Source organism: Paraglaciecola sp. L1A13 (assembly GCF_009796745.1).
GTDB lineage: Bacteria > Pseudomonadota > Gammaproteobacteria > Enterobacterales > Alteromonadaceae > Paraglaciecola.
In genome coordinates this window covers 575,810-633,480 of record NZ_CP047024.1, presented here as the reverse complement: position 1 = coordinate 633,480, position 57,671 = coordinate 575,810, and the positions used below count along the sequence as shown (strand labels likewise).

The following is a 57,671-nucleotide window of genomic DNA, read 5'->3' as shown; positions in this document are numbered from 1 at the left end:
AATGCCCCTTCAGGCATAGACAAACGTCCCGTTACAACGGTAACGGTCAATCACTTAGGGATAACCGACGATGTGCAAGTAGATAAACGCTACCACGGTGGTCCAGAACGGGCTTTGCACCAATATGCTTTGCGTGGGTACGAAACCATAATTAAACGGCACCCACTAATGCACAAGCGAGCAACACCAGGCAGCATAGGAGAGAATCTAACGAGTACACTAATGCACGATGAAAACGTAAACATTGGTGATATTTATGCCATTGGGCCAATTGAAGTCCAAGTTAGCTCACCCCGTATACCTTGCTGGAAAATTGAAGAAAAGTTAAACCAGAACGGGTTAGTTAAGTTTATCGCTAAACATCAAATTACTGGCTGGTATTACCGTATTTTAAAAGAAGGCGTAATTTCAATTGGCGACGACATCACATTGCTCAGCCGTGCGAATCCAGATATTTCCGTGGCGTCGTTCGTGCAGCAACACTTCGATAAAAATACCTCAGTTGACGCACTGTATATGTTAAGTCAGGCTAACGGTTTAGACCCAGAATGGAAAACGCGTTTTACTCGCCGTATTGAACAGGAATAATAAGAGTCAGCGAATTTTAGACATAAAAAAACACCGCACAAAGGCGGTGTTTTTTAGTATTCAACAAGGCTTAAATTAAGCTTCTTGAATAACAATCAATTTGATTGTAGCTGTTACTTCAGAATGCAACTGTAGATCGATTTCGAACTCACCAGTTTCACGTAAAGTACCAGTAGGCAATTTAACTTCAGATTTAACGATCTCAACACCAGCAGCAGTAATTGCTAACGCGATGTCACGAGTACCGATAGAACCGAATAATTTGCCTTCGTCGCCAGCAGGAGCTGCGATAGTGACTTCTGCAAGTTCAGCAACTTTTGCTGCACGAGCTTCAGACGCTGCAAGCTGGTCAGCAATTTTTGCTTCTAGCTCAGCACGACGTGCTTCAAATTTTTCTACGTTTGCTTTAGTAGCAGGTACCGCTTGTCCTTTAGGGAACAAAAAGTTACGTGCATAGCCTGATTTTACAGTGACACTGTCACCCAAGCCGCCCAGGTTGGCGACTTTGTTTAGTAGTATGATTTCCATCTTGCTACCTCTTATTCCGCCAGGGATTACTTGTGAGAATCAGTATATGGAAGCAATGCTAGGAAGCGCGCGCGCTTGATAGCAGTTGACAACTGACGCTGATATTTAGCGCTAGTTCCAGTGATACGGCTAGGTACGATTTTACCACTTTCAGTGACATAGTTTTTCAACATAGCGATGTCTTTATAATCTATCTGGACAACACCTTCAGCTGAAAAACGGCAGAATTTACGACGTCTAAAAAAACGAGCCATTTTTTGTCTCCTTATTCTTGTTCGTCAGAAACAGCAACTGCTGCTTCAGGTTCTACAGACTTGTCTTCAGAAGACGGTCTTTCATCACGCTTTTCACGACGCTCTTCTTTAGCCATAGGAGATTGCTCAGATTCAACACCTTTGGTTCGCATAACTAGGTTACGCAAAACAACGTCGTTGAAACGGAAAGCAGTCTCTAGCTCTTCAACCGCTTCAGCAGATGCTTCGGCATTGATAAGAACGTAGTGTGCTTTGTGTAGTTTTTCGATTGGGTAAGCCAATTGACGACGGCCCCAATCTTCCATACGGTGGATTATGCCACCATTCTGGGTAAGAATTCCGGTATAACGCTCGATCATACCTGGAACTTGTTCACTCTGGTCAGGGTGAACCATGAATACGATTTCGTAATGACGCATCATATTGCTCCTCACGGTTGTAGCCTCGACAGCACAGTCAAACTGTATGGAGACAAGGAACTAATAAAGGTGACTGTTTTAAGCGGCGCGAATTGTATATAAACTGGCCGGTCGGCACAAGCTATATTTATGCTTATACTCACCTTGTTATATTTAGCGTGGTCGATAAGGTAGATTACGGGCGTAATCTACCTTAAAAGAAGCTCTTTGAGGATTAATCATCAATGTCTTGTTTCATTAACCAACTGCTGAGTTTTTGCATATCTTGATCGGCGGCAAACGTTAGTTCTTCAACCCAGTCATGTACATTTTGCCACCAAGCAGGGTGATCGCCCTGCTGTATTTGGTTAGCAATTTTCTGCACGCGCGCTAAACCCACAGAGCCTGCTGCTCCTTTAATTTTATGGGCTTGTGAGCAGACCTCATCTTTTTCATTGGCACTTAAACTAAGCTGTAATATTTCTAAATAAACCGGCATATTTTCTTCGAACACTTTTACACTGGTGCTGACCATTTCGTGACCTATGGTATCCACCAGCGTTTGCAGCAAGTCTAAATCAAGAATGGCGTCTAACTCGCTATCTTGCTCTTCATCTTTAGGTTTATGAGACTCATAAGAGTGCTCACTGAAGAGTGAATTAAATACTTCGATAATTCTGCTTTTCTTAACAGGTTTTGCGATAACGTCGTCCATGCCACTATCAAGATACTCTTGACGGCGTTTAATTACGTTAGCGGTCAAAGCCACTATACTCGTTTGCTCAACCAAACCTTCCTCGTGCAGGGTGCTCGCCACATCAAACCCGGTCATATCAGGTAACTGAATATCGAGCAGTATCAAGTCGTATTGCTTGTCACGCACCATTTGAATCGCTTCAGAACCTGTCATGGCAACATCCACATGTTGTTCTAGCTTCTCAAGTAATGCTTTGGCGACCATCACATTTAGTTCGATATCTTCAACCAAAAGTATATTCAGGCCCCGAACCTGCAATTCTTCAACCTGCATGGGACGTTTGCTTATAGGCAACGGCAACTCAACCGTGAAACACGTGCCTTTACCTATTTCGCTACTAACTTTAATGTCACCATGCATTAACGACACCATCTGCTGACAAATTGCCAGTCCGATACCGGTACCGGTGGCGCTTTGATGTTCAGGCAAATTAACCTGGTAATACATGGCGAATATTTTATCTAATTCAGTTTGCGGAATACCGACGCCCGTATCCCCAACACGGAATTTTACGTGGCTAATGCCATCCCCTGTGGTATGCGCTTCGACGCTGAGACTCACCCTGCCTTTTTGCGTAAATTTGACCGCATTAAACAGTAAATTCCATAAAATCTGCCTTAAGCGCGTGCCATCGACTTCTACAAAATCAGGTAACGGCTCGCGAATTTCTGTGTCGAACGCAAGATTTTTATCTGCCGCCAGCAATTTAATAATACTGCTGAGTTCTTCAGTGAAATCTTTAATCGATACCGTTTTTAACGACAATTCAAGTTTGTCACGGCCCATGCGGTCTATATCAATGATATCGTTAAAGATATTACCTAAGGTAATGCCACTAGCATAAATCGTACTTACCCAAGCAAATTGCTCTTTATCCAGCTTGGTATCGCGTAACATGCGACTTAGCCCAACAATACCGTTTAGCGGTGTACGTAACTCGTGGCTTATTGTAGCAATAAACTTGGTTTTATCTTTACTGGCCTTGGCAACAATATTCTCAGCTTGTTTACGTTCAGTGATATCACGGCCAAATGCCAATAAACCTAAACGCGTACCATCTTCTGCATAAAAAGGTACTTTGCGCATTTCGAAATAGCCTCTGCGACCATCCGCAAAACGTAACCAAATTTCCTCGGTGATACTGATATTTTTCTCTAAGACTTCCTGATCACTTGCCGCTACCTGACGAGCCAATTCTTCTTCCCACACTTCATGAGGTGTAAGGCCAATCAGCTCTGCTTCAGTGTGTCCAGTCATCTGTTCCGCGACGCGGTTACAACCTGCAAATTGGCCTTCTTCATTGCGGTAATAAATTAAATCAGGAGAGGCATCAATGATGGAGCGCAACAAAGTAGATAAACGCAGTGCTTGCGCCTCTTTTTCAGCCCGCTCTTTTATTTCGTTTTCCAATTCAACAAATACATTTTCACGTTCTGCCTGCGCATTTTTGCGCTGCTCTATCTCGTAATTAAGCTGTTTGATATTATTTTGTAGCTCTCGGCTAAGAATAATATCTTCTTCTCGTAGGCGCTCCAATTGCGTCACAGCTTCGGCTAGATGCCCTCTGGAACGCTCAAGCTGCTTCACGAGTTCACTGAAGAAAAACAGTACCCAAGGCGCGCTGACAATGGTCAGTATAATTGCGCTCATAAAATCTTCGAGTTTGACGTCGCCGATAATATATATGCGTAGAAAATAGGTGCCTGTCATGGTGAAAACAAGGGTGAGGAATACGAACAACACGCTGACCCGCAGTGTGCCAAAACGATTGATAAACTGGGCAAATCTAAGGGCCCAAGGTTCTACTGACTCTTGACGCTGCATGCAATGATTCCATATTTTGAACAGATGTCTATGAGCGCGACATGCTAGCAAGTTCGTTCGCAGGGTCAACAGATAATGCAAAGTTGCCTTGCCAATTTCCCACGCAATCCATATATTTCTTGTAAAGAATGCCTATTTAACGCGATGTCTGCCTACTCAAATTTACTTTTTATGCACTTTTTTTAAATAATTATTCTAACAAAAACCATTTAATAGCTGTTCACAGCAGCTGACCTTAACTATTTATTAACAATTGACGCTCTAAACTACGATTCTTTCATAGAATATAACTAAGTAAATGAATGACCTTTAAACCATTGATTAATATTAAAATAATGTAAATACATCAACCTATTCTAAGGTTTTTTCCAGCAAGTTCGCACTTCTGAATTGATTTATATATTTTATCTCGGTATTTTGTAAGGCCTGCTTAGTATAAATATTCGATACTCGACTGGTATCCCCAATAATAAAAACGACAAGAATACATAGCGTGACATGGCGCAGTTCGGCCGCTTTTTTGTGTGCCAAAGATTGCCCGTGAGCGTTAAATAAAATACAGCAGTAATCTAAAACACAACCTTACCAGTCGTCGGTTGAAGGAGTTACGCCAATGAGTTTATATAATCCTAATGATTCCAAAGACAACTGTGGATTTGGTTTAATCGCCCATACCCAGGGTGAAGCCAGCCACAAGCTTGTCATTACCGCAATTGAAGGATTGGATCGCATGCAGCACCGTGGCGGTATTGCCGCTGACGGTAAAACCGGAGATGGTTGTGGCTTGCTACTTCAAAAACCGGATGCGTTCTTTAAAGAAATAGCCGAAGAGAATGGCTGGAAGTTAAGTAAAAAATACGGTGTTGGGGTGATATTCCTAAATCAGGACGAAACCTTAGCGGCACAAGGCCGTAAAATATTAAATGAAGAATTAGAACGCGAAACACTCGGCGTTGCTGGATGGCGCGTGGTACCTACTGACCATTCAGTGCTAGGCGATCTGGCTGCTTCTGGTGTACCTCAAATTGAACAGGTTTTCGTTAATGCACCCTCTGGATGGCGCAAGCGAGACCTAGAACGCCGCTTATTTATGGCGCGTCGCCGTGCTGAAAAGCGGATGAGCGAAGACAGCGAATTTTACATCGCGTGTTTGTCTACGTTGGTGACTATCTATAAAGGCCTAGTCATGCCCAAAGATTTGCCTAAGTTCTATTTAGACTTAGCCGATGAGCGCATGAAATCCGCTATTTGCGTGTTCCACCAACGTTTTTCTACCAACACTTTACCTAAGTGGCCATTGGCACAGCCATTCCGCTTTTTGGCTCATAATGGCGAAATTAACACTATTCGCGGTAACCGTGATTGGGCGCAGGCCCGTAGCAGCAAATTTGTTACCCCCTTATTACCTGATTTAGCCGATGCGGCGCCGTTTGTTAACACTGAAGGGTCAGATTCATCTTCATTAGATAATATGCTTGAGCTCTTCCTTGCTGGCGGTATGGATTTATTCCGCGCTATGCGTTTATTAGTGCCACCTGCATATCAAAATAACAGCACCATGGACGACGCGTTACGCGCGTTTTACGAGTTTAACTCTATGCACATGGAGCCTTGGGATGGCCCGGCCGGTATTGTATTAACCAACGGTCGTCACGTTGCGTGTAACCTAGACCGTAATGGTCTGCGTCCAGCACGTTACGTTATAACTAAAGACGGTTTGATCACGCTTGCCTCAGAAATTGGTATTTGGGATTACAAACCTGAAGACGTGGTTGAAAAGGGCCGTGTAGGACCTGGCGAAATGCTTGCCGTAGACACTTACACAGGTAAAATCTGGCGCTCTAACGAGATTGACGAAGAGCTCAAAAGTCGCCACCCTTATCGGGAATGGATCGACAAAAACATTCGTCGCCTGTTACCTGTTGAAGAATGCGATGCTTCATTGATTGGTCAGCGCGTGTTTGATGACACCATGATGGCTACATACCACAAACTTTTTGCTTACAGCTACGAAGAGCTGCAGCAAATCGTTAAGGTATTAGCAAAAGACGGTCAAGAAGCCGTAGGCTCCATGGGTGACGACACCCCAATGGCTGTGCTGTCATCGAAGCAACGCACCATATATGATTACTTCCGTCAGCAGTTCGCTCAAGTCACTAATCCGCCAATCGATCCCTTGCGTGAAACTCACGTTATGTCGTTGGCTACTTGTATTGGCCGCGAACAAAACGTATTTAGTGAAACATCAGGCTATGCACATCGCGTGCTTTTCGACTCGCCAGTCTTAATATATACAGACTTAAAACAACTACGTGAATTCGATTCAGAGTACTACTACTCTGAGGTCGTTGACCTAAATTACAAACCAGAAGAAGGCCTGAAAAAAGCCATCTTGCGTATTTGTAACGAAGTTGAATATTTAGTTAAAACAAAGCATGCCGCGTTCGTTATTTTATCTGACCGTAATGTAAAAGCTAATCGATTAACCATTCCAGCAGCCATGGCTGTGGGTGCCGTTCAGCGTCGCCTAATTGATAAATCATTGCGCTGCGATGCCAACATTGTCATTGAAACCGCATCTGCCCGTGACCCGCATCACTTTGCGGTACTGATTGGTTTAGGGGCAACGGCTGTTTATCCGTTCTTAGCCTACGAAACCATTGAGCAAATGGTCGACAAAGGCGAGCTTGGCATTACCGCCATGCAAGCCGTATTGAACTATCGTAAAGGCATCAATAAAGGTCTGTACAAGATCATGTCTAAGATGGGGATTAGCACAGTAGCCAGTTACCGTAGCTCAAAATTATTTGAAGCCATCGGTATCAACAGTGATGTGACTAAGCTTTGCTTCCAAGGCGTACCAAGTCGTCTTCAAGGGGCTGGTTTCAAAGATTTTGAACAAGATCAAATCAACTTAAGTCGTGTAGCATGGTTAAAGCGCAAGCCTGTTGAGCATGGCGGTTTATTAAAATACGTACACGGCGGCGAGTATCACGCCTACAACCCAGACGTAGTCACCAGCTTACAAAAAGCGGTTGTCAGTGGTAAGTACGATGATTACCGCGTATTTAGCACACTAGTAAATGAACGCTCGCCGAGTCATTTCCGCGATTTATTTGCTTTAAAGGCGGAAAGCCCAGCTATTGATATCAGCGAAGTAGAACCAGCAGAAGATTTATTCAAACGCTTTGATACTGCCGCGATGTCTATTGGCGCCCTTAGCCCTGAGGCTCATGAAGCCTTAGCGATTGCGATGAACCGCCTTGGTGGTAAATCAAACTCAGGGGAAGGCGGCGAAGATCCAGCACGTTTCAACACCGAGAAAAACTCTAAGATCAAGCAGGTTGCTTCTGGTCGTTTTGGGGTAACACCTCATTACTTAGTGAATGCTGACGTTATTCAGATCAAGGTGGCCCAGGGTGCTAAGCCCGGTGAAGGTGGTCAATTACCCGGCGACAAAGTCAATAAGTATATTGCTGAACTGCGTTTTGCCGTGCCTGGTGTAACGCTTATTTCACCTCCGCCTCATCACGATATTTATTCGATTGAAGATTTAGCGCAGCTTATTTTTGACTTAAAACAAGTTAATCCTAAAGCGCAAATATCAGTCAAGTTAGTGTCTGAACCTGGCGTAGGAACCATAGCGACTGGCGTGGCAAAAGCTTATGCCGATTTAATCACTATCTCTGGCTACGACGGCGGCACAGGTGCAAGTCCGTTAACCTCGGTTAAGTATGCGGGTAGTCCGTTTGAACTTGGCCTAGCAGAAACGCAGCAAGCCCTTGTGGAAAACGGTTTACGCCACAGAGTACGCGTACAAACTGATGGCGGCCTTAAAACCGGTCTTGATGTTATCAAAGGCGCTATTTTAGGGGCTGAGAGCTTTGGTTTTGGCACTGGTCCTATGGTGGCGCTTGGGTGTAAATACCTACGAATTTGCCACCTGAACAACTGTGCGACAGGCGTAGCAACACAAGACGAAAAATTACGGGAAAACTACTTCATTGGTTTACCCGACATGGTGATGAACTACTTTAAGTTTATCGCCCAAGAAGTGCGCGAGATCATGGCATCACTTGGCGTCACTAAGCTTGACGATTTGATTGGCCGTACCGAGTTACTAGAAATTTTGCCTGGCGTAACGGCTAAGCAAAACCAGCTAGACCTTAGTCCGATATTGGCTAAGCCTAAAGCCGGATTGCACACCAAACTGTTCTGTTCACAAAGTGCGAATAATCCATTGGATAAAGGCGACTTGAACTTACAGATTTTGAATGATGCGCAGTCTGCCATTGCTTCATTACGTGGGGCATCGCTGAAATACCCCGTACGCAACACTGACCGTTCAGTGGGTGCGATGTTATCTGGCGCTATCGCACAAATACATGGCAACCAAGGTATGAGTGACGCGCCTATTAACATTCACCTTACCGGTACAGTCGGTCAAAGCTTTGGTGTATGGAACGCAGGTGGCCTTGAAATGCACCTAGTAGGCGACGCCAACGATTACGTGGGTAAAGGTATGACAGGCGGTAAGCTTGTTATCAGTAACCCCACGAATATCACCTTTGACCCACACGTCAGCGCGATTATGGGTAACACCTGCTTGTACGGAGCTACCGGCGGTAAATTGTTCGCCGCAGGGCGTGCTGGTGAGCGTTTTGCTGTACGTAACTCAGGTGCCGTGGCCGTTGTTGAAGGCACAGGTGATAATGCTTGTGAATATATGACAGGCGGTATCGTTGCCGTATTAGGCGCCGTAGGTGTTAACTTTGGTGCCGGTATGACAGGTGGTTTTGCTTATATTCTGGATGAATTAGACGATATTGAGCATCGTATTAACCCTGAACTAGTGGAAATTATGGGCATTGAAGACAAGGTTATCTTGTCTGAGCACTTACGTGGCCTAATCAATCAACACTATGAAGAAACAGGTAGCGAGTTCGCCATGGGCTTACTCAATAACTTCAATGAAGTGTTAACTAAATTCCGCTTAATTAAGCCTAAGACCAGTAATGTGAAAAATTTGTTGGGGCACATCAGTCGCTCATCAGCAGAACTTAGCATTCAGGCCCAATAAGTAGCAGGACGAGAATCATATGTCTAAAAATGTATATCAATTTGTTGACGTAGAACGTATCGACCCGCCTAAAAAGCCGATCGTTGTGCGTAAAGCAGAATTTGCTGAAATTTATCAGCCCCTAACACAATCGCAAACAGAAGGTCAGGCAGACCGCTGTTTAGATTGTGGTAACCCGTATTGTGAATGGAAGTGTCCGGTACATAACTATATTCCTCAATGGTTAGAGTTAGCCAATCAAGGAAAAATCTTAGAGGCCGCTGAACTTTGTCACAAAACCAATAGCTTGCCAGAAGTCTGCGGGCGTGTTTGTCCGCAAGACCGTCTGTGTGAAGGTGCATGTACCTTAAATGATGATTTTGGCGCCGTGACCATCGGTAGTATTGAAAAATACATCACAGATACCGCCTTTAAACTCGGTTGGCGTCCGGATATGTCTGGTGTTGTACCGACGACCAAGAAAGTCGCTATTATTGGTGCCGGCCCTGCTGGTCTTGGCTGTGCAGATATTTTAGTACGTAACGGTGTTAAAGCTGTTGTGTATGACAAATACCCTGAAATTGGTGGCTTGCTAACCTTTGGTATTCCAGCATTTAAGCTTGAAAAAGAAGTGATGACCCGTCGCCGAGACATCTTCACCGATATGGGTATTGAGTTTGTTATGAACACCGAAATCGGTAAAGACATCGACTTCCAAACCTTACTGGATGAATACGATGCCGTATTCCTTGGTATGGGGACCTATAAACCAATGTTAGGTGGCTTTGCTAACGAAGGTGCCCCTGGCGTATACGAAGCGTTGCCGTTCTTGATTGCTAATATTAATCGTCATCTGAAGTTTGAAAAATCAGCCGATGAATTTGTTGATATGCAAGGCAAAAAAGTCGTGGTACTCGGTGGTGGAGATACCACCATGGATTGCGTACGAACGTCAATTCGCCAAGGCGCTACCAGCGTCACCTGTGCATATCGTCGTGACGAAGACAGCATGCCAGGCTCACGCCGCGAAGTGGTTAACGCTAAAGAAGAAGGTGTAAACTTTACTTTTAACGTGCAGCCTCTTGATATTGAGCTTGATGCCGACGGTAACGCCTGTGGCGTTCGTTGCGTGAAGACTCAGATGGGTGAGCCCGATGCAGCCGGACGTCGTCGTCCTGTGGTTATAGAAGACTCTGAACATGTAATCGAAGCTGACGCCGTGATTATCGCCTTTGGTTTCCAGCCTAGCCCTGCTAGCTGGTTTGGTGACTACGGTATTATCTTGGATGAAAAAGGCCGTGTACGCGCACCTGCTAAAGGTAAGTTTGCGTTTCAAACCTCCAACCCTAAGATTTTCTCAGGGGGCGACATGGTGCGTGGTTCTGACTTAGTGGTGACGGCAATCTTCGAAGGCCGTGAAGCCGCAGAAGGTATGTTGGACTATATGGGAGTTTAAGACTATTTGGCCGTTTAGCCTTATTTGATACGACCCACATAATGATAAAAAAGGAGCCTCGGCTCCTTTTTTAATGGCAGACTTTCGAAAATATTACTCCTGCTGAAACCCATACATCATTAAAAATCGCACTCAATTCATTCGTGTTTAAAATACCAAGTATACGGTTGTAAGTGGCGTTCACGCTAACGATGGGTTAGCGTAGGTACTGGACTTATTGAGGTATTAACTCTATGACAGCCACCATTAACCTACCAAAAATTATGCAGATTGGCGCCGGCGCGATTAACGCATTGCCCGATACCCTTGTTAGCTTAGGCTGTCAATATCCCTTCATTATTACCGACAGCACTATGGTAGCGCTAGGGTACACAGACAAAATTACCGAATTGTTAAGCGCACAAGGAATACGTTATGGCATATTTAGCGACACGATGGCCGAGCCAAGCGAAGACTCAATCTTACCGGCCGTCGAATTAGTCCGTCAGGATAAATACGACTGTTTGTTAGCCCTAGGTGGCGGCAGTGCCATCGATACAGCCAAAGCGATTGCCCTATTGGCTACCCATGGTGGCACAATGCGCGACTACAAAATGCCTAACCCCGTGAATATACGCTGCATGCCCGTCATTGCTATTCCCACTACCGCAGGTACTGGCTCAGAGGCTACCCAAGCGACTATTATTACCGATGCTAAAACGGATGAAAAAATGTTGTGTATGGGCCCAGGATTAATGCCCATGGCGGCAATAGTAGATTACGAGTTAACCCTAAGCTTACCGCTACGCATTGCCGCAGATACCGGCATCGATGCCCTGACCCATGCCATTGAGGCGTATGTGAGTCGTAAGGCCAATCTCTTTAGCGATCAGCAAGCGATAGCCGCAATGAAGCTAATCGGGCAAAACTTGCTAACCACCTGCCAAGATGCAAAAGATTTAGCGGCGCGAGAGGCAGTGATGCTTGGTGCGACCCTTGCGGGTATTGCTTTTTCCAACGCATCAGTTGCCTTGGTTCATGGTATGAGTCGCCCGTTAGGGGTGCATTTTCATGTGCCACATGGCTTGAGTAATGCCATGTTACTGCCCACCGTCACCGAATACTCCATTGCCAGTGCTCCCCAGCGATATGCCCAGTGCGCCTTGCATATGGGACTGATAGACAATATTGAAGATGAAAAATTGGCACACGGTGCGCTGCTCAAACAATTACGTTTAATCAATTTAACCTTAAAGGTGCCGAGCTTGGCCGAATTTGGCGTGCAAAAAGAGGTGTTTTTTAATGCCCTGCCCTTAATGGCTGAGCAAGCCTTGGCATCTGGCTCACCAAACAATAATCCACGCTTAGTCAGCAAAGACGAGATTATCGCATTGTATAAATTGGCTTGGGCGGGTGGATAACAACTCGCACTAATCTGACAGAGTTAATGCCGAGGCACACGATGTGAAATTTGCCGTTAACCTATCGCCTTAGCCCCTAATACCTAGCGCCTAATACATGGCCCCTATTACATAATCCAATGGCCACAGCCGCGTTTTTCCAGCGATGTGTTTAGCAACCCGCGCCCATAAAAAAAGAGCCTAGGCTCTTTCTTATGATTGCGTTTAGCGCTGAACGTTACGCCTCGGCGCTATTTTCAGCTTCTGCTTCTTGCGCTATTTGCGCTAGCGCTTGTTCAAACACAGCGACAGGCTGGCCGCCGCTGATCAGGTGCTTATTATTCACAATCACCGCAGGAACCGAACTAATACCGTTCGCTTGATACAACTGCTGTGCTTCACGCACCTCTTGGGTAAACTTGTCAGAATCGAGTATCGCTTTGGCTGCGTCTTTATCAAGGCCAACACTTTCTACTACCGCCAGAAGTTGTGCGTGATCACTCGGATCACCACTTTGTTTAAAGTACAAATCGAACAAGGCTAACTTAAGCTCAGTCTGCTTGCCTTCATCTTCAGCCCAGTGCAACAACCTGTGGGCATCAAACGTATTGTAAATGCGACCGCCGCCACGATTACCAAACGCATAACCCACTTCCAGTCCACGCTGTTTAATCATTTCACGGTTTTGCTCGCTTTGCTCAACACTGATACCGTACTTCTCGGTGATGTGCTCAACGATTTCCTGCCCTTCAGGGGGCATATTTGGGTTTAACTCAAAGGGTTGCCAAGTAATATCCGCAACCACTTTACCTTCCAATTTACCTAACGCCTCATCAAGGGCTTTGTAGCCAATGATGCACCACGGGCAAGAAACATCAGAAACAATATCGATTTTCAGTGGGGTAGCCATAATTCACTCCTAATTTTAAGGTTCAACACAGCATTGTGCTGCCTTATTCATATTCTTTAGATTGGTATAAGGTTGGTAATATTCAAGGTAAGTGCTGTAATCCCTCTAAAAAGGGGCTCAGATAGCCTTCTCGTTGAGCAGGTCAAAACTCAGGTAAATACGCTGCTTAGTAGCCAAAGACCGTTGTAAATGAAAAATAAATGCACTTTAGGTAAAAAAATACGAATTTTTTTACAAAATACCTTGAGTTAATTTCCCCCAACCCCATTTATCACCGCAGAACAGATTTCTGAGCAACGTGAAAATCGCTGTTCATTTTAACCGTCCGAGTAATCGGCAACTTAAACCCTTATCCATATTGGAATTTTCAGGAGATTTGAAAATGGCAATTCGTCCTTTAAACGATCGCGTTATCGTTAAGCGTCACGAACAAGAAAGCAAATCTGCAGGCGGCATCGTATTAACGGGCTCAGCAGCAGAAAAATCAACTCGCGGTGAAGTTATCGCTGTCGGCAATGGCCGCACACTAGATAACGGCGATGTGAAAGCAGTAGACGTTAAAATCGGTGATATCGTAATTTTCAACGACGGTTACGGCGTGAAAACAGAGAAGCTAGACGGCGAAGAAGTATTAATTCTGAGCGAAAACGACATCCTAGCAGTAGTCGAATAACCCACCGTTAACCAAATTTAGAGGAATTAATATCATGGCAGCAAAAGAAGTACGTTTTTCTGATGACGCTCGCGTAAAAATGCTAGCAGGCGTTAACATTCTAGCCAACGCAGTAAAAGTTACCCTCGGTCCTAAAGGCCGTCACGTTGTACTAGAAAAATCATTCGGCGCTCCTACTATCACCAAAGATGGTGTTTCAGTAGCCAAAGAAATCGAATTAGAAGATAAATTCGAAAACATGGGCGCACAGATGGTTAAAGAAGTTGCGTCTAAAGCTAATGATGAAGCTGGTGATGGAACAACGACAGCAACCGTATTGGCACAAGCTATTGTAACTGAAGGTTTGAAATCAGTTGCTGCAGGCATGAACCCAATGGATCTTAAGCGTGGTATCGACAAAGCAGTTATTGCTGCCGTTGAACAGCTTAAACTTCTATCTGTTCCTTGTGCTGACAGCAAAGCTATCGCCCAAGTAGGTACTATCTCTGCTAACTCTGACGTTGAAGTAGGCGACCTTATCGCTGAAGCAATGGACAAAGTAGGCAAAGAAGGCGTTATCACTGTTGAAGAAGGCCAATCTCTACAAAACGAATTAGAAGTTGTAGAAGGTATGCAGTTCGACCGTGGTTACCTATCTCCTTACTTCATGAACAACCAAGAAAATGGCACTGTTGAGCTAGAAAGCCCATACATCCTTTTGGTTGACAAGAAAATCTCTAACATCCGTGAATTACTACCGACTCTTGAAGCCGTAGCAAAAGCTTCTAAGCCTTTGTTAATTATTGCTGAAGACGTTGAAGGTGAAGCACTCGCTACGCTTGTTGTAAACAACATGCGCGGTATCGTTAAAGTAGCAGCGGTTAAAGCACCTGGTTTCGGTGACCGTCGTAAAGCGATGTTACAAGATCTTGCTACCTTAACTGGCGGCACAGTGATTTCTGAAGAAATCGGTCTTGAGCTTGAAAAAGTAACCCTAGAAGACCTAGGTACTGCTAAGCGCGTTGTTATCAACAAAGACAACACTACAGTGGTTGACGGTGCTGGCGAAGAAGATGCGATTAAAGGCCGTGTTGCTCAAATACGTGCACAAATCGAAGAATCTAGCTCAGACTACGACAAAGAGAAACTTCAAGAACGCCTAGCTAAACTAGCTGGCGGTGTTGCAGTAATCAAAGTTGGCGCAGCCACTGAAGTTGAAATGAAAGAGAAAAAAGACCGCGTTGAAGATGCACTACACGCAACTCGCGCCGCGGTTGAAGAAGGCGTTGTTGCCGGTGGGGGTGTTGCACTAGTGCGCGCTGCGTCTAAAATTGTTGACCTTAAAGGCGACAACGAAGACCAAACACACGGTATCAAATTGCTACTTCGCGCAATGGAAGCACCTATGCGTCAAATCGCTGCTAACGCCGGTGCAGAAGCATCAGTTGTGACTAACGCAGTGAAAAACGGTTCTGATAACTTCGGTTATAACGCCGGTAACGATACTTACGGCGACATGATAGAAATGGGTATTCTTGACCCAACTAAAGTGACGCGTTCAGCACTACAGTTCGCAGCATCAATCGCAAGCTTGATGATCACAACTGAAGCGATGATCGCTGAAGCACCTAAGTCTGATTCTGCCGGTGGCATGCCTGATATGGGCGGCATGGGTGGAATGGGCGGAATGGGCGGCATGATGTAATCCGAGAGGATTGCTTTGCTCTCAAAGCTTCGCTTTGATATCTTGAAAAACCCGCTTCGGCGGGTTTTTTATTGTTTGTTTTTTATGGCCTGCGGCCACTTATGTGCATCGCTTATTTATGCACTGCGTGTACCCATCAATTAAACGCCTATAGCGTGTAAAATCAATCTTAACTGCTATAACAGGTAAACATTGATTTACCGGCTATGGCGTGTAAAGTAAGTTAATTGAGTAAAATGCTAAAGGTAAATAACTATGAAGGTGACAAATTCAAAGCAGCTTAGTGCATATATAAAGGATATTCGTCTAAATCAAAAGCAATCTCAAACAGACACTGCAAAAAAAGTGGGTATTCGTCAGGACACCATTTCAAGTTTTGAGCTAAACCCTGATTCTACTAAATTAAACACCTTATTTAAGATTCTATCTGCTTTAAATCTTGAATTAGAAGTTAAAGTAAGGAACTCAACACTGTCAGAACAACAGCAAGGTAACAGCTGTGCGGCAAGCATTAATACAAGTGATAGCAAATGGAAGGAAGAATGGTAATGGCTATTCTAGATGTTTATATGAATGGCTATTTAATAGGGGAGTTCACTAAGTCGGCAAACGGATCTCATATGTTTAAATATGGACTCAAGTGGCTAGAAACCCCCGGAAGTCGCCCAATATCACTTTCTATGCCATTGCAACGCAAACAATATATGGGGACTGATGTCTATAATTTCTTTGATAATTTATTACCCGATACTATTGAAATAAGAAATAAAATTGTTGCTCGTCATGATGCGCAATCTACACAAGCATTTGATTTACTGGAAAAAATAGGTCAAGACAGCGTTGGCGCTTTGCAGTTAATACCCCACAAACAACCCGCTCCCGATGTAAAGAAGATAGAAAGTAAGCCACTGTCAAACAAGGCTTTAGAAAAAATTCTAAAAGGCTATGAGTCTGATATGCCATTAGGTATGTTAAAAGAAGAAGAGGACTTCAGGATTTCACTAGCAGGTGCTCAGGAAAAAACAGCGTTATTAAATCTTCAAGGACAGTGGCATTTACCTCTAAAAAACACGCCAACTACACATATTATGAAACTACCAATCGGTGAAATAAAGACTCATTCACATATTATTGATATGACCGACAGTGTTGAAAATGAATATTTGTGCATGATGATTGTGAGAGAGTTTGGATTGGATGTTCCACAATGTTCAATTATCAAAGTTGGAGATATAAGGGCACTTGCTGTTGAGCGCTTCGACCGAAGACGTTCTTCAGATGGCGAGTGGATCATGCGATTGCCACAAGAAGATTTTTGCCAAACTTTAAATGTTCCATCGGCAAAAAAATATGAAAGTCACGGTGGTCCGAGTATTAAGAAAATTATGGATTATTTGCTTGGCTCTATGAATTCGCAAAAAGATCGATTGGATTTTATGAAGTCGCAGCTACTATTTTGGTTGTTGGCTGCGACAGATGGGCATGCAAAGAACTTCTCTCTTCATATTCACGCTGGTGGAGCATATTTTCTTACCCCATTTTACGACATTTTATCGGTCTATCCTGTCATGGGTGGAAGAGGATTGAATATTCGAGACGCAAAGCTAGCGATGGGGCTAAAGGCGACAAAAGGAAAGAAATACCTGATAAATGATATCTTTCCAAGGCACTTCTTAGATACTGCCAAAGATGTCGGCTTCGATATTGAAATGATGGTGAATATAATGACTCAGGTAGTTAATGATCTAGACTCGGTAATTACTCGAGTTGAACGGCAGCTAAAAAGAGATTTCCCAGTGCACATAAAAAACGCAATATTTAAAGGAATGAAAAACAGAGCTAAACGACTTGCTGATTACAAAACTCAATAAAAACCCAGTTAATTTGCTGTGCTGGATTTAATGTTATGCGAAATATCGTATTGAAAATAGCAGCATTTAAAATCTAGGGGGATATTTTTGGGTGCCTATTATCAACAAAGTTAAAATAACAAATAAAAACAATGAGATAAGTCTAACATAAGTAGCATATTGCAACCCGATAGATGATATTCCACTCAAAATATCCCTTTTAAATTGAAAAGCCCGAATAGCAATATTCGGACTTTTTTTGTTTTTTATCAATATACAGACACTTTTCCTTAGTTGGCGCTAAGTGGTGAGGGTTAGCTCTTGTCGAATGATTGCAGCGCCAGCACTTAATGCGCTTAGTTTGGCTCTTGCCACATCACGTGATAACGGTGCCATGCCGCAGTTGGTGCAAGGGTAGAGCTTGTCGGCATCAACGTACTTGAGTGCTTCTCGCAAGGTATTGGCGACTTCTTCTGGGGTTTCTATGGTATTGGTTGCCACATCAATGGCCCCTACCATCACTTTTTTACCTCGGATCAGTTCAAGTAATTCAATAGGCACGTGAGAGTTATGACATTCCAGGGAGATGATATCGATATTCGATTTTTGCAATTTGGGAAAGGCTTGCTCATATTGTCGCCATTCTGAGCCCAGGGTCTTTTTCCAATCTGTATTGGCTTTGATGCCATAGCCATAGCAAATATGTACAGCCGTTTCGCACTTTAGGCCTTCAATGGCACGCTCTAAACATGCAATGCCCCACTCGTTAACGTCATCAAAGAACACATTAAAGGCTGGCTCATCAAATTGGATAATATCCACACCTGCGGCCTCTAATTCTTTGGCTTCTTGATTAAGGATTTTGGCAAATTCCCAGGCGAGCTTTTCGCGACTGTGATAATGATCATCATAGAGGGTATCGATCATTGTCATGGGGCCTGGCAGCGCCCATTTAATAGGCTGCTTGGTTTGCTGACGTAACAGCTTGGCATCTTCTACAAACACAGATTTGGGCCGGGAAACAGCGCTAACGACCGTGGGTACACTGGCATCGTAGCGGTCGCGAATTTTAACGGTTTTACGGTTCTCAAAGTCAACACCGGTTAGATGCTCAATAAAGGTCGTTACAAAATGTTGGCGTGTTTGCTCACCATCGCTGACAATATCAATTCCTGCTTGTTGTTGTTCATGTAACGACACACGTAACGCATCGTGCTTACCATCAATAAGTGCTTGGCCCTCTAATTTCCACGGTGACCATAGCGCTTCTGGCTCTGCGAGCCACGATGGCTTAGGTAAACTGCCTGCGGTTGAAGTGGGTAGTAATGGGGTAATCGTCGCTGATTTCTGAGTAACTGTTTTCATAATAAATACTGCTAAGCCTTTGTGTATAAGTAGTTTGGATTATTTAAAGCGCGTAATTGGCAGACCACTGCTCAAGCACGGTTTGATAGGGCTTGATAAAGTGCTGCTCGGCAAATTTGGCCTGCTTAAACGCCAACTTGCTGCGCTCCTCTCTGTCATACACAATTTGGGTTAACGAATGATCTAGGTTGCTCAAGTTTGGCTGATAACAATGTCCTGCAACGGTATTGGCATTATAAATTTCAGGTCGGTAAATTTTTTGAAAGGTTTCCATTGTGCTGATCGTGCTTATCAACTCAAGATTACTGTAATCATTCAGTAAATCGCCAAAGAAAAAGAAAGCCAAAGGCGCAACACTATTCGGCGGCATAAAATAACGCACCTGTAAGCCCATTTTTTTAAAGTATTGTTCAGTCAGTGACGACTCATTTGGCTGGTATTCGTAGCCCAAAACAGGATGCTGATTTTCAGTTCGATAATAAGTCTTGTTATCCGACACACTTAGGCAGATAACAGGTAGCTTTTTAAAATGCTCTTTATACGCATTTGAGTTCACAAAATATTTAAAGAGCTTGCCATGCAATTCACCAAAATTATCTGGAATGCTAAATTGGCTTTTGCCCTTGTTATGCTCACCCAATAAGATACTAAAGTCATAATCACGCACGTAAGATGAAAAGTTATTGCCGACAATACCTTCAATGCGTTCGTTGGTTTTATGATCAACAATATTGGTTTTTAATATCTCAATAGAGGGAAAGGTTTCACCACTGCCTGCCACATCCATATCAACAGAAATGATTTCAAGCTCTACAGAATAACGATCGCCTTTGGGATTATCCCAATACGCTAAGGCATTAAAACTATTGTCGATCATCTTGAGCGTGTTGCTTAAGTTTTGTTGGCGACTTTCACCTCTGGCTAAATTAGCAAAGTTCGTGGTAGCACGTGTGCTGTCCGAAGGATGATAGTTTTCATCGAGGGATATGTTCTTAATAGTAAATGCAAAATCTTTATTCATGACCTTCTGATATCCAATTTCTGTATAAAACCCAAATACATTCTTTGCTCTTTTTATGTGGCCTAAACAAGAACCAACGGTCTTAAGACCTGAAGCTAGGAGCTGAATGGGATTTATACGCGGAAGATTAGATGAATAAAATTGATATAATCTCATTGATACATGAGGAATATTCATAATAGGATTGATGACATCATTCAAAGCCCGACGCCTTGAGAGTGATATATAAGACCTAAGATTAAAGATTTTTTGATAGCAATTGACTTGAACGTTGCTCAAATCGTTAGCGTTGATATCTTAGAAAGCCGGAATAATAATATTCGTTCCTGCAGCAAACCTTCTATTGATAAAACACCCCACGGGATTTCTTATCAGTTAGATAAAAAATTTTAACTTGCTATAATTTTTCGGTTGCAAGCCCGAGTCGTTATAATATAACATAACCATTGATATATTATAACGATACGGATTTTGTGTGCCAGAAATAGATCAGGCTAAGGCCGTCATTGAAGCAAGTTCACTTTGCGTCAATATAAAAAATAACCCTATTCTAAAAAATCTAAACTTCCGAGTTGAAGCAGGTGAAATATACGCTTTACTCGGTGGCAATGGCGCGGGTAAATCAACCACGTTAAAAACCCTTTTGGGGTTTAATGCTCCAAGCAGCGGATCGGTGAAAGTTGATGGCAAGGAAGTGGTAGACGCGCTTAACCTAGTGCGTGAAAGGACCGCATACTTACCGGAATCGGCGACTTTATATTCACATCTAACAGCCCGTGAAAACGTCAATTATTTTTTGTCATTAGCTGATATAAAAAAATCAGATAATGAGATTAACCAAGCATTTAATCGCGTTGCTTTACAAAAAGATGCTCGTGATCGTCACATGCAAACTTACTCAAAGGGCATGCGACAAAAAACCGCAATTGCGTTGGCCTTACTGCGTGAAGCGCCGATCTTTTTATTAGATGAACCCACCTCCGGCCTCGACCCCGTTGCTATCGATGAATTTAACCAACTTGTCCGAGAACTTGCATCAGGCGGCGCCACCATATTAATGGTCACCCATGACGTATACGGTGCCTGTCAAGTGGCAGATCGTATTGGCTTATTACGAGATGGCGAACTTGTGGGCGAGTTTTCAGCCCCGCAAAACGGACAAATTGAAACCGAACAGGTGCACGCGGCCTTTGCTCAACGAGGCGCAGCGTGAGTGATAATTCATTTTCAATAGCGAGCTTCGCAAAAATTATTATTGTCGCCAAAGATGAATGGCGTTATTGGTTGCGCTCTAAATTAGCAATATCAGTATTGGCAATCGGATTATTACTTACTTTATCATCTGTCATAGTGACTGCCATTAATACAATGGAGTTAAGCCATACTAGGCATGCATTACAAAGCAATGCACAGCAGACCTTTGTTGACCAGCCTGACCGACACCCACATAGAATGGTGCATTATGGACATTATGCTTTTAGAGCCCCATCGCCACTCAGTGCCTTAGACCCTGGCGTTGATGCCTACACTGGAAATTCCATATTTCTGGAAGGACATCGACAAAACAGTGCAATGTTCGCTGACCAAAAACAAAGTACAGCATTAACTCAGCTTGGCAATCTGACGCCGGCATTTATCGTACAAACCTTAGCTCCGTTGCTACTCATCCTTATTGGCTACAGCTCGGTAAGTCGAGAGCGTGAATCCCAAACACTTACCTATCTGCTATCTCAAGGTACGTCAGGCTTTACGCTAATTGCAGGTAAGGGATTGGCATTACTGTCGGTCATCGGCCTTATTTTAGTCCCGTTATCCGTGTCGGCGCTTTTTAGCCTGCATGAAGGGGAAAGTGTTGCCGCTATTTTGGGATTTATTCTGGGGTACGCTCTTTATCTAACAGTATGGGCATTGTTGGTTTTGCTATTTTCTAGCGCATTTTCAAAAAACAGTGAAAGCTTCACTGCACTGACATTAGCCTGGATATTACTCTGTGTGGTGATGCCAAGAGTTGCCAGCTCTACCGCAATGACGGCAGTCCCCACGGCAGGAAAGCTAGAAACTGATTTTGCTGTTATCGCACAACTCAGAAAATTAGGTGATGGTCACAATGCCAGCGACCCTGCATTTGCCCAATTAAAAACGTCTTTATTAAAACAGTACGATGTAGATTCAATTGAGCAGCTTCCTATCAACTATAGAGGTGCAATTGCAATGGCATCGGAAGCAGAATTAACGGGGGTTTTGAATGAGTTTGCAGAACAACGTATGCAAACAGAGTTAGCCCAAACAAATGTATCCAGATATTTCGGTTGGCTATCACCTATGGTGGCAGTTCGTACATTGTCGATGAACACAGCAGGTACCAGTATAGAAACCCACCATAGATTTCTACGTGAGGCTGAAGCCCTTAGGTTTAGCTTTGTGCAAGGCTTAAATAAGATTCAAGTAGAGCAACTTAGTTACCAAGATGACATGGCTCGCAATACAGACGCTGATGCGGCACAAAAAGCGCGAGTAGAAGCCAAAAACTGGCAAGTGTTAGAAGATTTCTCGTTTGGTATTGATAAGCCCACCCTTCGATTAAAACGAAGTGTACCTGCTTTTTTACAGTTGCTAGCTTGGATAGCGGCGCTAATATTTGTCATTCGACTGGTAGGGAAACGCTTAGTATGAGTTATATGTTTAAACAGCTTAGTCGCGAATGGCGATTTATGCTGCGTCAGAAATACCTACTGGTGCTATTGGGCTGCACCGTCTTAATATCTGGTTTTTCAGTATACAGTGGCTTAAATGAAATTGAGCAACAGCAGCAAACAATCGAGCGCTTAAAAGTGGCCGATTTAACCGACCGTACTGAAGCACAGCAAAAGTATGACGACATCGGGTCGCTGGCCTATTACAGTTTTCATCTTACTTATTCAGCACCTTCGGATTTAGCCTTTGCGGCCTTAGGTGAGCGCGATATTTACCCATGGAAGCATCGCATTAAAATGCTTGCCATAGAGGGGCAAATCTACGAAAGCGACACTCAAAATGCGGAACTCACCCAAGCCGGTAAAATCGATTTTGTCTTCGTAATAAGTGCCCTCTCGCCGCTCATTATTATCTTGCTGTTCCATGACTTATTCGCCAGCGAACGCAGCAGTGGCAGGCATGATTTGTTAGTCACCACCGCAAAATCCCCTTGGGCTTTATGGGGAGCGCGTGGAGCAATACGTTTCATGTCAGTTTTTCTGTGCCTAATGCTGCCATTTTATGCAGGGGCTTGGGTGAGTGGTACGTCACTTGATGCTGTAGGACTGGTATCTTTCTACTGTTTCATCTATTTGGCGTTTTGGACGATATTAAGCGTTTATTGGGGCAAAAATGCAAACAGTGCCCCTAAGGTGGCCTCTGGGTTAATAGGAATATGGGTGTTGTTCGCCTTTATAACACCGATTCTAGGCGACTTGATCATCAACAAACTTGTCCATTCTCCTAAAGGTGGCGACATAGTGCTGATTCAGCGAGAAGCAGTAAATGACGCATGGGATATTCCTGAAGAAGTCACTATGAATGCGTTCACCGCAACCCATCCTGAATGGAAGGATAATGTCGCCATGGAAAGTATGTTTGAGTGGAAATGGTATTACGCATTTCAACAGGTAGGCGATCAAGCCGCTGCTTCAATATCTGAAGAATATCGCGCCGCATCCGAGAAAAAATACGCGTTAGCTGGTTATGCATCATTACTTTCCCCACCCTTGTTACTGCAACGGCTATTAACTCGCCTTGCTGATACAGACGCAATTGCCGCTTTTAACTACGAGCAACAAGTACGGGCGTTCCATCGACAGCTTCGATTGTTTCACTACCCCTTTCTATTCGCTAAGGGCGAATTTGACAAAGGGAATCTAGCTAGCATGCCTAGTTTTGACAAACTCATTATTGAACAACGAGACGATTGCGATTCCGATGGCGTTCAATCGACACAAAAATAACAATTAAACTATCAATAAGGTTTCACCATGAACTCTGGTACACACGGGCTAAAGCTCACCTATCTCAGTGCCTGCTTAGCTAGCCTGTTTGTCAATCAAGTCGTTGCAGCAGATGAGCAAAGTGCATCAAAAAACGTAAACCAAGAAAATCCCATCGAAACGGTCAGCATTGTTGGGTCTCGTCAAGCTTATCAAGGCAACTTTAGCCCATTAGAAACCCCTCAATCAGAATTAAGAATAAATTCTGAAGCATTAGAAAATGCAGGTGCGATTGATTTAAACCAAGCATTAGACTTGTCTGCATCTGTTGCTCGTCAGAATAATTTTGGCGGCCTTTGGAACAGCTTTGCTTTACGGGGATTTGTGGGTGATGAAAACCTACCCAGTAACTACCTTGTAAATGGTTTTAATGCGGGCAGAGGTTTTGGCGGCTCTCGCGACCTATCAGGTATCGAGACAGTCGAAGTATTAAAAGGCCCACGCGCGGCACTATTTGGCCGTGGCGAACCTGGCGGCACAGTAAACCTAGTCACCAAGCGCCCAACATTTGATACCGCGGGCGAAATAAAGATATCTGCAGGTAGCTATGATACATACCGAGCGGATATAGATTACACCACCCCAGTATCAGACGAAGTAGCGGTGCGCTTTGTAGGCTTCTTTGAAGATGCAGGCAGTTTTCGCGATACCATTGAAAGCACAAAACAAGGTTTTAGCCCTTCAATAGCATGGGATATCAGCGATGAAAGTACCCTAGTTTACGAATTAGAATACGCTCACCAAGAAGTTCCCTTCGACCGAGGTGTGTTAGCGATAGATGGTGAGCTTGGACGTATTCCACAAAGCCGCTTTTTAGGTGAGCCCGGCGACGGCCCCATGGAAGGCGACGTATTAGGGCATCAAGTTGAGTTTCAACATGACTTTGACCAAAACTGGAGTGCATTAGTAGGTGTTAACTATCGTGATACCTCATTAGAAGGCTTCGCTACGGAAACAGGTTTTGATGGCATCGTTGACGAAGAAGTGGATCGCTTTCGCCGCTACCGTGATTATGATGCAACCTATCAAGTATTTCGCGCTGAACTTACCGGTAACATAGAAGTCGCTGGATTAGCACATCGCTTAATAGTTGGTGTTGATTCAGACAAGTTTGAGAATGACCAATTTGCGCTGCGTGACCGCACTACCGAGCAGTACATCAAAGTGTTCAACCCTGTTTATGGTGAACTAGCAACAGATTTTTCTACACAAATAGATCGCCTTGAAACACAAGAATCACTTGGCGTGTTTGTGCAAGATCAAATTAGCTTAACCGACAAGCTTGATATACGTATCGGCGCACGTTTTGATGACTATCAACAGACCCTAAATAACCGTTTATCTGATAGCCAATCAAAGCAAGAAGAAACGCGGGTCAGTCCGCAGTTTGGTATTGTGTATGAGGCATCTGATACGCTGTCTGTGTATGCGTCTTATGGTGAGAATTTCCGCCCCTTATCAGGTACCGACAGCAGCGGTGACGGCTTCGAGCCAAACCAGTCGACCTCAGCCGAAGCAGGCATTAAATTCACACTGAACGATGGCGCATTGTTTGGAACGATTGCCATATTCAAAGTCGAGCAAGACAATCTTCTCGTGGTTGATGATCCAACCAACTTCACATTTGCAGCGATTGGAGAAGCAGAGAGTCAAGGCATTGAAATTGACATCAATGGCGAAATTGCAGATGGATTAACTCTTTGGGCGTCTTATGCTTATGTAGATGCGAAAACGAAAAATGCCTTTTTTGATGCCAATTTTGGTTACACAATCGAAGCAGGGACGGACCTACTTAATGTGCCTGAGCAACAACTAAGTCTACAACTGGTTCAATTGCTTGAGCTAGACGGTAAAGAGTTCGAAGTCGGTGGTGGCTTAGTGTACGTAGATAAAAGAAATGGTTACTTTGGTACCGATTTCACCCTACCTAGCTACACCATTGTCAGAGCGTTCGTCGCTTATGAAATAACGGAGTCAATTTCGTTGCGGGCTGAAGTAGATAATTTATTTGATAAAGATTATTACACCAACTCATTTGCAGATGTTTGGGTACAACCTGGTACCCCGCGCAGCTTTAGAGTGTCAGCCTCATATAACTTTTAATATAGTGGCACGTCATTTGGTGCTGTAGAGCGGTGACATCAAAGTAAGTTTACCCGACACTCCGCCAATTCGTACGACTCATAAAGCCTTGAAAAACCCGCAGACCTTAAGGTCTACGGGCTTCTTTTTGCTTAATCACCAACTGATGTATTACGAGGCAGGTTCGTGCAAACCAAAAGGGTTATCAATACTGTCGCTTGGCTGGGTAAACCAGCGCGGACCTTCATCGGTCATATAAAAATGATCCTCTAATCGAATACCGAATTCATCGGGTATAACCAGCATAGGTTCATTGCTAAAACACATGCCTTTGGCGAGTGGGGTTTTGTTGCCGCCAACCAAATAAGGCCACTCGTGAATATCTAACCCAATGCCATGGCCGGTACGATGTGGACAACCGGGTGTTTGGTATTCTGGGCCTAAACCTTGTGAGGCTAAGTATTGACGAGCCGTTGCATCGACGTCTTCGCATGGCACACCGATTTGGGCGGCGTTAAAGGCAGCAAGTTGTGCGGCTTTTTCATCGCCCCAAAACTGTCGTTGCCGACTCGTTGGTTCACCAAATACATACGTTCGGGTAATGTCAGATATATAGTCGTACACTTTGCAGCCGGTGTCGATTAACACGACATCCCCTTCCTTGAGAATTTGCGGATCTTTAACACCATGTGGGAATGAAGTCGCGATCCCGAAGAGCACAATACAAAAATAATTGCCCGGCGCACCAACCTTTTGGTGTGCTTGTTCAATAAAAGCTTCTACTTCTGTGGTGCTGATTCCTGGGTACAACATACTTGCGGTTGCTTGATGCACGGCTAAGGTCATATTCATCGCCCCTTGCATCAACGCTAGTTCGCTAGCAGACTTATGCATTCTACAATGGGCAGTAACCTCTTGTGCATTGATGAGCGTTAAGCCAGTTTGGGCTTTATTGATACCGTCGAATATAAAAAACTGCGCGCTTTCGTCTATACCAATTGTGGCGGTATCGGCTATGTTTAGTTGTCTTAGGACGTCAACAAATAAGCCATAAGGATTTTCATGCTCTTGCCAGCCGTGTATTGGCCCATCTATGACTTTAAACCCATTTAGACTGCCAATTTCGAAGTAAGGCGCGATATATTGCACAGCGCCTTTTGCTGGCAGAATGGCCCCTACCATGCGCTCACTGGCATACCATTTCATACCGGTAAAATATGTAAGGTTGGTACCTGCATTTAGATAAATAGCGGCGATATTATGGGCTTGCATATACGCTTGGGCTATAGCCATACGCTTTAAGTGTTCTTCTGGCTGAATTGGCACAAGGTCTTGAGTCATATCGCTCAATGTGGCTAATGCTTGCTCGGGTGTTTGCGTGCCTATACCGATTCCTGTGCCTGTGCCTGTAATAGTGTCATTATCAAGAGTCATCATTTTTCTCCTAAGTTAGATGCCGACTAAAAACGATGTCAGGCACCCTGTAAAATGTGTAATAAAGCTATGATATCACTGACGTTGGCAACACTGCGCTGATAAAACCTGGATTTTATTCGAACTCGTTCGCTTATGGCCTACGGCCACTCTACACGTTACGCGTGCGGGGAATTCGCTTTGCGAACTGTGTGCACCTTATGCCCTTCGCTTATCAAAGTATGCGGTTTTAAAAAGCGTCTAAAACATAGCCGTTTTCAATCAGCAGTAAATAACTTAGCTCGGACTGTTGCTCTGTATTCCCGCGGCGAAGTAGCCAATAATTTCACAAACAAAGAGGTAAAATACCCCACATCTTGATAGCCAATTTTATCTGCTACTTCACTTACGTTTAGATTACTTGTTTGTAATAAGTCTTTGGCGATTTCAATACGGACTTTTTGTAAATACCGTAGCGGTGTTTGTCCGGTGGCATTTTTAAAACGGCGGTTAAATGTGCGTACGCTCATTTCAAAGCGCCCCGCTACCTCGCTCAGGTTAATCTGCCGGTTATAATTGTCTTGCAACCAAATTTGCGCTTGTACTATTTCCTCATCGGGGTGCTGTTTTGTGCTGCCTTCAAAGTAACTTGTGTTTTCATAGGGGCGGCGAATTTCATGGGAGAAATTTCGCTCAACAACGCTGGCTATCGCTTCGCCATAGAGCCGTTTAATAAAATGCACGGTAAGGTCGGCCATCGCATTCACGCTAGCTGAGCAGTATAGATTGCTAGCTTGGGTAATAAAGTATTGACGTTTTAATTTGACCCTTGGGTAGTCTCGTTGAAACTGATCAAAATAATGCCAGTGAGTGGTAGCAGGTTTATCATTGAGCAGCCCTGCTTCAGCTAAGAAACAACAGCCTGTGCCTACTGCTGAGAGCATCGCTCCATTTTCATAAGCCTTACGTAACCACGCTAAAATTTCGGGGTGTTTTTTTACAATTGGCCGAGGGTTTCGCCACAGAGCAGGTAAATAAATAATATCGCTGTCACCCACTTCTTCGAGTTGGGTATCGGGTAACAAGGAAAAACCAATACTGGTTTTAATTGGTCGTTTATCTATGGACGTTGTTTGAATAAGCACGGCTTCAACTTGGCTACCTTCTTTTGCACGAGCAGCACTTTCGGCGGCACGTAACATTTCAAAAGGCAAAGTCGCGCTAGTGGCCAGCATATTATCGCAAAGTAAAAAGGTAATTTTATGCACAAGTCAGCTTAGGCAATTTTTGGGTGTCTTGGGCCAAGATAGCGAACCAGTGGCTAAAACACCACACTTTATGGCCATTATAACCCTGCCAGAACACAAATCTAGACAGTAGACTGCGGATACTCAAACATTTGGTATCTTAAGTATGTCTTCATTACCGGTCATCGTCGGATTTGGTGGTTTTAATGCCGCAGGTCGCAGTTCATTTCATCACGCTTACAAACGAATGGTAATAGAAAGTTTACCTGTGAATGAACGAGAAGAAACCCTGCTTGGTTTGGCCACAATGATGAAGTTGGTGCGTTGCGAAAACGGTCTCTTTATTGATAATGCGATTGAAAATAATCAACAAACCTTAACGGCAGAAGAAGTGGTTAAACGCTTTTCAGAGCAAATTTTAAATTCGACCCTCATTCGCACAATCGAAAAAAGCCACTTCGATGTAAATGCCGTGCATTGGCAAAAAAATATCACTATGAAGTCTACAGACAAAATAGGCATTTGTTTTGAATTGCCCCGTAAACAATTACCTGACCCAATACCGACAAATTGGCAGTTAACTGATATTAATAAAGACCGAGTGAACGTTGAAATTATCGGCGAAGTAGATCTCAAAATAGACAGTTATCGTGAATGCCCAGTAAAAGTAGCAGGACAATTACCCAGCGGATTTAAACCCGAAGATCACTACAATGCCCGCTTTCATCCTCGCGCTTTACAAATGGCTATTATGGGTGCATCAGATGCCATTCGTTCATTAGGCATGGAATGGAAAACCATAGTCAATGCAGTCAAACCAGATGAAATAGGCGTATACGCCAGTAATGCCATGTCGCAGCTGGATGAAAACGGTTTTGGTGGCATGTTGCAATCACGCTTAAAAGGTGGCCGAGTCAGTACTAAGCAGTGCCCTCTAGGCTTAAACACTATGCCTGCTGACTTTGTGAATGCTTATGTGCTAGGTAATGTTGGTCATACGAGTGCAATTGTTGGGGCCTGTGCCAGTTTCCTTTATAACCTCAGTGCTGCCATTGAAGATATAAAAAATGGCAAGCGCCGTGTGGCCGTCGTTGGCAATGCCGAAGCACCCATATTGCCAGAAATAATTGATGGTTACGCCACCATGGGCGCACTTGCCAGCGAAGACAATTTAAAACGTTTAGACAAATCTGAAACAGTTGACCATCGCCGTGCAAGTCGTCCTTTTGGCGAAAATTGTGGTTTTACCATCGCAGAATCGACCCAATATGTGGTGTTAATGGACGATGCATTGGCGTTAGAGCTAGGGGCGGATATTCATGGCGCAGTAAGCGATGTATTTATTAATGCTGATGGTTATAAAAAATCTATATCGGCACCCGGCCCAGGTAACTACATCACAATGGCTAAAGCTGTATCTGCGGCCCGCGCGGTTGTGGGTGATGAATCTGTTCGCGAGCGTTCGTTTATTCAAGCTCATGGTTCAAGTACGCCTGCCAACCGCACCACAGAATCACGTATTTTTCATGAAGTGGCAAAGATTTTTGATATTCAAAACTGGCCCGTCACTGCGGCAAAAGCGTATGTGGGTCATCCGTTGTCGCCGGCGAGCGCCGAACAGTTAGTGGTGAGTCTTGGTGTATTTAAACATGGATTCATTCCGGGTATTAAAACCATCGATAAAGTGGCAGATGATGTATTTGATGAACGCTTAAATATTTCAATAACCGATATCGATAAAGGCCCAGGAAATGTTGATGTTGCCTTCCTAAACTCCAAAGGATTTGGCGGTAACAATGCCACTGCGACGGTATTATCACCTCACGTTGTCAATACCATGCTCGCTAAGCGATACTGCACTGAAGATATTGCGGCTTATGAATCTCGCCGTGAACAAGTACGTGAAAAAGCCAAGGCCTACGATCTATCAGCCAGTCAAGGCAACTTTGATACTATTTATCATTTTGGCCAGGATCTTATCCAAGACGATGATATTCAAATGAACGATCAAGAAATTCGTATTTCCGGATTTGCCAATCCTATCGATTTAAGAATGAAAAACCCTTTTGAAGATATGATTTAGAATAAGTAGAAAAATACAAAAATATCCGGCTAAATTAGCTGGATATTTTATAAAAGTGACTTAGGTAAAACAGGTAAATTTGGGATTGTGAATCGATGGGTAAGGGTTGCTGTCCTTTGGTAGCTGAGATGACTTTGATCTCGTTCTAGGCTTTGCAGTGAAGCTGTACTTTTGCTTTTGCTCTTTTATGACAACTGAAACTTTCTCGATAAAAGCAGCAACACCTATTTAACTCACAAGCGTAGGGTAACTCGGTGGAATTTCACGGTAAATTTTTTCTCAATCGACTTTGCGAAATATAGAATTAGTGATTAATCTTATTTGTATCCCTTAGCGATATCAATGGATGTGGATATTGCTTTTTTTGTGACTTGTACAAGGAAGAATGACATGAAAACCAAAACACCTATCACTTTTGTACTTTCGAATATTTTACTTTTGTTTGTTCTGTCTGGGTGCGCTACCCAGCCGCTATTGTTAGCAGATTTTGATAATAACACCGTGGGAACACTCCCCGACCTAACGCTTGCTGGCGACCCTACGGGAGATGAAATAACCTGGTCTGGCAGTACCGCCAATAGTTCAGCATCGTTGGCCCCACTAAAAGTCATCGCAGACACCAACGGTGAGGCAGGCGATAAAATCCTGCGTCTTTTTTATACAAGTAGTGACCAGTCTATTAGCTCGTATTTGGGCTTTCATGCCAGACCAACTACTGAGGAAAATGGCCTTTATAATATATTTTGGGACGGCGTTATTGAGTATCCGGGTAATCGGTCAAACCAAACACTTTTTATTGCCGTATACAGGTCGGCGCAGTGGCATGCGGATCCGCTTGTCAGCTTGCGTATTTATCGCACGCCTGATGGGCCAGGTCAGGGCTGGACAAGCGTTAACGTATCTGATGACAGCAATGTATCGGAAAGACGAATAGGATTTATACGTGAAGACTTGCCCAACTCTGGGTTTATTTCGGTAGATATTGAAAAACAAAAATATAGCCTGTTTATAGGTGGGCTTACGGCTACAGGCGACCTACCATCAGACACCACCATTGATCGATTAAGCCTTTATGTATTTTTCGCACCCACCATTGCTCAGGACGATTCATCAGGTCTAGGGGTTTACTACATTGATAATGTGAAAATGTTACAGAGTGAGCCTGATGAAGACTAAATAGTTGGCGTCATAGTCACCTTAGGTACGCATCTGACAAGTCGCTAATATTAACGGGAAAGTTCACGTCCCGAATAAGTAAAAGTAGCGACATGTCTTCGATGCGACATTCCCTAGGGCGATGGCGATGGCTATGGCTATGGCTATGGCAATAAGCATAGTTTAGATTCAGCGTCTCTGAACCTGTTGATCCCTGTTAATTTTCTATCGGGCTCTTAGAAAGTCTTTATCCAGTGCGCCTGAGATATTACGCAGCTCATAATCAATAATTTCCGCAGTACGCGTAGCGCCCGCAGTTTTGGTAATTTCTGCAACAGCAGTGATGATCAGTGCTTCTAGTGCGTCACTGTGGTTAATCTTTTCTTGGTCAGCTACAGCTAAAGCATCTGCTATACACTGCTTTGCAATACTGTACTTACTCATTTTGGCTCTCCTTACGCGAAACTCTTAAATCGGCTCCCAAAAGATGGGAAATCTTAAAATGGAAAAGAAAAAAGGCCAAATACGTCGGCCCTTGTTAAGTATGTACTCATACAATAATGGTTAAGTTAACCTTTGTTACGCTCATATTCACGTACCTCATTTCGACCAACCACCATATGATGAACCTCATCTGGGCCATCCGCATAACGTAGGGTACGTTGGCCTGCATACATAGCAGAGAGCGGTGACCATTGAGAAATACCGGTAGCACCATGTAATTGCATAGATTGGTCAATAATTTCACAGACCCGCTCTGGCACCATCGCTTTGATCATATGTATCCAAATACGTGCTTCTTGGTTGCCTAGAACATCCATGGCTTTAGCGGCTTTGAGTACCATCATACGCATGGCTTCAATGTCGATACGCATCTTCGAGATAACTTCAACGTTCTTACCCAATTGATATATTTTTTTACCAAATGCTTCTCTTGAAGTTGAACGCTCAAGCGCCAATTGCAATGCTTCTTCCGCTTGTCCAATTGAACGCATGCAATGGTGAATACGACCAGGGCCCAAACGTACTTGAGAAATTTCAAAACCACGGCCTTCACCTAACAACATGTTAGTTTTGGGTACCCGTACGTTTTCAAGTTTAATGTGCATATGTCCGTGAGGTGCATGGTCATGACCGAATACCAGCATTGGGCCAACAATTGTTACCCCTGGGGTGTCTAGTGGCACGAGAATTTGTGACTGTTGTTTGTGTGCAGGAGCATCGGGGCTACTTTTAACCATGCAGATCATGATTTTACAACGCGGATCTCCGGCGCCAGAAATATAATATTTCTCACCATTAATCACCCAGTCATCACCATCTTCAACAGCCAAGGTTGAAATATTTTTTGCGTCAGAAGAGGCTACATTAGGTTCAGTCATACCAAAGCAAGAGCGTATTTCACCTCTTAATAGAGGTGCTAGCCATTTAGCCTTCTGCTCTGGTGTACCTACGCGTTCTAACACTTCCATATTACCGGTGTCAGGTGCTGAACAGTTTAATGTTTCAGACGCTAACGGTGCTTTACCAAGCTCAACGGCAATATAGGCGTAGTCTAAGTTAGACAAACCTTGTCCAGTTTCAGCGTCAGGCAAGAAGAAATTCCACAGTCCCGCTTCTTTTGCTTTGTTTTTAGCGCCTTCAAGCAATTCCATTTGACGGTCAGAATAGCTCCAGCGATCAGCAAGTTTTTCTCCAATTGAATAAAATTCTTCTTGGATGGGAATAACATTCTCTTCAATGTGCTTCTTTACCGCAAGATAAAGTGGACGCACGTCCTCAGACATACGTAAATCATTTAAATCTTCAGTCGACATAATTGTTCCTTAAAATTGAGTGAAATCTGATGTGTTTTACTGACGCTTCGTGGCACAAATATTGAAGCTAAGATTTCAAATAAATCAGTCAAAATATAATATGTAAATGAAGTGTAAATGGCCAATGAAATCGCTACAAGAAACTGAAATTATTGATATTTTTAAAAAATATGTCTTTTTATAGCGTCTTTATAAAAGTGGATTATAGGGGTGTATCACTGTTACTTTTTAAAATGCCATTTTAAGCAAGCTCCGTGCAAAATATGAGCAAACGAGAATTTAAATATCAGCGGCGTTTTTTTTAAAAAGGGATAACGATTAGTAAAAATTTTTGTGCTGTATTTTTCGTAAAAAAGAGGTTGGCACGGGAAACACTTACTCATTGCTACAACGATAGTAATTTTCGATAATAACTTGACTTACGCTATAAATTAGGAGTAAGGTGTGTTCAAGCTTTGAGAAGAGCCTATTTTGTGAATCCCACGATGTAAGTTATTAAGTAGTACTCTAGTCATATTAGTTTATTTGTAATTCTTCGCGTTATCCTCAGTAAAATAATCGTTTTCCTCACATGCTCTATCGCCACAATTTTTTGGCGCACTTTTAAATTATTTCTAGGATATCTATTATGTCTAATAAAACTACTGGTTCAGTAAAATGGTTCAACGAAGATAAAGGTTTTGGCTTTATCGAGCAAGAATCTGGTCCTGACGTTTTCGCACATTTCAGCGCAATCGTTAGCGAAGGTTTTAAAACTTTGGCTGAAGGCCAACGCGTAGAGTTTACTGTTACTCAAGGTCAAAAAGGCCCACAAGCAGAAAACATCGTCTGTATCTAGACCTTGTTAATCAGCGCAGTTAAAGACTGCGCTATCGTTTCACTCATAAATAAATATGAGTGAAGCAAATACGCCGTTTATGTTAAACGCGTACTGAATACCCTTAAAACGAGTCTTAAATAGCAACACCTCGTCTTTATATTTCGGCTCATACTCCGAGTCATCCCGCCTTATGCTGTAACCTGTATTCCTTTTCCTTCATTAAGAATGTTATATCCCTAATTTGAAAATACCCAGTACAAAGCAATCGGCGGCTCAAAGAGAATTTTATTAATTTGAATCAAACCGCACAATTATCCCCCATACGAACTTACGACAACCCTATCCCTGGCCGTGAATTCATTCTGAGTCTTTTTAGTAGTTTAAAAAAGCACTTAAATCGCGAACAAATAGCTGATGCACTCGCATTAAACTCCCCCCAAGAAAAAGAAGCACTCAGAAGACGTTTACGTGCAATGGAACGCGATGGTCAGCTGTCATTTCAGCGTAAGGGCTATCAACTAATTGATCCCGAATCCCTTGTTAGCGGCACCATTAGCATCCACCCTGACGGTTTTGGTTTCGTGACCTATAGCGATTCTGAGAAAGACTTATTTTTGCCTAAAAACCAACTCAACCATGTATTTGATGGCGATGTGGTTCAAGTGCTTATTGAGCCTGGGAAAAACGCCAAACGCGCTTATAGTAATTTACTTAAGGTGCTGCAGCGTAATACCACCCACATCGTGGGCACACTTGTGCGTGAAGGTGAGCATTACTTTTTACTGCCTGATGACATTAAGCTTGCGCAAAACATAAACGTTGAACAAAGCACGTTAAAGCAAGCGCAAGTCGGTCAATATGTGAATGCCAGAATTACCCACTACCCCAACTTTCGTCAAAACACGCAAGTTGAAATTATTGAAGTAATAGGTAATGCAACCGATGCTGGTATAGAAAGTAAATTAGCCCTTCATCGTCACGGTATCTCAGACCAGTGGGATAAAACCTTACTTGATAAAGCAAATGCCCATGGCTGCGTGGTGTCACAAGCAGACAAAGCACAACGCATAGATTATCGCAGTTTACCGTTTGTCACCATTGATGGCGCAGATGCGAAGGACTTTGATGACGCAGTGTATTGTGAAAAAAATCAAGCCGGCGATTGGCGCTTATTGGTAGCAATAGCGGATGTGTCGCATTATGTTTTACCTAATGATGCACTGGATATTGAAGCCCAAGAACGCGCGACGTCTATTTATTTGCCTGATCAAGTTGTACCTATGCTGCCTGAAACATTGTCCAATGGGCTATGTTCGTTAAATCCACATCAAGACCGCTTGGTGATGGTTTGTGAGATAACCATTAGCGCCAAGGGTGTAGTGACCCAAGCTGATTTTAGCGAAGGCTTGATACAGTCTCATGCGCGACTAACATACAATCAAGCAAACGCACTGGTGTTTAAGCCAAACAGTAAGCCTGCCAAAACCGTTTCGGATCCCAGCCCTGCAATTGTGCCGCATATTAAAAATTTACATGCTTTGTTTCAGGTGCTGAGTAAGCAGCGTAAACGCCGCGGTGCCATAGAATTTGAAACCCGAGAGCTCGCACTTAAGCTTAATAAACACAAGACCATAACGAGCATTTCACCGGTTAAGCGTAACGACGCCCATCGTATGATAGAAGAATTTATGTTGTGTGCGAATGTCGCCACGGCGCAATTTTTACAACGGCATAAAATTCCGAGTTTGTTTAGAGTACACGCTGGACCACAGCAAAAAAAACTCACTGCGTTACGTGCGTTTTTATCTGAAAAAGGCTTAATCCTAGCTGGCGACGATAATCCAAGCTCACATGACTATAATGATTTACTGAAAAAAGTGAGTCATAGGGCTGATGCGAGACTGATCCAAACCTTGTTATTGCGCTCGCAAAGTCAGGCTGAATACTCATCCGTTAACCAAGGGCACTTCGGTTTAGCCTATGAAGCGTATGCACATTTCACGTCGCCCATAAGACGTTACCCAGATTTATTAACTCACCGTGCGATACGCGCAAAATTGCGCAGCAGTAAACCTGCCAGTGGCTTTAACTGGGTATTGCGTCAACTTAAACTAGACAAGTTAGCCAGCAAAACTATAAGCAAAACCGCTTACCCCTACACAGCACAAGACGTTGAACAGCTAAGCACTCATTGCTCTGGCCAATCGCGCTTGGCCGATACCGTTAGCCGCGAAGTTGAAAACGCGCTGATGTGTAAATATATGCAACCTTTTATAGGTGATTCTTTTGATGCCTCTATATCAGGTATGAATAACACTGGTTTCTTCGTTTCATTAGAGAACAGCGGCGCAGAAGGCTTAGTGCATATCACCAGCTTAAAAGGTGAGGCATTTACATTTGATGGAAATAAGCAGCAAATTAGTAATCAACAGCATACCTATCATATTGGCGACCACGTAAGCGTTGTTTTGAAAAATGTTGATTTACGCAGCCGCAAAATGAGCTTCGAAATGGCATAAAGGGCACCTATGCACCCTTAACTAAAACAAAGCCTGACGCCGACTGAACAAGCAAATTAGTGCGCTAGTCGGATTAGGGTTACATGGCTAAAAGAGCAAAAGGGCACAACCGCAAATATTTTAGCAATATTTTTTGCTGGCTAAGGCGCTTTACCGTTTGGCTGACGGAATAACCTGAATAGATAGAAAGGCAAAGCAGCTATACATGATCCGACAAAGGCGATGCCCATATCTTTTTGCGCATCCCATATATCCCCTTGTGTGCCCAGATAAGAATCCCCCTCTGCAGGAAAGAAGATATCGGCAACCAGCCACTCTAAAATTTCATAAAGGGCACTAATGGAAAGTATTAGAGTAATGGGTAAAAAGAAGGCAATGCGCGGCGGGTATTTTAACCAAGATGAAAAGCACTCCTTCATGGGATAGTAGAGTAAAAAACCGAAGCTAAAATGAACGAGACGATCGTATTGGTTTCTAGGCGAATGAAAAACATCTTGAAAGTAAAACCCTAAAGGATTCTCGGCATAGGTATATTTTGAACCATAGACATGCAGACATAAAAACAAACAGAGCAAAAAATAACTCACATTACTGAACTTGTATTTTCTGTAAGTAATAATTAAAAATAGCAGCGAGATGACCGTCAGCGTATTTTCAATAAGCCAATTGGCAACATCGGTGGTACCAATAATTGAATTTGCCCATACAGCGATAAACACCGATATAAAAAGCAGCATCCAACCCAAATCTGTTGTTTTATTGCTGCTTTTTAACATCACTATCTAACAACCTTATAGATTCAAGTTAAAACATTAATATTAATGCGTTAGTTAACTAAAAATAACGTTATCTGTTGACCGCGTGGCAGTTTGTGCACCCACCTGAGACTTTTCCTGCAAGGTAGTAACGGGGCTCCGGTAGCGATGCAGCGGTTCGAGCTTTATCGATTTGACTGACAAAGTCTTGCATATAATCTTCCATAAATGGATGGTTTGCTCCCATATCTCCGCCTTTCAAACTCGAGGCAATTTTCCCGATATTTTTTAGGGCATTTAGTACTTGTTCACGTTGAAGATCAGGTTCATTTTGGCTCTGTTCAAGTGGTTTATCGAGTGCAGTATCAAGTAAAGCCATCTGATGAGCCAATCGATTCATATCAGAGCTTAAATCAGCCTGTTCGGTATATTTAAAATCAGGGGGGTAAGTCACTTTGCGCAATGATGAATTAAATTGGCTGCTGCACCCTACCAAAACAAACGTGCTGATCACCGCAGTGACAGCAATTTTGCTTAACGCTATTCTTAAATTCTTCATACATGTTGGCTCCTTATGAAACCACTCAAATTGCTTACTAAAGCGCTTTTTCTGTTTTTTGGATCATGTCTAATAATTCATCTTTAAGATGAACGCGGCGTACCTTGAGTGATTCTATGTAGTCATCTTTAACCGGTGAATTGCGGTTTTCTAAATCATTAACTTCGCTTTCTACTTCATGATAACTATCAAATAATTTGGCAAAGTGAGCGTCGTTCATTTTAAGGTGGCGAATGGTGTGGTGATGTTCTGGCAGATCTTTTACCAGTGAATGTTTTTCTAGTTCCATGGAGATTACTCTATATTGTTAGCGGTTTAATTCATACTAACCAGTAGCAAGTAAATCGTATTGATCCTCATCATTGTTTTATCATCTATATTTATTGAGGACTGTTTACGTCAGCTAAGCGTGAGCCACTAGAAAAGTGAGATATTACGGGTGAAGAATATGAAAGGGATGAAGGCTTTGGGCAAGATTAAAGGTTCAATTGCTTACCAATATGCCATGGATACCAACCTTGCTGTAAACGGATGGTTATAGTTTATTTTTTAAGGTTGTTACTTAATAAAAACAGGTGTGAGTCATCATCACACCTGTTTGCATAGTACTAAAACGCGCTATCTTCTAAAAACGTGTTAATCAATGTACAAACCTTGTCAGGTTGTTCATCAATAACCCAATGACCGGCATCCTCTAGCCAAATCAGTGACGCTTTCGGAATAGCATCCGTCAACATTGGCGCATACTTTGGCTTTTGGAAGTTATCCTTGTCTCCCCATAATACTAATGTTTCATGAGGTAGGGCTTTAAGATCTCCCGCAATGGCTTGGGTATATTCGCTGTTAAGTCGACGCATATTGCGAAATAAAGCCGCTTTACCCTGTTCACTGCTCCACTGGGCCACGTAAAGTTTAATCAGTTCTTCGGTCATAACACTGGAGTCGTATACACCTTTAGGCATAAAATCTCGCAATATGCCTACGAATTCTTCGACGCTGGTTTGTTGTTCAACGCCAGGTTCGAGCAAGGGCTCAAATTCAGGTATCGGCCATGAATCAAAACAGACACTGTCAATTAAAACTAAGCGATTAACTTTTTCAGGGTGTTTCACAGCTATCAGTTGGGCAACACCGCCACCGATATCGTGGGCCACAATATTTGCTCTAGAAATGCCCAACGCATCCATAAATTTACGAATGATGCGGCTTTGGGCATTTATCGATACGTCCGTGTCGACTGGCATATCAGATTCACCAAAATTGAGCAAGTCTGGGGTGATAACTCTGTGGTTAGCTGCCAAGGTAGGCATCACATTTCGCCATAAAGCTCGGTTGGTAGGGATCCCATGAATTAGTAATAATGGTGAGCCCTCTCCCATCTCTTCATACGCAATTTGATGGCCTTCAATCGTAACATATTGAGTGATATTCATTTTTATCTCCTAGTCGGTCAAATATGGCAACTGGGTTTGTTACCGATGATGTCTGCAAGTATGTGAATTAGCGAAAATACAAGGCACTAAATTCAACCAAAAATGCTCTACGCGGAATGAAATTTTAATATTTGATGCTTTTTAAAGATGCGAATATAGATACATTGAGCCCATTGTTACCCTATAAAACGCAGCGAATTGTATTAGGGCGTAACACCTCAAATCTCAATAGCGTTTCAAACGCTAGCCACTGCAAACTTATTTATCACATTGCTTAAAGCAAATATCAGCCCAATTCTCGAATATAAAACAACTAATGGAATCGGAAATAATATTTCAGCTAGGCTTTTGGTTGATCCCCCTTTACAGCAAGGGCTTAAAGCGAATATTCAACCATTGAATCTACTAATAACCGAATAATAAGGCACATCGATTGCGCCCAATTAAACATGATGTCGGCAGTTCTCTTACTCCTGAATGAAATTAAATCTAATTGAGATGAAATAATTACCCACTAGGCTAACCTTGAATAAGCCGCTGCAAAGTCATTGATTTTTGCTGAGTGATTTGACTCGAGTAGGTGCTGGGGGGATTATGTATTTATCTGAAATAGGGAAATTGACACTATGCAGCTTTACTCTCAAACCTCGTCCACGTGGTCTAAATTTAATCTACTAACACTTTTTTTTATAACGTTGTTACTTTCATCTTGCGCCACTTTGGCACCTGATTTTGAAAAACCTGATTTGCAACTTACCAACTTGCAGCTCTTGCCATCCCAGGGTCTAGAGCAGCGATTCCGCCTGAAATTTCGTGTGGTGAATCCCAACAATACAGCCTTCCCGGTAGATGGGATGAACTTCAAGTTGAACTTGCGCGGGCTACAAGTCGCCACGGGTGTGAGTGACAAAAAATTTGTATTGCAGCCATTAAGTGAAGATACGTTTGAAGTAGACGTCAGTGCCAGTATATTTAATTCTGGTCGGCTGCTGCTGGATATTGTGAACTCACAGCCTGAAGAATTAGCCTATGAAGTGAATGCAAAAATTTTCACTAGTAAAGGGTTATGGGGCAGTATTCCGGTTACGCGCAGCGGCGTTATTCCATTTGGCATCAATAAGCGCAGCACAAACACTAAGATTGACCCATTGTAAAATTGTCTATTTTTCAAACTGTTCTAAGCTTGTAGGGTGTTGCCTTTTTAGTTAGGTGTATACGCTGTACTAATCTCTAAAAGCCCTATTAGCTTAATTGATACCCGTTACTTTATAAACAACACGCATAACGTTCACTTCTTCGAAAGACAGCTAAAGCGGTTCAAATTGACCTTTGATAAATTTGTCTTCGACTGTCTCGCTGTGTTCGCCGTTCATTCTTGGGTGATGCAATGACTGTACTTGAGTCTGTGCAACTAAGTAATAACAGAGCCCCATACAATCTGACCGCATTGCTTTAGCCAGATTCGTTGTCATAGTGGCCCTGTTAATTGTATTTAACATTATAAAAAATGACTAAAGTACAATTCATATGAAAGGCATATTTATTATGAATGCATCTCGAAAAAATGTCCCCACGATGTTGCTATCTATTTTAATGGTAATGACTGGTTCGTTTACTCATGCCGAGGCGAGACCGCTTATTCAGGAAGTACTTTTAGTAGGTGATTCCTGGGAGCTTACTGTCGATGATAAACGAGATAATTTAATCATACGCGGAGTCAAAGGTCGCCAAACGAAAAATAGCACCTCAACTTTCAATTATCAGATTGTATGGGGTGGGCATAGCGGCGTTCTTCGCGCAGTAACTGATAATCAGAATTCAAGCCAATTTATATCGTTAATACTTACTGACTTAAACGGTATTTCACAAGAATGCCGAGGCTATATGGCGCAAAATACAACTGAGTTTATGGCGGGCAGTTGTGGCAGTAAAAACGAACCTGGCGCTTGGTATGCGGTGCGAAATAACCGTGAGCTTGCCTCAACCATTAGTACTAAAGCAAACCAAGAAATCTGTGATGCCAAAGTAAATAAATGTCAGCTTAAAGTTGATCGGTTGAATGAGTCTAAACAAAACCTAAGCAAGCAATACTTAGCAGCTAACAGCGTTAAAAACCAATGCCAGTCCGCGCTTAAATTATGCTACCAAGAGCAAGCAGCTCCTACTTCGCAGACAGTTGCTAATAAGTCTTTTTCTTCGTTCGAGAAAAAAGTTAACGGGGATTATTACGGTTTAGGTCGTAGTAAAGACAAATCTGATACACAGGTCCAGAGAATCAATATTCCTGGACGACCAAGCTCTGGAAGTGACTTAGAAAATTGGTTGCGACAACATAATGGCGCTTTGCTAGGCGTCGCCAAAGGTATTTTGAACAGCGCTGATCGTGAACGTTTTGATAGCCACGAAACTCAGATGTGTAGCAGCAATATATACTGTGAAATGGCCTTTCGCCAACAAGTGATTAAATGTGCTTTAGACTTAGGGTGCTAAAGATGTCAGTGATAAATTTAAGATTATATCGAGTCGTTAAAACACTACTGATGATGTTCTTAGTCACGGCTGTTTCACCGGTTCTCGGCGAACCACCTGAACCGAATTCTGCTCCAACAAGTGTGCTTGAGTCGCTCTCTATTCAATCTTCTGTGCCATTACCACCACAAAATACTAATCACAAAAAAGAACATACTTCTTTGACATTAACGGACGTCTGGTGTGCAGATATTAATGATGAATCAACCCGCGATATTTGCTGGGAGTCCTATAAGTCGAGTTTCAACTATTATAAAATCGGCCATGAGCATCGTGCCAAGGTTTTTGCTTGGCAACACTTCTCTGCACGAATTATTTTTTTCGTCGTTCTCGCGTTGGTAGCAATAGGCATCTACTTCGCTTGGGTACAGTTTAGGCTTGATATCAAACCCAACAACGGTAGTGTCGGGACTGGGCAAGAAAAAGAGCATAGGGTTGAGCTTTCGACTTCTGGTATTAAAGTCAGTTCGCCAGTTCTTGGGGTCATCATATTGGTGCTATCGCTAGCATTTTTCTATTTATACTTAGTCTTTGTTTATCCCATTGCAGAGATTTTATAGTTGATGGACACTAGCTAACCTTTCACGGAATAAATTTTACTCTCCCCGCACTGCACTAACACCTAATGCTTAATGCCTAATGCCTAATGCCTAATGCCTAATGCCTAATGCAGGATAACTGTCCGGCAAAGCATCGATATATTTATGCTAGAATTCACGCCTTCTCAATGAACGGATCCAAAAATGACATCGTTAAAAAACATAAGCCTAATTTCCCTAATGATATGTGGAATTTTACAGTTTAGTAGTCAGGTTTATGCGCAAGAATCAGTGGAAAAAGTAATGGCCAGTACCGATGTTGAAGCTACCATGAAATCCATGTCTTTTACCTATCGACAAGCCATGCAAGCAACTGACCCAAGCGCGATGCACAGTATGATCGACAAGTTGCAGCAATTAGTTACCTCAGTGCAATTGGTGCAGTTTGAGCCCAAGAGACAAACGATATTGCAACAAGGGCTAACGGAAGTGCAAACACAACTGAGCTTGGTTCAGCAAAGCCTAGGGGCGAGTGATATAAAAACAGCAAAACAACGATTGCAAAAAGTGATCGCGCTAAAAAAACAGTACCATAAAGAACGCAGTCCAAGCATATGGCGGCTACTTTTTGGCAGTTAATAAAAATTCAGAGCACATTGCAGTAACGCATTAACAAGATGCCCATTGGAAATCGAATCCATTTCTTATTTACGTGTAGTCAATAAACTTTGTACTTCGAGGTCTGTGGTGAGCGCTCCTAAGTTTGGCTCGGTTGGGCATATAATTCCAGCTCGAGCTGCCTTAAAAACAACCAGCGCAGAAATAAACACCTTTATAAAGCCTAACGCACATCACCACTTCATAAATGCTAACTGCACAAAACAAAAGTACAGCAGACACTGAGCATGCAAATTTAACCTTATAGATACATTTAGAGAACATGCCATTAGCAAAAGTTACCAACAGTTACATATTTGTGAAAATCTAAGACCGAGGTCTTATATCGTCTTTGGCTCACAACGTTAAAGTCAGCTTCTACTTGTCTTTTTACTCGTTAGATCTCAAAACTTGTTGATGTTTTTATGCAAACGTATCTTAAGTGGCAGGTCTATCGTTTTAACGATATTTTCTTAGGAGTATGCATGTTTGCAAAATCACGTATCGAATGCCCCGAATTACGTAAAAAAATAATGTCAGCTGATGAAGCGGTCTCTTTTATCCACGACAAACAAACCGTTGGAATGAGTGGTTTTACCGGAGCAGGTTATCCCAAGTCGATTCCAGCTGCGTTGGTAGAAAAAGCCAAAAAATTACGGGTATCGAACCAACCCTTTAGAATTAATTTATGGACCGGAGCATCTACTGCACCAGAATTAGATGGGGTGCTCGCAGCGATAGATGGTATCAATATGCGTTTACCGTATCAGTCGGATCCCGTTTGTCGTCAGCAAATTAACGACGGTTTAATGGATTACGTTGATATTCATCTATCTGAAGTATCACAGAATGCTTGGTCTGGATTTTTGGGAAAACTTGATATTGCGGTTATTGAAGTAGCCGCGATACACGCTGACGGTCGCATTATTCCTTCTTCATCTGTAGGTAACAATAAAACTTGGGTAGAACAAGCTGACATGGTTATCTTAGAAGTAAACGACCAACAAAGTGTCAAGCTAGAAGGTATGCATGATATATATTATGGCACTGCTTTGCCGCCAAATCGTAAACCTATATTACTGACTTCACCGTCAGATCGAATTGGCGAGAAATACTTATCAATCCCCATTGAAAAAATTGTCGCGGTTGTTGAAACATCAGCGCCTGATCGCAATAGTGCATTTAATCCCCCCGATGATGTATCGAACCAAATCGCCGATCATATCCTTGATTTTTTCACCCATGAAATTAAAAAAGGTCGACTACCTAAAGGGCTATTACCTATACAGTCAGGTGTTGGCAACATCCCTAATGCAGTATTAAGTGGCTTAGAGAATGGTGGTTATAAAAACCTAACTGCGTACACCGAGGTAATACAAGACGGTATGCTTGGTATGCTTAAATCAGGCTCATTGTCAGTCGTCTCAGCAACGGCGTTTTCTTTAAGCCCGCAAGCATTAGATGAGTTTAATGAAAATATCGATTTCTACCGCGACAAAATTATATTGCGCCAACAAGATATTAGTAATCACCCAGAGATCGCTAGACGCCTAGGTATTATTGCCATGAACGGCTTAATTGAAGCTGACATATACGGCAACGTGAATTCAACCCACATTATGGGCTCACGTATTATGAATGGTATTGGCGGTTCGGGGGATTTTGCGCGTAATGGTTATTTATCTATTTTCATGACCCCTTCAATTTGCAAAAATGGGTCTATCTCAGCGATTGTGCCTATGGTGTCCCATGTTGATCACACTGAACACGATGTGAAAGTGATAGTTACCGAGCAAGGTTTAGCTGACTTAAGAGGCTTATCCCCTCGTCAACGCGCTAAGGTGGTTATTGAAAAATGTGCACATCCGTTATTTAAAGACCGTTTGTATGATTACTTCGATCGTGCATGCGCCAGCAAACGCGGTATGCACACGCCACATATTTTGAACGAAGCGCTAAGCTGGCATCATAACTTTGAAACTAATGGCCAAATGTAATTTAACTAAGCACCTTAACTAGGACTTTTAAATGGGCTTCTTAAATAAGCCCATATGCCTAGCAATCAATATATCAAATAATAGGCCCATTGATGGCAAGACACTGCCAGCAATGGGCCTAAATCAATAAGATAGCTATCGGAATTTTGTGCATAATCTTAGCGTCGTTTTTATCCCATATTTACCTGTTAAAATTCACTGTTCCTTTGAATCTGAGCATAGGTACGGCACAATCTAATATGGCCGCAAAATACTGAGTCTCAAATATGGCTCCGCCAACATGTACGGGTTGATTACTGGTACAACAATGTCCCCCAGCGCTGAATAATAAAGGTGATTATGGCAAAACCAAATGTGAAAGCGCCGTCTAAAAGTGTGAATATTTTTTGCAATAACTGCCAACAACAGCTTTTTAGATATAAAAAAGGCGGCAAAGGCGCCCTTGTAAAATGTTTCAAAGAACGAATTACCAAGGATTTTACGACACAAGAAGGTACCTGTCCGCAATGTAAAACGGTGTTCGCTAGAGATACACTTATACGCGGTACGCCTGCTTTTAAAATGATAGGCGGCAAGGTGTGGTTTAAATAGACCAACAAAAATTAATCAATCGACCCATAATTTCTCTCAACTTTAGCGCATGTGGCGTACTTTGTTAGCCCTTCAATCAACCACCATTAAGGCACGGTATTCATCGTAGGCGTACTGATCTGTCATGCCGCTAATATAATCCTGCAGCAAACGACAACGATAATAAAATTCTAACTCTTCGCTAGGTTCATTTTGAATTGCGTGTAAATAGGCTCTGAGGTGTTTGTTCGGCAGCTTTTTGATTAAACGCCTTTCAAACAGCGGCGCATTTTTGTCTTGCTGGTAGACCAGCGTAAATTGGCTTTTGCTCAACTTCAGTAGCGGTTGGTAGCAATCTAATAAGCCATTAATTATTTTGTAACCTTGTAGCTCTCTAGCTTCAACTTCTTTATTACAAAAGGCGTATTTCAGGGCAACGTTCTTAAATGCCTCGGACAACGCATGAGCAGCGCTTCTGTCTTCCAATAAAGCCTGATTAAATGAACCATGAAAAATATCATCAATATTAGCAATAAATCGCTCTACGGCATGTCCTACTAGAGGATGGAGTACGCCTACTCTAAGTGAAATGAAAAACTGGCTTTCTTTGGATATATCATCTGCTTCAGATGCTTTAAAGGCTTTTGAGGTGATGATTTCCATCAATCCAGCGTTGTTATCCAAGGCAAATTCAGTATGTATTATTAAAAATTCAGCACACAAAGATTTGCCGAGTTTTTCAATATCGAGTATGCCCTTTTCTACTGCGTCTTCTAAATCTGCAATGCAGTAAGAAATATCGTCTGCGGCTTCCATGATATAAGAAGCAGGATGACGATGCCCCACCTGCATATCTAGGGTTTCACACAGCGTTTCAACATATTGTTTTTCGCTATAATAAAAACCCACTTTCTTCTGCAGATAGCTAAGCGCCTGTCCTTTATCCGGCTTGGTATCCGTACCACAACGAGTATATTTGAGTATTCCAGCAACCTGACTATAGGTGAGGTTCAACTGCAGCAGTGTGTGAATTAGTCTAATGGCTTGTGCGTTGCCTTCAAAATTACATATATCACGCTGCAACTCTTGGCTTAAGCTAAGTGCTCGGTTATCTATTGTTGGTGCGCTGATGGTCAGGTTTTTATTGAACCAATCATTAATCGCTTGTTCGCCAAAATGACCAAAAGGCGGATTACCCACGTCGTGCATAAGACAAGCCATTTCCACGACGCTTTCTAAGTGTCGCTCAAAGTCGGTCAGATTATATGCAGTCTGCTTTTTAGCATCTAACTTATTGAAAATACTTTGCACTATAAATCGGCCGACCTGTTGGACTTCTAATGAGTGCGTTAAACGGCTTCGTACGGCTGCGTTTCGCTCTAAGGGAAACACCTGTGTTTTTTGCTGAAGCCTTCTTACCGCGGCTGAATTGATAATACGCCCACGATCACTTTCAAAATCGAACATTAACGATTTAGTTGATTCTCTTTTTCTCGTATTGTGAAGTCGGTCACTCGTTAGCTTTATAGAAAAATCGATCATAGGTACTTCTTGTAATAGCGGGGAGGCAAACAGTACAACAAGAGGTAACGTCATGACAATTTTTACCCATCACAAAACTAAGTTAACCCCTGATTATCATTACAGATTATTTATTTTATGATAGCGGAGAATCATAATCCGTCTACGGCTATTCGCATTCGCATTCGATTGGAGTGATGCGTACCCGAGCACGGGATATACCTATTGATTCTACGTTTGCTCTTTAAACATGCCTTAGTAACCCCAAGGTCTATTCTTCCAATTCGGCCACAGCCAGAGACAATCTCATGCCACACAACTCAGTGCCTCCTGCAGCACAGTTCATCGCATCAAGAGATGTCGCACAGGAAATTTGTAAAGAGGCATGCGAGCACATTCATACGCTCAGTGCCGCTCGTATTTTGGTTTTAGCCATGCTCGGTGGGGCTTTTATCACTATGGGGGCGCTGTTTTCTATCTTGCTCTCAACCGGCGTTGAGGCCCACGGAATACAGCTTTTATTGCAAGGACTTGGGTTCTCGGTTGGCTTCTTTTTAGTCATTCTCACGGGTGCGGCACTCTTTACAGAGGCTAATGTTATCTTGCCCGTCAGCGCGCTAAATTGCTCACGCAGCGATATGCTGCGTCGTGGGTTAAAATTTTGGATACTGGCTTGGATTGGTAACTTGCTAGGCGCGGTGCTCACAGGATGGGTGATTTCGATCGCTCAGGTATATTCGCCAGAACACTACGCATTATTAAATAGTGTAATAGCTAAGAAGATGCATTATCAACAGGTGGGGGGTGTCGAAGGTTGGTTCTCCTTGATGCTATCAGGTATGTTGGGTAATTGGATGGTCGGTATGGCGGCCTTTCTTGCTGTCATGGGGCGCACCATCATAGATAAATTCGTGCCTATATTTTTGGCTGTAAGCTTGTTCGTGGCCGGTAACTTTCAACACAGCCCGGCTAACATGGCTTACTTTTCAATGAGTATGCCTCTAGGCGACGGTCCGGGCTGGTGGGATGCCATGCTTTGGAACATCATCCCCGCTGGAATAGGCAACATACTCGGCGGTAGTTTATTAGTCGCACTGCCGCTGTGGTATGCACTAAGCTCCAAGCGTTAGTCTAGATGTTGCATAACGGCAGCCATTTTTGCAGGCATCTATAGGCAAGTCTCTATGTCTATGCCACTAAGCCTTGTCTTTGTCTTGCTCCATAACGATAGGAATCGGTTTGCTGGCTTCTCCAGAATAAAGACTGATATGCGGGAAGGGAATTTCGATATTCTGTGCATCGAAGGTCTTTTTTATTTCCTGATACATGCTGTTTTTTAACGTCAGAAAATTCTCTCTTTTAGCCCAAACTGAAAATTGTATATCTACCGATGAAGAGCCAAAACCCAGTAAAATGAATAGTGGCGCGGGTTCATCTAAACAAAGTGGGTTTTTAGTTGCGACTTGGTTAAGCACCTCTTTTACACGCTCAATGTCTTCTTTATAAGCGATACCAATCTGTAGGTCGGCGCGCCTAATAGGAAACCTTGTTAATGTGGTAACTTGAGTCTTAATCATCGATTCATTCGGAATACGAACAAATAAGTTATCAAAGGTGCGGATTTTTACCGACAACAAATCTATTGAGATCACCTCCCCTGTGGTCGACTCAACTCTGATCACATCGCCGATAGAAAAAGGTCTTTCCATCATTAAAAATAGGCCGCTGATCAGGTTGGACGCTGACGTTTGTGAAGCAAAACCAATAGCAACACTAAAGATTCCCGCAGCACCAAGTACAACACTTAAATCAAACCCCAGTTCTTTCATCACGGAGATAGAGGTCAACACTAAAATCCCATAAAACACCACCCTTTGTGCCAGTACCATGCTGTTAATGGTGAGATGCGCGATCTTAAGACGGCCCACGCCATTTCTGGCCAAGCGCGCCAATAAGTACCCAATAATTAATATTAAAAAGGCTTTGCCAATAGCAAAGACGTGGAATTGCTGCATCAAACCAAGCGTAATACTGGTCTCTTCCATAATGTGTTTTCCTACGGTTATGCTTACTTAAGCCACTAAACTTCTAATTGAACGCATAAATGTGTGAGCATCCGCTATTTCTCTGGCGTGCGAGACTAAGGTAATAGCCGATTGATCCCGTTCTTTAGTTAAGCTTTTGATGTAAAAAGATGGTCGCGCTGTATCTAAATGATGCGTTAAACACACTTTGTCAGTCCAAAACTGTTCGCTAGCGTCCGCGTAAAGATTTAAATATGGGATTGGAAGGTTAATTCTATCTACGGTTAATAATTCATCATGCTCGTTCAAAATGCTTATTGTGGTGATAGCTCTATGAGACCGTTTGGGAATATTCTGTAATGACACTCTGGCATCAGTGTACTTCGAATAACATAGCTCACCAACCATTGTGGATGGGCCAAACCATGAGTCTGACGGCAACCAAAAAGGAAGGTCACTAATAGGTAAAGTACTGCCGATGTTAAAAAAGGCCAACCATAGAGGAGAACTCACGGAGAGTTCTATTTTTTCTCCAGGAAGTATATTTAAAGTCGAACTAGGCCTAACAATGATGGAACGATTTGCCAGCAATGGCGCAACTCTTAATGCATCTTGGGTTTTGTTAACGAGGTATCTTTTGGGCTGAATATCTGTAAACCCATCTATAGATACTGCGTCCTCTAATACCAATTGTTCAAAACTCTCATCGTTGGTCTCTTCATTCCAAATAAGCCACTCGGCATATTTGCGTTGTACTGAAATTTTACGACTGCCAATTCGCCAAGTTTTAACCTCATTTATTTCGAAATTAATATCACCCCACCATTTTTTCATTCGGATCACTCTTTTTAGTCGATGCCATTTGACTGCTACTATCTAATCAGTTTATTACCACAGCGCAGGTAAATTACAGAAAAATATCATCCGCACCTAAAAATAAACCACAGTAAGCAGGAATTAATAAGACAGCATGATAAATAAGGGCGTTGCAGCAAAATTAAAATAACCATATGGCAAAGCGGTAGGGGCTGTTGTCAGAATGTCTGGTAGCGTCCCAAATGAGTGGTTATAGATGAGTGGCTATAGATAAGCAGTTATGCTCAAGCAAGTTGGCGAAATTGCTATTTTGGGATGGGCTGACAATTAATAATTTCATAACTAATAATTAGGCTGGTACATCCATGTACTGGCATACGTCTGATGGGAGCCACTTGGCCTAATATTATTGGTTATATCTAGTCTAGTATACCGCTATCAGCCGTCAGGGCGTAAATAGGCGATATCGTCGTCGTCATCAGCATGAAAATCGTAACCACCGTCAAAATCATTGTTCAGCTCATTAGATACAGTCATAGGTAGTTCCAATATATCCTGAGCATAAATTGCGGCATTTTCTGGTTGCTTAATAAGACCCTTTAAATCATTAAAATCTAGCAACCTTATTGTCTGCAGATATTCTTTTGTTGATGCCGGTAGTTGCTCAGTGAACTGGGCAATGCTCCCTTCAAATTTGACTTTGAGTGCGTCTTTCTCGGTGCCGATTAGCAACGCAATAAATTGCTGATATAACGTATTGGTAAATACTTTTTTATCAGAATCGATAAGCAAAAGTGCCACTGCAGAGTTTAAAAACTTTTGCAGTTCAAACACTAATACGTCTTCATCATGATCAATTATCAGGCTATTAGCACTGTATTTAGCCCCAATATTTTTATATATCTGTAATAGTCTTGCACTTTGCTGACCCTCTTTGACTAACGCCTTATGCATTATTCTGATGTCAGAAATATCATTTATGCCAAGGGCATATTGGGTGATTGAAATATCTTCAAAATATGAGGCTGATATCTTCTTTAACTCTGCGTATTTAGCCCAACCGGCTCTGAAGCAATACACGATACCTTGCTCTTTTATAATGCTTTTCGCTTTCTCAGTATTGTTATCGCAAAGGTCAAGCAAACCTAAATTGCTCATACCCAATACGATTTCACAGCCCTTTCTAATCTGATCCGCATAAATTATCGATAAATTGTCAGACGCTATCCGCAACGACATATCGATTAATTGCTGTTTAGTTTTATGCATAAATTCTGGAGGGAAATAGCCCTCACTTTCACCGTCTTTTAAGATTAAAAGTAGAAAAGGGTGATTTCTTAACTGTGCAATTTTCATTGATCAATCCTACTGAATGAAAGCATAAATACGATTTTCATTTGCATATTAAAGCGGCGCAAACATATCATCAGTATCCATTTCAAGGGCTGTCACTCGTTGTTTATTGGCATTTTGTTTTAAGGTGCTTTCAATGTTTTCCAATGTGCCGTTAGTACTAACGGTCATTACTTCACGATAAGCATCTTCACTTAAAGATTTTATCTTCATTAGCAACTCTTCAACGCTCCCTGATGCTTGCTCTTCATCTTCTTCCATTTCTGAAAAGTCGTGCCCAACAAACGGCAAAGACAAATACAGAAGACCAAAATCGTCTTCCACAATGACTCTTAATATTTCCAATTGTTTTTCTTCGTCATCAGTGGTTAGAAAAATTTGCGTTAATAAACTATGCGCTTCCGTTTGTGCAGAAAATACGGTGTCTTCTTCCATATTTTCCCAGTACGAAGGCTCAACGTTCAATAATTGCTTAATTGATTCCGCGTCCATTAACCAGGTAGCAATAGATGGGATAGTGGCATCGTGCTCTCTCACAATTTTAGCAACGGTCAAAATATCCATCTCGGTTAACACTGCGAGCATTGTCTCATCGCCCTGCTGTGAAGCAATAGCTTCTAAAGCTGTGCCTGCTTGTCTGCCGCTATGCTGGGCTTGTTCCATAATGTCACTTGCAAGAATTAATGCATTTTTAGTCAAGTTAAATCCTTAATTTTCTTCATTTATCAATCAAGTTTTTTGATAGTAATCAGCTGAATCTAATAGTTATCGTTTTCGAAAAAGCTTACCGAATCGTAGTCCTGATCCTGCTCATTCTCGTCGGATTCGGCCTTCAGTGGCGTCGCGTCGTAGCGGTTATAAAAATGAATAAGCAAAACGGCATTTTTCAAATCACGTTCTGAATGGTTCATTATTTCAGTAATACAAGCACGCGCATCGGCATGCACACCCACAAACGGTTTTATCTCGGCCCAGGTGGGCTCCTTTGTGAACACGACTTTTACTAAGTTCTCGCTATCGATACGAACCTTAGTCGATATCGCCATCGCTAGTTGATCAACCATGCCATTAAACAACGAAGGCATTTTCTTTAACTGTTCGAATAAACTTGATAGATAATTTGTTAATAAGTCAGGATTTTCAGGATCATCATATGAGGTCATGTTTTCTAAATACATAGAAAAATCTCCGCTCAAATAATCAGGTACATTTGCTTCAAGTTGCATTCATTGTTTCCTAAGTAAAAGTCTAATTCAAAGCCGAGCCCAAGCCCTAGCCCAAAGCTGAGTCCCAAAACGAGTCAGCAACTTCTCGAGGATTGGTTATCACGGTATAATTTTGTTTTAAATATACCGCGCGCTTTTTAGGATCAGAAATAACATCATAAGCCTGTTGAATTAACTGAAATTTCTCTTTGGCTTCTGCACCATCATTTCTATCAGGGTGATATTTATTGGCCAGCTTGCGATACGCTTTTTTAATATCGATGGTCGAAGACGATCGACTGACACCCAACTGTTCAAAATAATCCATAAACTTCTAACTACCTTTTGCGAGACAACATAAACATGACTGTTGACATGATGGAGGTAATTTTACCTTCGAAATGACAATATTGACATCATAAAAAGGGTTTGTAGCACATTAGTTCATAAACGGCACAGCCCTTGCTTTGCAACTCTATAGAATACATTCCAGCCTAAGAACACAGGGACGCTGATATCGCCTAGCGTTTTTCATTATAAACAAGGTATTTATTGGCATTGTTAAGGCATTTTGCAACTGGGCTAACCAAAATAAAAAGGTATAGAGAATCTCAAGAATACTCCCATTACATTAAGATTTGATGGGATAAAGCAGCAATAGACTTCGAGCAATTACTCGCTGAAGGACTTACAAACGCTAATGTTATAAATATTCTTTGGCTATTTTATTTAAAAATGATGAAAAATATGCTTTTAAGGCTATTTTTTTAGTTTCGCTTTAACGTCGACAAACTGACTATTACTAAAGAACGTTTTACGTTAAGTTGCCGCTATGTCTTTGCCTATAAGGGCCTAACGCTATCAATTGACTATATTCAAATCATGGTAACAGATGGCTAAGACTGGCTCATGCTAAGTACAACGCATCAAGCGACAAAAATCTTACTCCACTTGGTGAAAATCGAGATACAAGCACATATATTTAACCTAAAACGGCGAGTGTACTTAATGGATTTGGTCGGCTCTTCCCCCCCCCTCCCCGCTTAATGAGAACTGGCAATAACATTTTTTATGCTGCTATCACCAGCCTTATTTTAGAATAATTACTTTATCGAGAACTCATCGAATAATTCCACTTGAGAGTCGAGATCTGTAGGGTCAAAGACGTAACTTTTCACGGTACCTGTGCCTGTGTCCATAATCGAAAATACCGATAGGGTGTTGCTAGTCACAAACGGCAGATTTGGGTAATTTTCGTTTTCCATACTCATGGGGCTAAAGACACTGGGGAAACTCATAACACGGTCTTGAGGATCGCCATTTGGCGGATAGTTATCAATAGACCAACGTGGACTATCCGAGTTCACATCGGTCCAAAAATCGGCGTAACTAGAACGCACATCGTTAGTATACACACCAGTGGTATCCACATAATAAGCGCCATAAGAATTTCCCACGTTAGAGCTTTCCAAGTAGTGCATATCTTCAACTTGTGCTCGATTCCATAAATGTGAATGGCCGATATGAACTAAATCCACCCCGTTTTCAAGTAACAAAGGTTCGATGTCGTTTAACCACACGTCTTGTGCCAATGGGTATTGGTAGCGCACTTCAGTTATATTATCTAACATAGGTTGTACTGTGTTGGCCCATATATCGGCAGATAATGGGAACGTAAGTTCGGTAATGGTTTCAGTACCATTAGAGCCGGCTTCTACCAATTGCATAACTGGCTGTGCAAGTACCGGTACGGTGTTATCTCCTAAACCAAATACCCCTTGATGGGCCATCACCACTTTATACTTTGCTTGCTTAAACGCATCCGTTTGCATAACGCTTGCTAGCCACGCATATTGCTCTGAGTCTTTATCAAACCGCTCAAATATAAATTCGCCAAATCCCCACTGAGAAGGATCTTGCAAGGTACTTAAGCCTTCAACAAACTTAGACTTATTATCACCAGACACACTCCATGAACGCCAGATACGTGATACGTTCATTGATATGATGAAAACATCGCCAAATACAGCAGAGAAATACTCTTCACCACCTTGCCCATCATCAGGAAACGAAAAAATATCTAAGAAGCTTTGTTGATTATTTGAGTTATCTGCAATCCATTGCGACTTAATCTCTGCATCATCACTTGGATTAACTTCGGCTTTCACCTGCTCGTAAGCGACCTCTGCATACCACTGGGGCTGCGGATCGTTAAAGCTACCATTGAGGCTATACTCCTCTTCGTCAGGTGCATAGCGCCCCATTACTTCATGGTTTCCGATAGTGCCGAACAAAGGCGCGTGCTGCAGAATTTCACCACCGTTATATGGAAACCCCGGAAAGTATTTTTGATAGTGCCCCTGCATTGCAGGGAAAAAACCAGGCGCGTTGTCTTTCGCTTGGTCAAACCATTCAGATGCACGATCAGGTACATTGACAAAGTCACCTGCAAATAGCACGGCGTCAGGAGTACCCACGGTTTCAACGACTTTTTGATAATTCGCCACCACGTTCTTTTTAGATTGCAAATCAGACGTCAGTAGAATCATTAAAGGGGCATCTTTGGCCGGTGCGGGGGCGAGCGTAAATATATCGCTAGCAAATTCAAAACCATCACTGTCTTTACTGGAGATAGAATAATTGACACGGACCCCTTGTGTTAGGTCTTTTGCTGTTGCTTCATGACGATAAACAGGTCGATAACTCAACGCCTCATAGGTTTTATCTAACTGTTGAGAAGAAGCATCTTCCATCATCCGTGTCAGCTGGGTAGTGGTCACGGATGAAGTCGACAAGTCACCGTAATGCAAGGTGTGTTCACTGCCTTCAAAATTAGTAAACCACACCACATTCACAGAGTCATCCGTAGGCAATTGTAAGAACGGATCACTTAACAGCTCATGGTCAGGATTGACCATGACAGGTACCTCAACCGGCACTTCAACTTCCACGGTCTTATCATCATCACAAGCGGAAATCCCCGCTACTAGACAAAATACACCTAACGAGCGGTTAAACATTGACATTTTTTTCATCTTTTTTTCCATAATGTAAGAGTGAATTGAATTGCTTATTCAAAGCGATGCGGATGGACTGACTAAATAATTCTGGAGGGAGGTTAGGCGATAATAACGACAGAAATATTACATATTTCACTTGTTATAAAACTTTAATAAACCATCGTTTTGTGACAAAAAAACGACAAAATACGCTAGAAGTTAAGCATTTTGCGGAGTAAGAGCATTGTTTTAGGTAGTCAATGTTCCCCTTTATACGTAAATTTAATAGCTAACAAATTAACCTGTAACAAACTGGCGTCTCATTTATAAATGCACAATTCCTGCGTTTAACACATAACCGCTGTATTCCTGAGAATGTTTCATTCAACTTCTTCACCCTAGCCTCTCCCGCATGCACCAATCTAGCGCGAAAGTCCATAATTCAAAGGTGAACGTTCAGGTATATTGTTTGACTAAATAAAGGTGAAAGGTAATGTCAAAATATTTCGTAACCTACTGATATATATAAACAGCCTGCATTTTTACTACTGGTCACGCGTCGCAAAAAAGTTAGGAGTTTCATGTTTATAACTGACAAAACAATATACATACAAATGCAGAAAACGGGATGTAGCCATATAACCTCTTTGCTTTTCAATTTTTACGGTGGCCAGCAAAACCGAAAGCATAGCGCAGCCCCAAATAGGCTCATTAATTCAAGCACTTACTTTCTTTCTTCCATAAGAAATCCTTGGGACTGGTATCTCTCACTCTGGACTTACGGCGTGCAAGGAGAGGGAGCTTTAATGAAACGTCTGACCCAAAAACAGTATCAGAAATCACTCAAGTTATCTTTGAAGTCCCCCCGTGAAAACAAAAACCTACTGTTTAACGAAATAGCAAAAGACGTATCTTTGTGGCGTAGCGTGTACGACAAAAGCGATAAAGTAGATTCGTTTAGAAAGTGGCTAAAACTGATACATTGCCCGAGTCATAGCCACTTTTTAGGTGAGGGTTATGGTACTACTGGTATAAATAAATTTTGTGGGTTTATGTCTTATAGATACCTTGATCTGTGCTGTGCGCACTTTCACAATATAGACAAACAAAAGACAATTGCGGACTACCATGATTTAGTTCAGTTTGAAGCGGAAAACTGCTACATCGATTTTTTTATACGCCAAGAATCTTTGGAGAAAGACTTTCTAACCGCGACGAAAAAAATAAGACCTCTCAGCCCAATGCAGAAAAATCACGTTTTAAACGCCAAAAAAGTTAATGCCTCAAAAAGGCTACTCAGTGTAGGCGATTACTACGACCAAGAAACCGTCGACCTTATTTATGATCGAGACAAGCTTCTAATAAACAAATTTGGCTATACCGCACCGCAAATATCTTAATATAACGCTTAACCTACCCACCTTTTGAATCTGTACTTATTTCTTAAATGAAACCTTTGTACATAATACGATCAAAAAAGCAGCGTGTATGGCACGCCATAATCACTCTGCTTTTTATTTTGCCGAAAGCCTTAACGCACTAATCAAGATGGAGTTTAGCTCTCATCTTGCTCGCTGTTACTGTTACTGTCACTCGACAAGTCAGCTAATCCACCACCTAGCACTCGATATAAAGTGATACGATTATTCAAATCTATCCTGCGTGTGGTAATGAATGACTGCTTGGCGCTGTACATTGTGCGCTGGGCTTCTAACGCATTTTGAAAGCTATCTACGCCCCCTTTATAACGCGCTAGAGACAAATCGTAACTGCGACTTGCAGCCGTCACTAACGCATCTTGAGCATCAAGTTG

General features: G+C 42.5%; 49 protein-coding genes (2 of these 49 running past the window's edge). 24 read left to right on the top strand and 25 right to left on the bottom strand.

What is annotated here, in order from left to right; genetic code table 11:
- On the top strand, positions 1 to 588 hold the 3' portion of the coding sequence (locus tag GQR89_RS02625; protein ID WP_158768623.1) for an MOSC domain-containing protein. The gene continues 51 nt to the left of window position 1, outside the view; the window shows 588 of its 639 coding nt (coding positions 52-639); the start codon falls outside the window, past its left edge; it ends in the stop codon at positions 586 to 588.
- Positions 589 to 663: 75 nt separating this feature from the next.
- Here the strand turns inward: GQR89_RS02625 and rplI are convergent, their stop codons facing one another.
- The 4 genes from rplI to arcB all read right to left on the bottom strand — a co-directional run bounded on the left by rplI (position 664) and on the right by arcB (position 4,349).
- A complete protein-coding gene (gene rplI, locus GQR89_RS02620; protein WP_158768622.1) occupies positions 664 to 1,116 on the bottom strand; it encodes a 50S ribosomal protein L9 in 453 nt (150 codons plus the stop codon).
- 26 nt (positions 1,117 to 1,142) lie between these two features.
- Positions 1,143 to 1,370: a 30S ribosomal protein S18 gene (gene rpsR / locus GQR89_RS02615; RefSeq protein ID WP_007107201.1), complete on the bottom strand. Its 228-nt coding sequence runs from the start codon at positions 1,368 to 1,370 to the stop codon at positions 1,143 to 1,145.
- Positions 1,371 to 1,381: 11 nt separating this feature from the next.
- Positions 1,382 to 1,789 carry a 30S ribosomal protein S6 gene (rpsF, locus tag GQR89_RS02610; RefSeq protein ID WP_199271410.1) on the bottom strand — a complete coding sequence of 136 codons (408 nt, stop codon included), beginning with the start codon at positions 1,787 to 1,789 and terminating at the stop codon, positions 1,382 to 1,384.
- Between the two features lie 214 nt (positions 1,790 to 2,003).
- Positions 2,004 to 4,349 (bottom strand): aerobic respiration two-component sensor histidine kinase ArcB, encoded by a 2,346-nt coding sequence (gene arcB, locus GQR89_RS02605; RefSeq protein WP_158768620.1) that lies wholly within the window; start codon positions 4,347 to 4,349, stop codon positions 2,004 to 2,006.
- Positions 4,350 to 4,962: 613 nt separating this feature from the next.
- On the opposite strand from arcB, the gene gltB reads away from it, so the two are divergent.
- The 3 genes from gltB to GQR89_RS02585 all read left to right on the top strand — a co-directional run bounded on the left by gltB (position 4,963) and on the right by GQR89_RS02585 (position 12,264).
- Positions 4,963 to 9,429, top strand: a complete 4,467-nt coding sequence (gene gltB / locus GQR89_RS02595; RefSeq protein ID WP_158768618.1) for a glutamate synthase large subunit — start codon at positions 4,963 to 4,965, stop codon at positions 9,427 to 9,429.
- Between the two features lie 19 nt (positions 9,430 to 9,448).
- Positions 9,449 to 10,864, top strand: a complete 1,416-nt coding sequence (locus GQR89_RS02590; RefSeq protein ID WP_158768617.1) for an FAD-dependent oxidoreductase — start codon at positions 9,449 to 9,451, stop codon at positions 10,862 to 10,864.
- 233 nt (positions 10,865 to 11,097) lie between these two features.
- The gene (locus GQR89_RS02585) at positions 11,098 to 12,264 is read left to right on the top strand and encodes an iron-containing alcohol dehydrogenase (protein WP_158768616.1); all 1,167 of its coding nucleotides are present in this window, start codon (positions 11,098 to 11,100) and stop codon (positions 12,262 to 12,264) included.
- Between the two features lie 217 nt (positions 12,265 to 12,481).
- On the opposite strand, the gene GQR89_RS02580 is transcribed toward GQR89_RS02585, so the two are convergent.
- Positions 12,482 to 13,153 carry a DsbA family oxidoreductase gene (locus tag GQR89_RS02580; protein ID WP_158768615.1) on the bottom strand — a complete coding sequence of 224 codons (672 nt, stop codon included), beginning with the start codon at positions 13,151 to 13,153 and terminating at the stop codon, positions 12,482 to 12,484.
- A 382-nt stretch (positions 13,154 to 13,535) separates the two neighbouring features.
- Here GQR89_RS02580 and GQR89_RS02575 point away from each other — a divergent pair, with 382 nt between their 5' ends.
- From GQR89_RS02575 to GQR89_RS02560, 4 genes are all read left to right on the top strand, one after another.
- A complete protein-coding gene (locus GQR89_RS02575) occupies positions 13,536 to 13,826 on the top strand; it encodes a co-chaperone GroES (protein ID WP_158768614.1) in 291 nt (96 codons plus the stop codon).
- A gap of 34 nt (positions 13,827 to 13,860) precedes the next feature.
- Complete coding sequence (gene groL, locus GQR89_RS02570) at positions 13,861 to 15,510, top strand: chaperonin GroEL (RefSeq protein WP_158768613.1); 1,650 nt, start codon at positions 13,861 to 13,863, stop codon at positions 15,508 to 15,510.
- Positions 15,511 to 15,765: 255 nt separating this feature from the next.
- The gene (locus GQR89_RS02565) at positions 15,766 to 16,059 is read left to right on the top strand and encodes a helix-turn-helix domain-containing protein (protein WP_158768612.1); all 294 of its coding nucleotides are present in this window, start codon (positions 15,766 to 15,768) and stop codon (positions 16,057 to 16,059) included.
- Positions 16,059 to 17,381, top strand: a complete 1,323-nt coding sequence (locus GQR89_RS02560; protein ID WP_158768611.1) for a type II toxin-antitoxin system HipA family toxin — start codon at positions 16,059 to 16,061, stop codon at positions 17,379 to 17,381. Before GQR89_RS02565 ends, GQR89_RS02560 begins: the two co-directional genes overlap by 1 nt.
- Before the next feature lie 279 nt (positions 17,382 to 17,660).
- Here GQR89_RS02560 and GQR89_RS02555 read toward each other — a convergent pair whose 3' ends face one another.
- Together GQR89_RS02555 and GQR89_RS02550 are read right to left on the bottom strand one after the other, a co-directional pair.
- Positions 17,661 to 18,695 (bottom strand): methionine synthase, encoded by a 1,035-nt coding sequence (locus GQR89_RS02555; RefSeq protein ID WP_158772109.1) that lies wholly within the window; start codon positions 18,693 to 18,695, stop codon positions 17,661 to 17,663.
- A 73-nt stretch (positions 18,696 to 18,768) separates the two neighbouring features.
- The gene (locus tag GQR89_RS02550; protein ID WP_158768610.1) at positions 18,769 to 19,746 is read right to left on the bottom strand and encodes a DUF1852 domain-containing protein; all 978 of its coding nucleotides are present in this window, start codon (positions 19,744 to 19,746) and stop codon (positions 18,769 to 18,771) included.
- Positions 19,747 to 20,221: 475 nt separating this feature from the next.
- Here GQR89_RS02550 and GQR89_RS02545 point away from each other — a divergent pair, with 475 nt between their 5' ends.
- The 4 genes from GQR89_RS02545 to GQR89_RS02530 are packed head-to-tail and all read left to right on the top strand — an operon-like array spanning position 20,222 to position 25,868.
- Entirely contained in the window at positions 20,222 to 20,959 is a 738-nt protein-coding gene (locus GQR89_RS02545; protein WP_158768609.1) for an ABC transporter ATP-binding protein, read from the top strand.
- Positions 20,956 to 22,419: a DUF3526 domain-containing protein gene (locus GQR89_RS02540; RefSeq protein WP_158768608.1), complete on the top strand. Its 1,464-nt coding sequence runs from the start codon at positions 20,956 to 20,958 to the stop codon at positions 22,417 to 22,419. The genes GQR89_RS02545 and GQR89_RS02540 overlap by 4 nt, the downstream gene beginning before the upstream one ends.
- A complete protein-coding gene (locus GQR89_RS02535; RefSeq protein ID WP_158768607.1) occupies positions 22,416 to 23,726 on the top strand; it encodes a DUF3526 domain-containing protein in 1,311 nt (436 codons plus the stop codon). Before GQR89_RS02540 ends, GQR89_RS02535 begins: the two co-directional genes overlap by 4 nt.
- A 27-nt stretch (positions 23,727 to 23,753) precedes the next feature.
- Entirely contained in the window at positions 23,754 to 25,868 is a 2,115-nt protein-coding gene (locus GQR89_RS02530; protein ID WP_158768606.1) for a TonB-dependent siderophore receptor, read from the top strand.
- 150 nt (positions 25,869 to 26,018) lie between these two features.
- Here the strand turns inward: GQR89_RS02530 and GQR89_RS02525 are convergent, their stop codons facing one another.
- Positions 26,019 to 27,284, bottom strand: a complete 1,266-nt coding sequence (locus GQR89_RS02525; protein WP_158768605.1) for a Xaa-Pro peptidase family protein — start codon at positions 27,282 to 27,284, stop codon at positions 26,019 to 26,021.
- 254 nt (positions 27,285 to 27,538) lie between these two features.
- Complete coding sequence (locus GQR89_RS02520; RefSeq protein ID WP_158768604.1) at positions 27,539 to 28,528, bottom strand: GlxA family transcriptional regulator; 990 nt, start codon at positions 28,526 to 28,528, stop codon at positions 27,539 to 27,541.
- 145 nt (positions 28,529 to 28,673) lie between these two features.
- On the opposite strand from GQR89_RS02520, the gene GQR89_RS02515 reads away from it, so the two are divergent.
- On the top strand, positions 28,674 to 30,590 hold the full coding sequence (locus GQR89_RS02515) for a beta-ketoacyl synthase (protein ID WP_158768603.1): 1,917 nt from the start codon (positions 28,674 to 28,676) through the stop codon (positions 30,588 to 30,590).
- 390 nt (positions 30,591 to 30,980) lie between these two features.
- Entirely contained in the window at positions 30,981 to 31,766 is a 786-nt protein-coding gene (locus GQR89_RS02510) for a hypothetical protein (protein ID WP_158768602.1), read from the top strand.
- A gap of 204 nt (positions 31,767 to 31,970) precedes the next feature.
- Here the strand turns inward: GQR89_RS02510 and GQR89_RS02505 are convergent, their stop codons facing one another.
- Together GQR89_RS02505 and GQR89_RS02500 are read right to left on the bottom strand one after the other, a co-directional pair.
- Positions 31,971 to 32,189, bottom strand: coding sequence for a hypothetical protein (locus GQR89_RS02505; protein WP_158768601.1), 219 nt, complete (start codon positions 32,187 to 32,189; stop codon positions 31,971 to 31,973).
- Positions 32,190 to 32,314: 125 nt separating this feature from the next.
- Positions 32,315 to 33,562 (bottom strand): acyl-CoA dehydrogenase family protein, encoded by a 1,248-nt coding sequence (locus GQR89_RS02500; protein ID WP_158768600.1) that lies wholly within the window; start codon positions 33,560 to 33,562, stop codon positions 32,315 to 32,317.
- Positions 33,563 to 34,190: 628 nt separating this feature from the next.
- Between GQR89_RS02500 and GQR89_RS02495 the strand changes: the two genes are divergently transcribed.
- Together GQR89_RS02495 and rnr are read left to right on the top strand one after the other, a co-directional pair.
- On the top strand, positions 34,191 to 34,400 hold the full coding sequence (locus GQR89_RS02495; RefSeq protein WP_158768599.1) for a cold-shock protein: 210 nt from the start codon (positions 34,191 to 34,193) through the stop codon (positions 34,398 to 34,400).
- Between the two features lie 275 nt (positions 34,401 to 34,675).
- The gene (gene rnr, locus GQR89_RS02490; protein ID WP_158768598.1) at positions 34,676 to 36,901 is read left to right on the top strand and encodes a ribonuclease R; all 2,226 of its coding nucleotides are present in this window, start codon (positions 34,676 to 34,678) and stop codon (positions 36,899 to 36,901) included.
- A gap of 140 nt (positions 36,902 to 37,041) precedes the next feature.
- Here the strand turns inward: rnr and GQR89_RS02485 are convergent, their stop codons facing one another.
- From GQR89_RS02485 to GQR89_RS02470, 4 genes are all read right to left on the bottom strand, one after another.
- Positions 37,042 to 37,677, bottom strand: coding sequence for a DUF2238 domain-containing protein (locus GQR89_RS02485; protein WP_158768597.1), 636 nt, complete (start codon positions 37,675 to 37,677; stop codon positions 37,042 to 37,044).
- 70 nt (positions 37,678 to 37,747) lie between these two features.
- The gene (locus GQR89_RS02480) at positions 37,748 to 38,215 is read right to left on the bottom strand and encodes a hypothetical protein (RefSeq protein WP_158768596.1); all 468 of its coding nucleotides are present in this window, start codon (positions 38,213 to 38,215) and stop codon (positions 37,748 to 37,750) included.
- A 37-nt stretch (positions 38,216 to 38,252) separates the two neighbouring features.
- On the bottom strand, positions 38,253 to 38,504 hold the full coding sequence (locus GQR89_RS02475; protein WP_158768595.1) for a YdcH family protein: 252 nt from the start codon (positions 38,502 to 38,504) through the stop codon (positions 38,253 to 38,255).
- A gap of 319 nt (positions 38,505 to 38,823) precedes the next feature.
- Positions 38,824 to 39,648 carry an alpha/beta fold hydrolase gene (locus GQR89_RS02470; protein ID WP_158768594.1) on the bottom strand — a complete coding sequence of 275 codons (825 nt, stop codon included), beginning with the start codon at positions 39,646 to 39,648 and terminating at the stop codon, positions 38,824 to 38,826.
- Between the two features lie 626 nt (positions 39,649 to 40,274).
- Between GQR89_RS02470 and GQR89_RS02465 the strand changes: the two genes are divergently transcribed.
- Positions 40,275 to 40,802, top strand: coding sequence for an LEA type 2 family protein (locus tag GQR89_RS02465; RefSeq protein WP_158768593.1), 528 nt, complete (start codon positions 40,275 to 40,277; stop codon positions 40,800 to 40,802).
- Positions 40,803 to 40,955: 153 nt separating this feature from the next.
- On the opposite strand, the gene GQR89_RS02460 is transcribed toward GQR89_RS02465, so the two are convergent.
- Complete coding sequence (locus GQR89_RS02460) at positions 40,956 to 41,120, bottom strand: hypothetical protein (RefSeq protein ID WP_158768592.1); 165 nt, start codon at positions 41,118 to 41,120, stop codon at positions 40,956 to 40,958.
- A gap of 73 nt (positions 41,121 to 41,193) precedes the next feature.
- Between GQR89_RS02460 and GQR89_RS02455 the strand changes: the two genes are divergently transcribed.
- The 5 genes from GQR89_RS02455 to GQR89_RS02435 all read left to right on the top strand — a co-directional run bounded on the left by GQR89_RS02455 (position 41,194) and on the right by GQR89_RS02435 (position 45,961).
- The gene (locus GQR89_RS02455; RefSeq protein ID WP_158768591.1) at positions 41,194 to 42,138 is read left to right on the top strand and encodes a hypothetical protein; all 945 of its coding nucleotides are present in this window, start codon (positions 41,194 to 41,196) and stop codon (positions 42,136 to 42,138) included.
- A gap of 2 nt (positions 42,139 to 42,140) precedes the next feature.
- Positions 42,141 to 42,737: a hypothetical protein gene (locus GQR89_RS02450; protein ID WP_158768590.1), complete on the top strand. Its 597-nt coding sequence runs from the start codon at positions 42,141 to 42,143 to the stop codon at positions 42,735 to 42,737.
- Positions 42,738 to 42,920: 183 nt separating this feature from the next.
- Positions 42,921 to 43,355: a cytochrome b562 gene (locus GQR89_RS02445; protein WP_158768589.1), complete on the top strand. Its 435-nt coding sequence runs from the start codon at positions 42,921 to 42,923 to the stop codon at positions 43,353 to 43,355.
- A 503-nt stretch (positions 43,356 to 43,858) separates the two neighbouring features.
- The gene (locus GQR89_RS02440) at positions 43,859 to 45,370 is read left to right on the top strand and encodes an acetyl-CoA hydrolase/transferase family protein (RefSeq protein ID WP_158768588.1); all 1,512 of its coding nucleotides are present in this window, start codon (positions 43,859 to 43,861) and stop codon (positions 45,368 to 45,370) included.
- A gap of 339 nt (positions 45,371 to 45,709) precedes the next feature.
- Positions 45,710 to 45,961 (top strand): hypothetical protein, encoded by a 252-nt coding sequence (locus GQR89_RS02435; protein WP_158768587.1) that lies wholly within the window; start codon positions 45,710 to 45,712, stop codon positions 45,959 to 45,961.
- Positions 45,962 to 46,033: 72 nt separating this feature from the next.
- On the opposite strand, the gene dgt is transcribed toward GQR89_RS02435, so the two are convergent.
- A complete protein-coding gene (gene dgt, locus GQR89_RS02430) occupies positions 46,034 to 47,482 on the bottom strand; it encodes a dGTPase (RefSeq protein ID WP_158772108.1) in 1,449 nt (482 codons plus the stop codon).
- 287 nt (positions 47,483 to 47,769) lie between these two features.
- Between dgt and GQR89_RS02425 the strand changes: the two genes are divergently transcribed.
- Positions 47,770 to 48,591 carry a formate/nitrite transporter family protein gene (locus GQR89_RS02425; RefSeq protein ID WP_158768586.1) on the top strand — a complete coding sequence of 274 codons (822 nt, stop codon included), beginning with the start codon at positions 47,770 to 47,772 and terminating at the stop codon, positions 48,589 to 48,591.
- Positions 48,592 to 48,657: 66 nt separating this feature from the next.
- Here the strand turns inward: GQR89_RS02425 and GQR89_RS02420 are convergent, their stop codons facing one another.
- The 7 genes from GQR89_RS02420 to GQR89_RS02390 all read right to left on the bottom strand — a co-directional run bounded on the left by GQR89_RS02420 (position 48,658) and on the right by GQR89_RS02390 (position 55,894).
- Complete coding sequence (locus GQR89_RS02420; protein WP_158768585.1) at positions 48,658 to 49,506, bottom strand: mechanosensitive ion channel family protein; 849 nt, start codon at positions 49,504 to 49,506, stop codon at positions 48,658 to 48,660.
- 27 nt (positions 49,507 to 49,533) lie between these two features.
- Positions 49,534 to 50,319, bottom strand: a complete 786-nt coding sequence (locus GQR89_RS02415; RefSeq protein ID WP_158768584.1) for a hypothetical protein — start codon at positions 50,317 to 50,319, stop codon at positions 49,534 to 49,536.
- Between the two features lie 420 nt (positions 50,320 to 50,739).
- Positions 50,740 to 51,657 (bottom strand): hypothetical protein, encoded by a 918-nt coding sequence (locus GQR89_RS02410; protein ID WP_158768583.1) that lies wholly within the window; start codon positions 51,655 to 51,657, stop codon positions 50,740 to 50,742.
- Positions 51,658 to 51,705: 48 nt separating this feature from the next.
- Positions 51,706 to 52,353, bottom strand: coding sequence for a hypothetical protein (locus tag GQR89_RS02405; RefSeq protein ID WP_158768582.1), 648 nt, complete (start codon positions 52,351 to 52,353; stop codon positions 51,706 to 51,708).
- A gap of 59 nt (positions 52,354 to 52,412) precedes the next feature.
- Positions 52,413 to 52,880 carry a hypothetical protein gene (locus GQR89_RS02400; protein ID WP_158768581.1) on the bottom strand — a complete coding sequence of 156 codons (468 nt, stop codon included), beginning with the start codon at positions 52,878 to 52,880 and terminating at the stop codon, positions 52,413 to 52,415.
- A 46-nt stretch (positions 52,881 to 52,926) separates the two neighbouring features.
- A complete protein-coding gene (locus GQR89_RS02395) occupies positions 52,927 to 53,187 on the bottom strand; it encodes a DnaJ domain-containing protein (RefSeq protein ID WP_158768580.1) in 261 nt (86 codons plus the stop codon).
- 775 nt (positions 53,188 to 53,962) lie between these two features.
- A complete protein-coding gene (locus GQR89_RS02390) occupies positions 53,963 to 55,894 on the bottom strand; it encodes a metallophosphoesterase (protein ID WP_158768579.1) in 1,932 nt (643 codons plus the stop codon).
- 770 nt (positions 55,895 to 56,664) lie between these two features.
- Between GQR89_RS02390 and GQR89_RS02385 the strand changes: the two genes are divergently transcribed.
- Complete coding sequence (locus GQR89_RS02385) at positions 56,665 to 57,258, top strand: hypothetical protein (protein WP_158768578.1); 594 nt, start codon at positions 56,665 to 56,667, stop codon at positions 57,256 to 57,258.
- Between the two features lie 155 nt (positions 57,259 to 57,413).
- Here GQR89_RS02385 and GQR89_RS02380 read toward each other — a convergent pair whose 3' ends face one another.
- Positions 57,414 to 57,671 carry the end of an efflux transporter outer membrane subunit gene (locus tag GQR89_RS02380; protein WP_158768577.1) on the bottom strand. It continues 1,203 nt past the right edge of the window, so only the last 258 of its 1,461 coding nucleotides appear in the window; its start codon lies beyond the right edge, outside the window; the stop codon is at positions 57,414 to 57,416.

Coding starts and splice junctions, on each gene's coding strand:
- GQR89_RS02495 (WP_158768599.1), top strand. CDS start 34,191: ATGTCTAATAAAACTACTGGTTCAGTAAAATGGTTCAACGAAGATAAA.
- arcB (WP_158768620.1), bottom strand. CDS start 4,349: ATGCAGCGTCAAGAGTCAGTAGAACCTTGGGCCCTTAGATTTGCCCAG.
- GQR89_RS02525 (WP_158768605.1), bottom strand. CDS start 27,284: ATGATGACTCTTGATAATGACACTATTACAGGCACAGGCACAGGAATC.
- GQR89_RS02575 (WP_158768614.1), top strand. CDS start 13,536: ATGGCAATTCGTCCTTTAAACGATCGCGTTATCGTTAAGCGTCACGAA.
- GQR89_RS02590 (WP_158768617.1), top strand. CDS start 9,449: ATGTCTAAAAATGTATATCAATTTGTTGACGTAGAACGTATCGACCCG.
- GQR89_RS02425 (WP_158768586.1), top strand. CDS start 47,770: ATGCCACACAACTCAGTGCCTCCTGCAGCACAGTTCATCGCATCAAGA.
- GQR89_RS02510 (WP_158768602.1), top strand. CDS start 30,981: ATGAAAACCAAAACACCTATCACTTTTGTACTTTCGAATATTTTACTT.
- GQR89_RS02500 (WP_158768600.1), bottom strand. CDS start 33,562: ATGTCGACTGAAGATTTAAATGATTTACGTATGTCTGAGGACGTGCGT.
- GQR89_RS02565 (WP_158768612.1), top strand. CDS start 15,766: ATGAAGGTGACAAATTCAAAGCAGCTTAGTGCATATATAAAGGATATT.
- GQR89_RS02475 (WP_158768595.1), bottom strand. CDS start 38,504: ATGGAACTAGAAAAACATTCACTGGTAAAAGATCTGCCAGAACATCAC.
- GQR89_RS02505 (WP_158768601.1), bottom strand. CDS start 32,189: ATGAGTAAGTACAGTATTGCAAAGCAGTGTATAGCAGATGCTTTAGCT.
- GQR89_RS02515 (WP_158768603.1), top strand. CDS start 28,674: ATGTCTTCATTACCGGTCATCGTCGGATTTGGTGGTTTTAATGCCGCA.
- GQR89_RS02395 (WP_158768580.1), bottom strand. CDS start 53,187: ATGGATTATTTTGAACAGTTGGGTGTCAGTCGATCGTCTTCGACCATC.
- dgt (WP_158772108.1), bottom strand. CDS start 47,482: ATGATCGATTTTTCTATAAAGCTAACGAGTGACCGACTTCACAATACG.
- GQR89_RS02585 (WP_158768616.1), top strand. CDS start 11,098: ATGACAGCCACCATTAACCTACCAAAAATTATGCAGATTGGCGCCGGC.
- GQR89_RS02465 (WP_158768593.1), top strand. CDS start 40,275: ATGCAGCTTTACTCTCAAACCTCGTCCACGTGGTCTAAATTTAATCTA.
- rpsR (WP_007107201.1), bottom strand. CDS start 1,370: ATGGCTCGTTTTTTTAGACGTCGTAAATTCTGCCGTTTTTCAGCTGAA.
- GQR89_RS02480 (WP_158768596.1), bottom strand. CDS start 38,215: ATGAAGAATTTAAGAATAGCGTTAAGCAAAATTGCTGTCACTGCGGTG.
- rpsF (WP_199271410.1), bottom strand. CDS start 1,789: ATGCGTCATTACGAAATCGTATTCATGGTTCACCCTGACCAGAGTGAA.
- GQR89_RS02420 (WP_158768585.1), bottom strand. CDS start 49,506: ATGGAAGAGACCAGTATTACGCTTGGTTTGATGCAGCAATTCCACGTC.
- GQR89_RS02450 (WP_158768590.1), top strand. CDS start 42,141: ATGTCAGTGATAAATTTAAGATTATATCGAGTCGTTAAAACACTACTG.
- GQR89_RS02455 (WP_158768591.1), top strand. CDS start 41,194: ATGAATGCATCTCGAAAAAATGTCCCCACGATGTTGCTATCTATTTTA.
- gltB (WP_158768618.1), top strand. CDS start 4,963: ATGAGTTTATATAATCCTAATGATTCCAAAGACAACTGTGGATTTGGT.
- GQR89_RS02400 (WP_158768581.1), bottom strand. CDS start 52,880: ATGCAACTTGAAGCAAATGTACCTGATTATTTGAGCGGAGATTTTTCT.
- GQR89_RS02530 (WP_158768606.1), top strand. CDS start 23,754: ATGAACTCTGGTACACACGGGCTAAAGCTCACCTATCTCAGTGCCTGC.
- GQR89_RS02535 (WP_158768607.1), top strand. CDS start 22,416: ATGAGTTATATGTTTAAACAGCTTAGTCGCGAATGGCGATTTATGCTG.
- GQR89_RS02485 (WP_158768597.1), bottom strand. CDS start 37,677: ATGTTAAAAAGCAGCAATAAAACAACAGATTTGGGTTGGATGCTGCTT.
- GQR89_RS02440 (WP_158768588.1), top strand. CDS start 43,859: ATGTTTGCAAAATCACGTATCGAATGCCCCGAATTACGTAAAAAAATA.
- groL (WP_158768613.1), top strand. CDS start 13,861: ATGGCAGCAAAAGAAGTACGTTTTTCTGATGACGCTCGCGTAAAAATG.
- GQR89_RS02550 (WP_158768610.1), bottom strand. CDS start 19,746: ATGAATAAAGATTTTGCATTTACTATTAAGAACATATCCCTCGATGAA.
- GQR89_RS02580 (WP_158768615.1), bottom strand. CDS start 13,153: ATGGCTACCCCACTGAAAATCGATATTGTTTCTGATGTTTCTTGCCCG.
- GQR89_RS02470 (WP_158768594.1), bottom strand. CDS start 39,648: ATGAATATCACTCAATATGTTACGATTGAAGGCCATCAAATTGCGTAT.
- rplI (WP_158768622.1), bottom strand. CDS start 1,116: ATGGAAATCATACTACTAAACAAAGTCGCCAACCTGGGCGGCTTGGGT.
- GQR89_RS02560 (WP_158768611.1), top strand. CDS start 16,059: ATGGCTATTCTAGATGTTTATATGAATGGCTATTTAATAGGGGAGTTC.
- GQR89_RS02460 (WP_158768592.1), bottom strand. CDS start 41,120: ATGACAACGAATCTGGCTAAAGCAATGCGGTCAGATTGTATGGGGCTC.
- GQR89_RS02415 (WP_158768584.1), bottom strand. CDS start 50,319: ATGAAAAAATGGTGGGGTGATATTAATTTCGAAATAAATGAGGTTAAA.
- GQR89_RS02435 (WP_158768587.1), top strand. CDS start 45,710: ATGGCAAAACCAAATGTGAAAGCGCCGTCTAAAAGTGTGAATATTTTT.
- GQR89_RS02410 (WP_158768583.1), bottom strand. CDS start 51,657: ATGAAAATTGCACAGTTAAGAAATCACCCTTTTCTACTTTTAATCTTA.
- GQR89_RS02445 (WP_158768589.1), top strand. CDS start 42,921: ATGACATCGTTAAAAAACATAAGCCTAATTTCCCTAATGATATGTGGA.
- GQR89_RS02390 (WP_158768579.1), bottom strand. CDS start 55,894: ATGAAAAAAATGTCAATGTTTAACCGCTCGTTAGGTGTATTTTGTCTA.
- GQR89_RS02385 (WP_158768578.1), top strand. CDS start 56,665: ATGAAACGTCTGACCCAAAAACAGTATCAGAAATCACTCAAGTTATCT.